Genomic DNA, 56433 nt, shown 5'->3' on the forward strand with positions numbered 1-56433 from the left:
AGGACGTGGAGGCCGCTAATGGCAGGGAAACCCTACAAGGGCCACAAGAAGGGGGCTGGGCGTCATGTCCAGCTTCCTGAGTGGCTTCAGGCGTCCGAGGCATGGGCAACGCTTAGACCCGGGCCTAGGGCGCTCTACATCGAGCTAAAGCGGCGCTTCAATGGGTCGAATAACGGGCACATCATTCTGAGTCACAGGGATGGAGCAAACGCTCTCAATGTGAACCGCAACACCGTCGGGCCTTGGTTTCAGGAACTAGAGGAGCGCGGCTTAATTCACATGACACGAGCACCGCATCTTGGGCCGTCCGGTATCGGCAAGGCGTCTGTTTGGGCGCTTGATGAACTGCGAACAGATGACATGAGGCCAGCTCGAAAGGCGTTCATGTCATGGAAGCAAAAACAAAACCCCCCCACAAAAAACAGGACACCCCGTCCTAGTGACTATGACAGTGAGCAGTCCAAACAGGGGCAAGCAGAAGTAACCGTCCTAAAAATTGTGACGCGTTAGGCGAAATCTCGTTTCAGCGCGTCCCAAAAAACAGGACATATATACATCTAGCCATAGTCAGGACCGAATGAGCAAAGAACCAACGAAGTCAAAAAGAGAGGCAAGTGTCTCCCTTGCTTGGAACGAAGACCAACGCAGCCTCTCGATTGAAGAGGTCGAAGGCTCAAGGGTCATATCAAAAGCCGTCGGTCACACTCAAACCGTGTCTGGCCTAATCAAACAACTTTCCATTCTTGGCTCTCATGGCAAATCCGTGGACCAAGACGCCACAAACTTTGTCCTAGGCTATGTCGAAGCGATGAAGCCAAGAGATGCAACAGAGGCACTGCTTCTGGCACAGATGGGTGCGGTCCACCAAGCGACAATGATGATGGCACGTCGCTTGAATCACGTCGAAAACATACAGCAACAGGACGCAGCAGAACGCGCCGTCAATAAGCTGGCGCGGACTTTCTCGACACAGACAGACACGTTGAAGCGGTATCGCAGCACCGGGAAGCAAGTGGTGCGCGTTGAGCGTGTGAACGTTGAGAGCGGTGGGCAAGCCATTGTCGGCGAAGTCAGCCACAGGGGGAGGGTTGACGATGAAAAGTGACGGTAACCCCACAGACCCCACTCAGAGGCTCAGAGAAGCGCCCAGATGCCGCGCCATGGCCAAGAGCACCCGCCAACGCTGCAAGTGTCCTTCTAAGCGAGGGTGGAACGTCTGCCGCCTGCACGGCGCTGGGGGTGGAGCACCATCCGGTGTTGCACATCCCAACTATCGGCACGGGATGCGAACGAAGCAGATGGAAACTGCGCGTAGCTTGGTATCACTTCTTGGGAAAGAAGCACGTGACCTAGTCAATGGGCTGAAGTGAAAACGCTATTCGCATCGAAGGACCACTTTCTAGTCTTTATTGCACAATGCTGCGGACTGCACCGACGGCTGCTTCCGCAGTCGAGCCGTGCGCTACGAAAAATCACAAGAGGCTTCTCCCAAACGAGCGCGCACAACTGGCTCGAAGGTCAAGCCGAACGAATGCTCCATCGTCACAGAGTCATACCCGCTACCGTTGTAGATGCTGACATAAACATACCCACTTTCGTAACTGGTCTGCTCTATGAAACCATCCTGAGTTCTATACTTCACTGTCGTAGAGCACCTCAGATCGATGCTGTCTTTTAGGAACGCGGCATAAAGAGTCGGTATCTCGATCGAGACAGACATTTCCACCGAGCACCCCTTGTATCCACCGTCATCAAAAATGCCTTCATCGCACGAAAAATCAGTAACTCTAACTGAGAAAGGGTCGGGAAGGCGTAGCGTTGGTCTAGGAACTACGGTAGCGGGACGCTCTCTTTCGGCTGTCCCCCCAGTGGTACTGATATATCTGGAACTGACCCATCCCGTCTGTTGGCTAACAAGCGTGCGCACGCGAAGCCATCCGTCTTTTTCCTTGAGAATTGCAACGACGTCGCCAGATTTCAGGCGCGCTATCGGTGTGTTGCTTGTTTCTGGCAGTGGTCGAAGATTGAGCTCAGTTGTTGATACTGTTCCAAATCGCAAAACAGGCTCCGCAAACGCCAATGTTGTTGAAGTGATGCCAAACAAAAGAAGCAAAACAGGAAATGCATACCACCGACAAATCATATCACCCTCCAAAAAAAACCGTACTAGTTTGAGAACTCAAAGCAGACATGCCAATCGGACGCAACGAGAAGCAAAACGACTCTCATTTTCATCTGAACCCAATCGAACAGTTCTACAGGACAGCGCTGCCAATGCTCTTCAAAGCAAGGATGGACCGTCTGCCGCCTTCACGGCGCAGGAGGCGGTTCCAACAATCCGAACCATCGCCACGGTATAAGAACGAGTACCATTACCGATTTGAAGGCACTTCTACGTCTGCTTCGAGAAGGCCTTTAGGTATTGTGACACCACATGGCGGTGCAGCAATGCAGATAAGACCCCACATGTTGGCATGAAAACACTTGACGAACACATTTCAGGTTCCTTCAGAGGGTCTTTGACTGAAAGGTGATATTTAAGCCTTTTGGTTAACCAGCTGAAAAAAATATGAATCTTTTCCAATAACTTAACGAATCTGTGTAAAACAAATCGTTGCGTTTATTTCGAATAGACACCATATCGGTATCAAAGGGAGAGCTAACATGGCAAAGAGCATGGCGTTCGCAGACCACATTCCAAACGAAATTGACGTTGAGGCTGCTTCGCAATTGAGGCAAGTTTTAGCTTCAATCGTTGACGACCCAAACAGTAACAACAGCTTGGCGCTAGTGGACAAGGAGGGCAAACCAGCTCAAATCGTCCTGACCCATGCTATAGCCGAGACATTCCTAGATGTTCTGCGTCTAATCCAGAATGGCCATGGTTTTCACTTGATACCTCATGATGCTGAACTCTCGACCCAACAGGCTGCGGACCTCCTGAACGTATCGAGACCGCATCTGATCAAGCTGCTGGAAACCGATAAAATTGTTTTTCACACGGTTGGGAGGCACCGACGAGTTAAGGCAAAAGACCTCTTTCAGTACATGAAGGTGAGAGATGATGAGCGCGAAAAAGCTCTGCAGGAGTTGGCTAAGAACGACATCGAGTTTGGCCTAATTTAAGATGGTGATGCCCAACCGCTTCACGGCAGTACTTGACGCGAACGTGTTGTATGGAGGGCTGCATAGGCATATCGCTTTGAGTCTCGCGCAGGCCGACCTCTATCGGCCTGCCTGGTCATCCGAAATTTTGGATGAATTCGAACGCAATCTTGCCAAACGGATTCCCGCCAAAAAAGCGAAGCGCCAGCTCGAACTGATAAAGCTGAGTTTTCCAGATTCCGAAGTCGTGGTGAGGGCCGCTCTCATTGCACAAATTGACTTAGACGACCTTGATGACCGCCACGTTGTTGCAGCAGCTATCCAAACTCAAGCAGCTCTAATAGTGACAGATAATCTCAAGCACTTCCCGAAGGACATTCTTGCGGAGTTTGATACCGTTGCTGTTTCCGCTGACCAGTTCTTCTCGGACTGCATCACCGTTTCCGAGCTAACTGCCGTTTCCCAAATTCGGAAAATGAGAGGTCAGTTCGATTCGCCAAAATTCGACGCAAAAGGGTTGTTGCTGCGTATGGAGCAAGTGGGCCTCTCCCAGACGGCAGATGTCCTGTCAAAATACGCAGACTTAATCTGAGGTTAGAGCAAGGGTGGCCTGAAAGGTGGACTCACGGTCGGATTATAAATCTAACTCACTGTAATAGATACAGTATTTAGGTTTAGTTGGTGCCCAGGAGAGGACTCGAACCTCCACGTCCATACGGACACCAGCACCTGAAGCTGGCGCGTCTACCATTCCGCCACCTGGGCACAGGTATTGGTGGGCGGTGATTAGTTCCGCACATGTCAGGTGTCAACGGGATTCGGTGGTTCAAATGAATGTTTGTGGCGAATTATCTCCATGAGTGGGGCCCGAAGGGTGAAAAGCGCCTTGTCTGGCGAAAACTGGCTGGGTAAACCCAATACAGCCAGCCTTGAAGGGAAATACCATGTCGAAGCTTGTCACAATTTACGGCGGATCAGGTTTTGTCGGGCGCTACGTTGCCCGCCGCATGGCCAAAGAGGGCTGGCGGGTCCGTGTGGCTGTGCGCCGCCCGAATGAAGCGATCTTCGTGAAACCTTACGGCGTTGTGGGTCAGGTTGAACCTGTCCTGTGCAACATTCGCAATGACGAGTCCGTGCGTGCGGTGATGCAAGGCGCGGATGCAGTTGTGAACTGCGTGGGTATTTTGGCGCCATCAGGCAAGAACAAGTTCGACGCTGTGCAACATGAGGGTGCGGAGCGCGTCGCACGTATCGCGGCTGAGGAAGGCGTTGGCCATCTCGTCCACATTTCTGCGATCGGTGCCGACAAGGATAGCGACAGCGTCTACGCGCAAACCAAGGCTTTGGGCGAAGAAGGTGTTCTGGAGCACTTCCCGAAGGCCGTTATCTTGCGTCCTTCGATTGTGTTTGGCGCTGAGGACGAGTTCTTCAACCGCTTCGCCTCGATGTCGCGCTTTGGTCCGGTTTTGCCGGTGGTTGGTGCCGATACGAAGTTCCAGCCGGTCTATGTGGATGATGTTGCCAAGGCCGCCGTTAAAGGCGCTTTGGGTGACGCGGCCCCGGGTATCTATGAGTTGGGCGGGCCGGAAGTTGCGACGTTCCGCGACCTGATGCACACGATGTTGGATGTTGTGCGTCGACGCCGCATGATCGTGAATATCCCGTTTTTCGTGGCGGGTATCATGGGCAGCGTTTTTGATTTCGTGAGTGCAATCAGTGGCGGGTTGATCGCAGGGCCTTTGACACGCGATCAGGTGCGCAATCTTGCCAATGACAATGTAGTTTCCGGAGATATGAAAACGCTGGCGGATTTGGGTATCGAGCCAACCGCGTTTGAAGTGATCCTGCCAAACTATCTTTGGCGTTTCCGCCCGTCGGGTCAGTATGATGCGATCAAGGAATCAGCCCAAAACCTGCGGGCAAATCACGAATAGGCGAAAACCAGCAGCCCGACCCCAAGGAAGATCCGGTAGATTACATATGGTGTGAAGCTGACGGACTTGAGCAGTCGCATCATCAGGCTTAGCGCCAGAAGGGCTGCGAAGAAGGCGAAGACCGCCGCGATCAAACTATCCTTGGCCAGTTGCATGTTCGCGTCCGCTACGACTTCCAAGCCCAGCACTGCTCCCGACGCGATGATGGTTGGAATGGACATCAACATCGACAGTTTAGCCGCGTCCTCTCGGGCATAGCCCAGTTGGCGAGCGCCCGAGATTGCAGCACCTGATCTGGATGTTCCCGGGATAAGCGCAATGGCTTGCCACAACCCCATGATCACCGCGTCTTTTTTGGACCAGTCCGGTGCTGTTTTTGAAGTCGCCCCCTTTTGGTCGGTCCAGTACAGCACCAGCCCGAAAATGAGCATTGTCCAGCCTATCAAGGCGACGGAGCGCAGCAGTTCGTCAAGACCGGTGAGCTTTAGCACTAGGCCAAATATAATGACGGGAACGGTTGCGATCCCGAGGAGCAAAGCAAGCCGCGCGCCCGGGGTGTCCGCCTTGCCTTTTGCCAAGCGGCCGATACCCTGAATGGCAATTCTGACATCCGCCCAGAAGAACATGATCACCGCGAAGAGCGTGCCGATATGGACTGCGACGTCGATGGTTTGGCCTTGATCCTCCATGCCTGTCAGGCTGGGTAGAAGGATCAAATGCCCTGAGGACGAGACGGGCAGGAATTCGGTCAGTCCCTGGATAAGCGCGACTAGGATGAGTTGGAATAGGGACAACAGCTGCGCCTCGAATCAGTTTTCCTCAACCTAAACGCAGGGAAATAAATGAGAAGAAGATAAGTAGGTAAATAATGCTGACATAAAATCAAGCTAGATGGGTACTATTTTTCGTACTTAAGTGATAAAAATGAATAATAGGTCAGCATGGGTGACTTTTCTTTCCTTTAGAGCCGATTTACAGAGGCATCTCAGATTGGGAGTAGTTAAATGGCTAAACAGCGCATGTTGCAGTTTGTGAATGTAGAGCGGGATATGCCGGAGAAGCGGCCCCCTGATCTACGCGCACATGATTTCAACGAGATTTACGCTGAGTACGCAACCGCGAAAGCCGAGGAACAGGCCGGGCGTTGCAGCCAGTGTGGTGTCCCTTACTGCCAGTCGCACTGCCCGCTGCACAACAACATCCCTGATTGGCTACGGATGACCGCTGAAGGACGCTTGCAGGAGGCGTATGAGCTTTCTCAGGCAACGAACACCTTCCCTGAAATCTGTGGCCGGATTTGCCCGCAGGACCGTTTGTGTGAGGGCAATTGCGTCATTGAGCAGTCCGGCCATGGGACTGTCACCATTGGTGCGGTCGAAAAATACATCACGGACACGGCTTGGGAAAACGGTTGGGTGAAGCCTGCCGCGCCCAAGCACGAGCGCGCGGAAAGTGTGGGCATCATCGGGGCTGGCCCCGGTGGTCTGGCTGCGGCGGACATGCTGCGCCGCCAAGGTGTGCAGGTCACGGTTTATGACCGCTATGACCGCGCTGGCGGCCTGCTTACTTACGGTATCCCCGGCTTCAAGCTGGAAAAAGACGTCGTGATGAAACGTGTTGACCAGTTGGTGCAAGGTGGCGTGACGTTCAAAATGAACTGCAATGTCGGTGAGGACATTGCGTTCTCCGAGTTGCAAAAAACACATGACGCAATCCTGATTGCGACTGGCGTTTACAAGTCCCGCGAACTTCCGGCCCCCGGTGTCGGGGCGCAGGGGATCGTTCGCGCGATCGACTTCCTGACGGCCTCCAACCGTAAAAGCTTTGGCGATGCTGTCCCTGAATTTGATAGCGGCGAGTTGAACGCCGAGGGCAAACGCGTGGTTGTTATCGGAGGTGGGGATACGGCAATGGATTGCCTGCGCACCTCGATCCGCCAAGGCGCAACCTCGGTGAAATGCCTGTATCGTCGGGACAAGGCCAACATGCCCGGCTCGCAACGCGAGGTGGCAAACGCCGAGGAAGAGGGCGTCGAGTTCGTCTGGCTTTCAGCGCCCAAAGGGTTTTCGGGCGATAGCGTTGAAGGTGTTATGGTGTCCAAAATGCGTCTGGGTGCGCCGGATGCGTCAGGCCGCCAGAGCCCTGAAATCATTGAAGGCGCTGACTATGTCGAAGACGCCGACCTTGTCATCATGGCGCTGGGTTTCGAGCCTGAAGCCCTGCCTACGCTTTGGGGTGTTCCAGAGCTTGAGGTTACCCGTTGGGGCACGGTGAAGGCAAACTTCGAGACTCATGCGACATCTCTGCCGGGAGTTTACGCCTGTGGTGACATTCAACGTGGCGCTAGCCTTGTGGTTTGGGCTATTCGTGACGGGCGCGAAGCTGCAGAGGCGATCATGGATCAAATCAACGCAGCGGCGCAGGTAGCCGCCGAGTGATCTATGAGCGATCAAAAGAAACTGCTGGAGTTCACCCTCCTGCACGACGAGCATCCGCTGCGGATCGAATCCGCATTGGGCGAGAGTTCGCGTTTGATCGTCAGTTTCACCAGCGTCGGGACGGAGCGCGACCAGTGGCCGCCAAAGGAATTTGTCGGTCTGGCCTCGCAGAACGGGCGCAACCACGTGATTTGCATCACCGATATTTCGCGCAGCTGGATGAATTCCAAGGGCATGGCGAACTTGGTTCTGACCAAGATCAGCGACTATGTTCTGGCGCACGGAATTACCAAGGTTATGGCAATCGGGACCAGCATGGGCGCCTACAACGCGTTGATCCTGGGGCGGAAAATGCCATTGTCGCGGATCATCTGCTTTACGCCGCAATATTCCGTGCATCCCGAAGTTCTGCCCGAGGAAAAGCGGTGGTGGTGGTTTCGCAAGCAGATCACCAACTGGCCGTTCAAGCAGATGGACAAGCTGCCGAAGCCGCCGGTGCCGATCTATATGTTTCACGGCGACACGCCGGACGAGCGAATGCACTGGGAGCGGTTTCCGACTGCGCCGAACCTCAAACACTATATCTTCAAGGGCGCGGACCACAATTTCGTCGGCAACCTCAAGGGTGCAGACACCCTGCGCAAGATCGTTGTCGCCGCGATAAACGACCGACCCGGACGGCTTGGCAAAGTGGTGCAGCGCGCGGGCGGGTTGCGGCGCGAGGATTATGCGGATTACGCAATGGCGGAAGCGCATTTCAAGGGTCGCAGAAAGCCGAAACGCCCCACGTCATTTGGCGACTGAAGTCTGCCAAAATCACTGTCTGCGATGCGTCGGCAAAGCGTCGGCATTTTGTCGGGCAACCTGACGCCGCTCAAAATCTTACAGGGTCAGGCGTGCTGACCCGTTCCATGAATAATTCCCTAATGAGGAGCCTCCACCATGACCACATATGATGACGCTTGGGTTGCCCGTGAGGAAGAGAAGCGCCGCTGGATGGCGGAGAACTCGCTGTATCGCGACGAGGACGAACATGCCTCGTGCGGTGTGGGCCTTGTCGTTGCCATCGACGGCAAGAAATCCCGCAAGGTTGTCGAGAACGGCATCAACGCGCTGAAGGCGATCTGGCACCGCGGTGCTGTGGACGCGGATGGCAAGACCGGTGACGGAGCCGGTATCCATGTGCAAATTCCGGTCGAGTTCTTCTACGACCAGATCGAACGCACCGGCCACAAGCCGAAGAAGGACCAGATGATCGCCGTCGGTCAGGTCTTCCTGCCGCGCACCGACCACGGGGCGCAGGAGACCTGCCGGACCATTATCGAGACCGAAGTTCTGCGCATGGGCTACAACATCTATGGCTGGCGCCACGTTCCAGTGGACATCACCTGCTTGGGCGAAAAGGCGAACGCGACGCGGCCCGAGATCGAGCAGATCCTGATTTCCAACTCCAAGGGCGTTGAGGAAGAGGAGTTCGAGCGCGAGCTATACGTGATCCGCCGCCGCATCGAGAAGGCGGCGTTGGCCGCACAGGTGCCGACGCTGTATCTGGCGTCGCTGTCGTGCCGGTCGATCATCTACAAGGGCATGATGCTGGCGGAGCAGGTGGCGGAGTTTTACCCCGACCTGATGGATGAACGCTTCGAGTCTGCGTTTGCCATTTATCACCAACGCTATTCGACCAACACCTTCCCGCAATGGTGGCTGGCGCAGCCGTTCCGCATGTTGGCGCATAATGGCGAGATCAACACGCTGAAGGGCAACCTGAACTGGATGAAGAGCCACGAAATCCGCATGGCGTCTGGCGCGTTCGAGGACCGCGCGGAAGATATCAAGCCGATTGTGCCGGGTGGCTCATCTGACTCTGCGGCTTTGGATGCGGTGTTCGAGGTGTTGGTGCGTGCGGGCCGTTCGGCCCCGATGGCCAAAACCATGCTGGTGCCGGAGTCCTGGTCCAAACAGGCGGTTGAGATGCCGAAAGCGTGGCAGGACATGTATTCCTACTGCAACTCGGTGATGGAGCCATGGGATGGCCCTGCCGCGTTGGCGATGACCGACGGGCGCTGGGTGTGCGCGGGTCTGGACCGCAACGGGCTGCGTCCTATGCGGTACGCCGTGACGGGCGACGGCTTGCTGATTGCCGGGTCTGAGACAGGGATGGTGCCGTTTGACGAGGCGACTGTGCGTGAAAAAGGCGCATTGGGTCCGGGTCAGATGATCGGTGTCCATATGGGCAAGGGCGAACTGTATCACGACGAAGAGCTGAAGGACAAAATGTCGGCGGCGCTGCCGTTCGGTGAATGGGTCGGCAAGATCACAGATCTGGAAGAAATCACGCTGGATGTAAAAGAGCAGCCGCTGTTTACAGGGGCCGAGTTGCGCAAGCGCCAGATTGCGGCGGGGTACTCGATCGAGGAGCTGGAGCAGATACTTGCGCCTATGGCTGACGACGGGAAAGAAGCGATTGCGTCGATGGGGGATGACACCCCATCTGCGGTGCTGTCCAAGAAGTACCGCCCGCTGAGCCACTTCTTCCGGCAGAACTTTAGCCAAGTTACCAACCCGCCAATCGACAGCTTGCGCGAATTCCGCGTGATGAGCCTGAAAACGCGGTTCGGGAACCTCAAAAACGTGCTGGACGAGGATTCGTCGCAGACGGAAATTCTTGTGCTTGAAAGCCCGTTCATCGGGAACGCGCAGTTCGACAAGCTGACCGAGCAGTTCAACGCCGAGATGGTCACGATTGACTGCACCTTTGACGCGGATAGCGATCAGAATGCGTTGCGCGAAGCGCTGGACCGTATTCGGAATGAGGCTGAGGACGCCGTGCGCTCTGGCGCGGGTCACATCGTGTTGGCCGATCAGGGTCAAAACGAAAACCGTGTTGGCATGCCGATGATCCTTGCGACATCTGCGGTGCATAGCTGGCTGACGCGCAAAGGGTTGCGGACCTTCTGTTCGCTGAATGTGCGGTCTGCCGAATGTATCGACCCGCACTACTTTGCTGTTTTGATAGGCTGCGGGGCGACAACGGTTAACGCTTATCTTGCCGAGGACTCCCTTGCCGACCGTATCGAGCGTGGTTTGCTGGAAGGGTCGCTGACCGAAGCTGTGGCGCGTTACCGCAATGCCATCGACCAAGGTTTGCTGAAGATCATGGCGAAGATGGGTATTTCGGTGATTTCGTCCTACCGTGGTGGCCTGAACTTCGAGGCCGTTGGCCTGTCGCGCGCGATGGTTGCGGAGTTCTTCCCCGGGATGCATTCGCGGATTTCCGGTATCGGTGTGTCCGGCATTCAGAAAAAAGCGTCGGAGGTGCATTCAGCCGGATGGCGGGCCGAGTCCGCCGTTCTGCCAATCGGCGGCTTTTACAAGTCGCGCCGTTCGGGAGAGAAACATGCTTGGGAAGCGCAGACGATGCACATGCTGCAAGCGGCCTGTAACAGCGCGTCCTATGACATGTGGAAGCAATACAGCCAGACGATGAAGGCGAACCCACCAATTCACTTGCGCGATTTGCTGGATATCAAGTCGCTGGGCGAGCCGATTTCGGTGGACGAGGTGGAGTCTATCACGTCCATCCGCAAACGCTTTGTGACGCCGGGGATGTCGTTGGGCGCGTTGTCGCCAGAGGCACACAAAACGCTGAACGTGGCGATGAACCGGATCGGCGCGAAGTCGGATTCTGGCGAAGGCGGGGAAGACCCCGCGCATTTCGTGCCGGAGCCGAATGGCGACAACCCGTCTGCGAAAATCAAGCAGGTGGCGTCGGGCCGATTTGGCGTGACCGCCGAGTATCTGAACCACTGCGAGGAGCTGGAGATCAAGGTCGCCCAAGGGGCGAAACCGGGTGAAGGCGGGCAGTTGCCGGGCATGAAGGTCACGGATTTGATCGCGCGGCTGCGGCACTCGACCAAGGGGGTGACGCTGATTTCACCGCCGCCGCATCACGACATCTATTCCATCGAGGATCTGGCGCAGCTGATCTACGACCTCAAGCAGATCAACCCGCGCTGTAAGGTGACGGTGAAACTGGTTGCGGCGTCTGGTGTGGGCACGATTGCGGCAGGTGTTGCGAAGGCGAAGGCTGACGTGATCCTGATTTCCGGCCATAATGGCGGGACGGGGGCGTCGCCCGCGACGTCGATCAAATACGCTGGCCTTCCGTGGGAGATGGGTCTGACCGAAGCGCATCAGGTTCTGGCGATGAACAACCTGCGTGGCCGCGTGACTTTGCGGACCGATGGTGGTTTGCGCACGGGTCGTGACATTGTCATGGCGGCGATGATGGGGGCCGAGGAATACGGCATCGGCACCGCGGCGTTGATCGCGATGGGCTGCATTATGGTGCGTCAGTGCCAGTCGAACACGTGCCCTGTTGGCGTGTGTACGCAAGACCAAGCGTTGCGTGACAAGTTCACGGGCAGTGCTGACAAGGTGGTGAACCTCATCACCTTCTACGCGACGGAAGTGCGGGAGATTCTGGCCTCGATTGGTGCACGCTCTTTGGATGACGTGATTGGTCGTGCTGATCTGTTGACGCAGGTTTCGCGTGGCTCTGCGCATCTGGACGATCTGGACCTGAACCCGCTTTTGATCACCGTCGACGGGGCTGATCGCATCGTTTACGACCGCTCCAAAGAGCGGAACGCGGTTCCTGATACGCTGGACGCTCAGATTGTAAATGACGCGCAGCCGTTCTTCAAAGACGGTGAGAAAATGCAGTTGTCTTACGCCGTGCAAAACACGCTTCGGACGATAGGTACGCGGGCGTCGAGCCACATTGTGCAGCGGTTCGGGATGCGCAACGATTTGCAGCCTGACCATCTGACGGTGAAGCTGTCCGGCTCTGCCGGTCAGTCGCTCGGGGCGTTTGCCGCGCCGGGATTGAAGCTGGAAGTCTTTGGCGACGCCAATGATTATGTCGGCAAAGGTCTGTCCGGTGGCCGCATTGTTGTGCGCCCGTCGCAAAGCAGCCCGTTGAAGGCGGATGACAATACGATCATCGGTAATACCGTGCTTTATGGCGCGACTGACGGCTACCTGTTTGCCGCCGGACGTGCGGGAGAGCGGTTTGGCGTCCGGAACTCCGGAGCGAAGGTGGTGATCGAGGGCTGCGGCACCAATGGTTGCGAATACATGACCGGTGGTGTGGCGGTGATCCTTGGATCAATCGGCGCAAATTTCGGGGCCGGTATGACGGGCGGGATGGCGTATTTGTACGATCCGGACGGTCAGTCTGGCCCGCTGATGAACATGGAAACGCTGGTGACCTGCCCTGTGACCGTGGATCATTGGGAAGCCCAGCTTAAAGATCTGGTCGAGGAGCATGCGCGCGAGACGGGCAGTGTAAAAGCGACCCGTATCTTGCAGGACTGGGACGTAGAGAAAGCCAATTTCGTGCAAATCTGCCCGAAAGAGATGCTGATCCATATTCCCGTGCCGCTGAGCCATGAGAAGCAGGCCGTACCGGCCGAGTAACCGGAACACATCAACAAAAAAGGGCGGGAGATGATCCCGCCCTTTTTGCTATGTTGTGTGGACTATTTCGGAGTGCAGTCTTTTCCTGCAGCGCATTGCTCGATCGCTTCGATGTACTTGTCTTCGGGGTTTGCGAAGGCAAAGGCGTAGCAAGGGTCTACGTTGAAGATCAGCTCGTCCTCGGTTTGCAGCACGTATGCGAGATAGTCGGTTTTTGGCGAGACGCGTGCGCACCAAGGCCCCGCGCAATTCAGGGCAAGCGTGACTGCCACATCAACCTCGTCAGTGAACCCGTTGGATGTCAGCAGCTTTCCTTTGAACTGGGTCGGGATCTTGACCGCCACGGGTGGGGCGTTCACGTCGGGCACCTTTTTGACGTCGAAATCGAACTCGCCGTGGAGCACGACGAAGCTCTCTTTTGCCTCGGACACGGCGTTAAATGCCGCAACGGGGTGCGTTGGAAGGCAGGACAAGGCGCTGGCGGGACCGGCGGCGAGGGCGAAAGCCGTGGCCGTTATGGTGAGATATTTATTCATGGTTTGATCTTACAGGAGCGGCCGAAAGGCTTCGATCACTTTCGCGTAAACGTCCCGCTTGAACGGCACGATATTGCCGAGCAATGTTTCAGTGTCCACCCAGCGCCATTCCGAGAACTCGGGGGTTTCGGTCTCGATATTGATGTCGGCGTCTGTACCTTGGAACCTGAGCAGGAACCATTTTTGTTGCTGGCCGCGGAAACGGCCTTTCCAAATATTGGGAACCAGATCATGGGGCAGATCGTAAGGCACCCAGTCCTCGGTCTGACCGGCAACGCTGACCATATGAGCCGGAACACCGGTTTCTTCTTCCAGCTCGCGCAATGCCGCGTCTTGCGGGTCTTCGTCATCGTCGATGCCGCCTTGGGGCATTTGCCACGCCGCGACATCGCTGTCGATGCGCTGGGCGGCGAAGACCAGACCGTCTTGATTGACGAGCATAACGCCCACGCAGGGGCGGTATGGAAGCTTGGAAATTTCTTCAGGGGTCATAATTTTGTGAAGGGCGGGGAGACCCCCGCCCGTTCCTTTACTTGTCAGCGGGTGCCAAGGCGCTGAGGCCTTTCAGCACGTCAAGAGCGTAGGCCAGTTGGTAGTCCTGCTCGCGCAGTTTGGCGACTTCCTCGGCTTTCTTCTGCTCTGCTTCCAGCAGTTTCAGATCATCTTCCGAAATCTTGTCGTTGTTGGTCAGGGAGCCGCGCAGGTCGGCCTCGGACCGGCTGTTGCGCTTTGCTTCTTCCTCGGTTGCTTCTTCCTCTGGCTTACGGGGAGGTTGCACCACGATGATGTCGGGTGACACGCCAAGCGCCTGAATGGAGCGGCCCGACGGCGTGTAGTAACGCGAGGTGGTCAGGCGCATGGCGCCATCGCCGCGCACCGGAACAACGGTTTGAACAGAGCCTTTGCCGAAGCTCTTTTCGCCGACGACGACCGCACGGCGGTGATCTTGCAGCGCACCCGCGACGATTTCGGACGCGGAGGCAGAGCCGCCGTTGATAAGCACCACGATGGGTTTGCCGTTGGACAAATCGCCCTCGGTCGCGTTGTAGCGTTCGCTGTCGCGGGGATTGCGGCCACGGGTGGAGACGATTTCGCCCTTATCAAGGAAGGCGTCGGATACCGCGATCGCTTGGGTCAAAAGCCCGCCGGGGTTGTTGCGCAGGTCCAGCACGATGCCGTTGATCTTGTCTTCGCCACCAGCTTCGTCGATTTGCTTGGCCAGACCTTCTTTGAGGTTCGGGAACGTCTGGCGGTTGAACGTGGTCACACGCAGCACGACCGAGTCGCCTTCAAGGCGGGTCCGCACGGCGGTTAGCTTGATCGTGTCGCGCACGATGGACACCTCAAAGGGCTCGTCCACACCTTCGCGCACAACCGTCAGAATGATTTCAGACCCGACCGGCCCGCGCATCATTTCGACAGCTTCTTCCAAAGTGAGGCCCAACAGGCTGGTGCCATCAACGGTGGTGATGAAGTCGCCGGATTCCATGCCCGCCTCGTCCGCGGGGGTGCCGTCCATGGGTGAGACGACTTTGACGTAGCCGTCTTCCTGCGTGACTTCGATCCCGAGCCCGCCGAATTCGCCCGAAGTTTGCGTGCGCATGTCGTCGAAATCTTTGGGTGGCAGGTAGGAGGAATGTGGATCAAGCGATGTGAGCATGCCGTTAATCGCGGCCTCAATCAGGTCAGCCTCGTCGACATCTTCCACATATTGCGCGCGGATACGCTCGAAGATGTCGCCGAACAGGTCCAGCTGCTCATAGACAGTCGACTTCTTCTCCGCCTCTTGTGCGATCAGAGGGCCTGCGAATTGCGTGGTCACCAGAACACTTGCGGCGGTGCCAAGCGTAGCTGCCATCAGAAATTTTTTCATGCGGACGTCATTCCTTATTGGTGGCGAACCAAGTGGCCGGATCGACCGGCTCGTCGCCTTGTCTAAGTTCTATATAAAGCGACTCTTGCTGATTGCCGCCACCACCTTTGGTTGCGGTCATCAAAAAAGCGTCAGGATTGGGGGTCAAACCGCCCATTAAACCAACCGGAGCGCCCTGATCGAGGACTTCGCCTACCTCGCCAAAGGTTTGCCCCAAGCCAGCGAGAATCAGCAGATAGCCCTTGCTGGGCTCCAGAATGACCACGTTTCCGTAGTCCAGAAGCGGGCCGGAATAGCGCAGGGTGGCTGGCCACGGAGTGGTCACCAAGGATTGCGCCCGGGTGGCAAGCACAAGGCCCGGGCGGTTAATGCCGGATGCGTCGGTTTCGTTGAAGCCATGCAAGAGCGTGCCAGCGGCTGGCAGTCGCAGGTTGCCCTTGGCAGCTTCGAAATCAGCCGGATTGTTCAAGTCGGACGGGTTCAGATCGGTGAGGCCGGACGCGAAGCCTTGCAGCGTATCACTGCTTTCGATCAAAGCGCGCATCTTGTCGGAGTCGCTTGTGAAGCTTCGGGGAAGCTCGACGCGGTCGGCAATGGCCCTGGACAGGTCGGCGCGGGCGGTTTGCACTTCGGCCAGTGACTTGGTCAGCTGGATCGCGGCGCTTTGCTGAAGGCTGCGAATGTCGCGGATTTCTTCAAGCTGGCCACGCAGGACCAATGCCTCGCTTTGCAGCGCCGGAGTTACTTCGGACAGGATCATCCCTGATCGCGCGGTTCCGATTGCCCCCGTCGGGTGCATCATCAGAAGTGGCGCGGGGGAGGTGCCGATGGTTTGCAATATCCCAAGCAGCCGCGCCAGCCGGTCGCGTTTGGCTTCAAACACCAACGCGATGCTACGTTCTTGGATGGAGGCGCGCCGAAGTCCTTCGCGCAATGCGGACAGACCTTCCTCATAAGCGCGCACGGTTTCGGTTAGTGCGCCGACGCGGTCTGATGCGCTTTCGGCTTCTGACAGGCTATCGGCAGCGGCCTCGAGCATCTGGCTGGCCCGCTTCGCGGTCGTTATCGGATCGCTCTGGGCGACCGCGGAGCCGGACAGTGCCAGCAATGTTAAGGCTATAAACAGCTGCTTCATGAGCGGATCAACGACACTCCGGTCATTTCGTCCGGCTTTGGAAGACCCATCAGCTCCAGCAATGTCGGGGCGAGGTCGGCCAAGCGACCGCTTGCCAACGATGCGCCTTCGGGCCCGCCATATAGAACCACCGGAACGGGGTTCGTTGTGTGAGCGGTGTGGGGGCCGCCGGTTACGGGATCGACCATCGTTTCGCAGTTCCCGTGATCGGCGGTGACGATCATGGCGCCGCCAACGTCTTTTAGGGCCGAAATCGCCTTGTTTAGACCCTGATCCACCGCCTCACAGGCTGCGATTGCCGCTGCCAGATCACCGGTATGCCCGACCATGTCGGGGTTGGCGAAGTTCACGACGATCAGATCGTATTGCGCGTTGATTGCACCGACCAGATCGGCGGTGACCTCGTCCGCCGACATCTCCGGCTGCATGTCGTAGGTCGCGACCTTTGGGCTTTTGGGCATGTGGCGGTCTTCGCCGTCTTCGGGGACCTCCTTGCCGCCGTTCAGGAAGAACGTGACGTGCGGATATTTCTCGGTCTCGGCCACGCGGAACTGGCGCAGACCATGTTGTGCGACCCAAGCACCCAACGTGTTGGCGATCTTTTTCTTCGGGAAGACCGTCGTCATGAACGCGTTGTGATCGGAGGAATAGTCGACCATGCCGAGGCATTCTGCCAGTTTCGGGCGGGTGGAGACATCGAACGCATCGAACTTCGGATCGGCAATTGCCGACAGGATTTCGCGGGCGCGGTCAGCGCGGAAGTTGAGGCAGAAAACGCCGTCGCCGTCTTTTACGCCACTGTAGCCATTGATAACGGTTGGCAGGACGAATTCGTCATTTTTGCCGTCAGCATAGGAGCCTTCGATCGCCGCGGACGCGCTGGTTGCCGCTGCACCTTTGCCAAGCATCATTGCGTTATAGGCCAGCTCGACCCGCTCCCAACGGGTGTCGCGGTCCATAGCGTAGTAGCGACCCGATATGGTGGCGATGCGCACGTCGTCCGGCAGCTCGCGTTCTAGCGTCTCGATATTGCCAAGCGCAGATTTCGGGGCGACATCGCGGCCATCGGTGATGGCATGTAAAACAGTGTCTATTCCTGCGGAACTGAGCGCTTTTGCTGCGGCGATGATGTGGGTGATATGGCCATGAACACCACCATCAGAGGCGACACCCATCAGATGCGCGGTTCCACCAGCGTCTTTGAGTTTGGATATGAACCCTTGCAGGGCGGCTTCTTGCTGGAAGGTGCCTTCTTCGATCGCAAGGTCGATCTGCCCGAGGTCCATCGCCACGACGCGACCCGCGCCGATATTTGTATGCCCCACTTCCGAGTTGCCCATTTGCCCTTTCGGCAAGCCAACATCCGGCCCGTGGGTGATCAGGGTCGCGTTGGGGCAGGTGGCCATCAATCGGTCGAATGTAGGGGTGTTTGCCAAGGCCGGAGCATTGGCTTCGGTGATATCCGACAATCCCCAACCGTCGAGGATACAAAGTACAACTGGTTTGGGGGTGGACATGTGCAGGCTCGCTTTGGGTCTAATCCCTTCTATGCGGAGCAGGCTGGGGCTTCAACCACAGGCTTTCACATCACCGTGTTTCGGCGGGGCTTCGAGCAAGCGCCAGCCGGATCATTTCGGCCATTCGCCAAAGCCGTATCCGCACCAGTGTAAGCAACGCACCTGCGCGCGCGCTGGGTGTTGGTATGGTCAGGATGCGTGGTGCATGGGCCAATATTGATAGCGGCATGATCAGGGCGCGGAGTATCCACCTTATGATCGAGCGCTCGTTTGACTTGTGGATACCATAGGTTTCAGCGGTAATTCGTTTCCATTTTGACCTGAGCTGCTCCCATGACGCGCGGCACGGGTGATTGACGATCAGGTCGGGCTGATAGGACAACTGGTAACCGCAGGCGGTGGCGCGGTGGCACCAATCGTAATCTTCGGACAAACCTGCGCGGAACGGCCCGACGCGGTTGAAAACCTCGATATTTGTGACGAGGTTTGCGGTGACGGAGAAGCCCATCTCCTCAATATAGCGGCGTTGGTTGAAGGCGAATACCTGCTCGAAGGCCTGAATGGCATTTGGCGTGCCGTGCGTCGGAGTTGTGAGGCGCACTTTGCCGCCGGAAATATCGTGGATGGAGCCCAGTTCAAGAGCCTGAGACAGGAAATCGGGCGCGACCTGGCAATCGCTATCCGTGAAGATCAGAATGTGGCCTTTGGCGTGGTGCGTTCCGGTGTTTCTGGCAAAGGCGGCGCCTTGCCTTGGTTCATGGTGAAAGCGGACATTCGGATGACTGGCCCGAAACGCGGCATCCAGCGTAGGTGGGCCGTTGTCGACGACAATGATTTCAACGTCCTTGCGACTGCTGCATTGATCCAGCGACGTCAAGCACAAGCCCAGCCTGTCCTTGTCATTGTAATGCGGGATGATAACGGACGCTATCGGGCGCATCAGCGTTGCCCGACCTTGCGTGCCGGAACGCCTGCGAAGATTTCTCCATCGCCCACCTTCCCGCGGACGACCGACCCCGCCGCAATGATTGCGCCTGCCCCGATTTCAGCACCCGGAAGCACGATTACGCCTGCGCCGATCCACACATCGTTGGCTATGCGCACCGTTGCTTCGTCCATGGCCTGATCCGAGACCGGCCCACCGTCGCGGAAACGGTAGTTGGCCGCCGTGATGATGACATTCGGGCCAAGCAGAAGATCATCGCCAATTTCGATGCGGCCAGATCGTGGCCCCGCCCAAAGATAGCAGCCTGCGCCAAGATGGGCGCGCGCGCCTAGCTGGATGCGGTCGGGGTTGGCGAACTGGCAGGTCGGGCTTATCGCGGCACCTGCCCCCATTTTGAGTGAGCGGCGGGGGATCACATGGGTCTGGTTGTAGTGATTGAGCAGTTTGAACCCGTGCAGATATGCGCGGGGGTCGAGCACGGATAGCAGAAACCGAGAAATCCGGCGACGGCTTGTGAGGGGTGGCTTATGTGCCAAGCACGCGCTTGGCAGGGCAGTGTCGGGTGCCACGTTTTAGCCCCCCTTTGTGTCGGTAAAGCGACAGGCGTTCAGGACAACACCCAAGCAAGTGGTGTTTTCTGCGATTGTCCGTTCGGCAGTGTCAATCTCGGCGGTTGTAGAATGGTCTGCGCGTGCGACCAACAGTGCGCAATCCGCCAGTGATAGAGACGCTATTGCGTCATCCATCGGGTTTAAAGGGGCAAGGTCGAAGAGCATCAGATCAGGTGCAAAATCGCGCTCGATATGGTCAAGGAGGGCTGCGGTTTTGACATGGGCGAGACGCTCCGCTGCGTCGTCCAGTTTGGTGGCATTCAGACTGAGTCCGAGATTCGCACCGACGCGCAGACAGGTGCTGTCAAAGTTGCGCCGATGCCCGGTCAGAACAGAGAAGCGCGGTCCGGATTCTTTTAGTCCGAAGAGGTGGATCAGACTGGGGTTTCTAAGGTTCAAATCCAGAACCATGACCCGCAGGTCTTCTTGCCGCGCAAGGCTAAGCGCCAGATTGGCAACGATTGTGGAGCTACCGCATCCGGATGTGGGGGAGGTAATTGCAACGCGACGATGACCTGCCGCGCGCATATGGCTCAACAAGCGGGTCCGAAGCCGGTCGTAGGGTGCGGATGCGTCGGTTGGCTGGGTGGTTAGAATATGATGCCGCTGTAAGGTGATCGGGTCCAACGTCACCTCGCTCAACCGGCTCCAGCTTTTGAGCGGGTCGGCAAGCTCCGCTGAGGCAGCAAGAGTGGCATCTGCATCTGGCGTGCTTTGCGCGGTGCGCAAAATTTCGTCGGTGTTTGTCAGGTGTTCCAATGGTTGCTCCTAACCAAGGCTCGGCCCCAGATCGGGAAGGGTTGCAAACGGGGTTAATCCAAGGGTGTCATGCAGGTCGCGAGGGCGGCGGAGATGCGCGTCGAACCTGATCCGAAGCGCCGCAACACCGATCGCAAGAAGCAGCGCGGCCAGCCCGATGGTTGCCAGAATCGCAACGCGCACCTTCGCCGGATTTCGCCCGGTTAGACTGGCGTCTTTTACAACCTTGAGGGTGATCCGGTTGGCCTCATTTGCGCGCATGGCGGCCTGTAGCCTGTCGTCGGCGGCTTCAACCCGCGCTTTCGCGCTTGAAACAGCCGCGTTGAGACGATCTGCTGTGGCTTGGTGATCCTTGCTCGCAACAATCTGCGCGTCGATATCTTGCATCCGCTGTTTCACAAAGCGCAGGTCTTGGCCGGTTTGACCTGCCGGACGTTGCTTAATGGCCTTATCAATGCGGATTTTAATGAGCCGCACTTTCGGGTGAAGGTCGGAATAGAGGCCGCGAGCGGTTGCCAACTCACCGTATAGTTTTGCAACTTCCGGGTTTTCAGGCGCGGACTTGGACTCCGCCGCCCGCAGCGTGGCGCGCAGGCGGGATGCTTGATCTTGAAGCTCCTCAATCCGCAGGTCTGGTGCTTGGTTTGAATGGGAGCGCAGGTCGACTTCCGCCGTGGCCAGACGCGCGGTCGCATTGCGTAGGCTTTCGCGGAGTTTGTTGACTGCGAGGTCGGTGGCGTGCTGCTGAAACCCATTGCTGAGTTCAATGGCGCGAAGCGACAGGGTTTGAGCCAGTGCAATCGCAGCAGTGGCGTCGGGCATTGTGGATTTGATCTTCAGATAGGTTGGCTTGTCGCGAGACGATTCGATGTTTGCAACAAATGGCGCATCTGCCGAGAGCTGCGCCGCCTTCGACTGTGTCGCGCTGAAATCTGCCTTCAATGCATGCGCCACGACCTGCAGATGTTGCACCTCTTCGGGGGTGCGTTGCGCCTTGGATGTCCCGCCAAGACCAACGTTCCGTTCCAGAACTATGCGCGCGGACGCGGCGTATTTTGGAGGGTTAGCCTCCAGAACAGACCAACCGGTTGCGGCGAAAAAAAATGCTGAGACAATCCCGAGCGGCAAGCAGCGTATGATCTGCCAGCGCCAATATCCCCATTCGAACATGTGTAGGTCCAATCCCGACGGTGCCGTAAATATCCTTCTCATTCAGACCTTTGAAAACTTAAGACATAATTAATTCATCTCAGTTCTTCTTTGACGAGTTCCACAGGTTTGCCGGACGGAACCGAAACAATGCGAAGGAGAAGCGGCTCGATGGATGCCCGACTGACGACTGAATTCGATAAGGCGCGAGCGCTACGTCCAAGGGAACCCGTTGCGGTCAAGACCCGTCCGGACAGTTACCGAGTGAGTTGGAAGCGGGTGCTGGATGTTGGCTTGGTGCTTTTGACTGCGCCGATTTCGGTGCCGCTGGTCATTCTAGGTATGATTCTGGCGAAACTGGATGGCGGCCCTGCGTTCTACACTCAACCGCGCGTGGGGTATGGTGGTCGGGTGTTCCGGATGTTCAAGCTTCGCACGATGCGCGTGAATGCGGAGCAGCATCTGAGTGAAATCCTGATGCGTGACCCGCGCGCCGCCGTCGAGTGGCAGAAAAGCCAGAAACTGCGTCGTGACCCGCGTGTGACCTTTGCGGGAAGTTTTCTTCGGAAGACCTCGCTGGACGAGTTGCCCCAGCTTTGGAATGTGATCCTTGGGGAGATGTCGCTGGTCGGCCCGCGTCCAATTCTGCAAGAGCAAGCAATCCTTTACCCAGGATCCGCATATTTCAGGTTACGACCGGGCCTAACCGGGCCTTGGCAGGTGTTTGGCCGCAATGACGAGAGTTTCTACGCCCGCGCAAAATACGATGCGATGTACGAGCGCGAGATTGGCTTGGTCAGCGACCTGTCATTGATTGGCCGCACCTTTGGCGTTGTGCTTTGGGGGACGGGACATTGACCCTGTGCCGCTGGTTTTTGTGTTTTGCGCTGATGTTGGCGGGGCCGGTAGCAGCGAAATCCTATGTTTTGCAATCCGGCGACACGCTGCGGATTGAGGTCATCGAGGACAGCAGCCTGAACCGGAACGCATTGGTGCTGCCGGACGGCACCATCGCCTTTCCGATGATCGGCCAAGTTGCGGCGGCGGGCCTTACGCTTAGCCAAGTTCGCGAAGCGCTGACGAGCGGCCTTGCCCCCAATTTTGCCCAGCGGCCAAGCCTGCATGTGGCAGTCGCATCGATTGCACGGAAGGAAACATCGGCACGGGCGATTTCTGCGCCGAAAGCGTCGGACAACCTGATCACGGTGTTTGGCATGGGTGAATTGGGCAGGCCCGGTAAACTGCAGCTTCAGCAGGGATCGTCGTTGCTTCAATTTCTGGCACAGGCTGGCGGGACAACGCCCTATGCGGCGACAAAGCGCGTCCAAGTGCGGCGGGTTGCGAGTGCGGATGGCATCACCAAAACCTACCGAGTGAATGTGAAGAAGTTGATGCAAGGGGGCGGAGCAAGCTTCCTCCTTGCCCCCGGCGATGTGGTGATCGTTCCGGAACGGAAGCTGTTTGAATGATCAGGTTGGGCCTGATTCTGGCTGTGGTGATATCCGGGCCACTTCTGGCGGAGGATGATGGCGGTTTGCATGCTGATCTTACGATTGGTTTCGGGGCCGTGATTGATAACGACATTGACCTGACCGGCATGCCTGCTTCCGCCCAGCATGGGGCAGCCTCGGTGCAATTCTTGATGTCTTCAAAAACCCGAACCGAGAAGGTTGAGTTGCGGTTTGACGGTGACGTCATTGGCCATGCTCACAAGCGTTCGGAGGCCGAACTGGAATATGGCCGTAAGACCAAATCCAGCCAGTTTGCGGTCAATGTATTTGGCCAAAAGCATCCGGCCAGGGCTGCCTATGCGATCGGTCGCGGCTTGGGTGCATCTGGCGGGTTTGATCTTGCACCAAGTCAGACAGAATCCCGGATTTTTGGCGGGGATATCGCGCTTGTTTCGGGAATTGAACGGCCAATCGGGTTTGATCTGAGTTACGGGGTGAGACGCCGGAAGAGTTTTGGTCCATCGGCAACCAGAAGCACGCGTCAGTTTGCAAGGATCGAAACGGTGTTCCGGTTTAGCGAGTTGACCAAGGCGCGGCTTTATCTTGGTGACGAGCAACTCAGGACTTCGGGGTCCACAGCCGTGTTGCAACGGCAGAGGGCCGCGGGTGTGGGTGTGACCCATAAGCTGTCAAAAGTTACCGAGGTCGATGCCGATTTTGGATGGTCGACGGTCAGACAGGTCAATGCGCGTCCGTCTGTTACGAATTCCGGTCTCGAGTGGCTGTTGAAGATGACACGACGCCAACGCAACGGCTCGGTCTTTACTATCGCATCATCAGAACAGATCAAAGCTGGCCCGCTTCGGCGTTTGCGGTTTGGCTTGGTCGATTCCGCCTTGGACAGATCGCTCAGACTGACGGTTGGCGTTGCCAAGCCAGCCAATACAACCCCCGATCTTACGATGTCGCTTGAGTTTGCTGCCGATATGGCATCGACGCAAATCACGACCCTAGCGTCGCGGGATTTCATCGCATCGGACGAGACGGGCGAGAGCCGCATTGCGACCAAGCTGGCCGTTGGTTTGGTGCGCAAGGTCGGCGCACGCGGCACAATGGATGTCTCTGTCGGGTATTTCAAAACGAACCGGACAAGCGTGACGCCCGAGCGGTCGGCGGGGCATTTCAGGACATCCTATCACCACGCACTGCGACGGGATTGGGGCGTGGTTGCGGGAGTAGAACGGCGGGTTCGGCGTGATGCGACGACGGGCCGTGTCGGCTCGAACTCCGGATTCGTCACGTTCGAGCACAAATTTTCAGGAGGATTGTGAATATGGTTCGAGTTCTGGCTGTTTCATCTGGCGGCGGACATTGGCAGCAGATGCGGTTGCTGTCGCATGCGCTGGGTAACGTGGACATAGAATATGCGTGTAGCGCACATGTGGGCGATCTAAAGGTTCATCGCTTGCCAGATTGCAATATGCGTACGCCGATGCAGCTGGTGGCGGGCGTGTTGGCGGCGTGGCGGTTGGTGTACCGTGTCAGGCCGGATGTCGTCATTTCGACAGGTGCCGCCCCCGGGGCGTTGGCTTTGATCATTGCCAAACTGCTTGGCCACCGGACGATCTGGATCGATTCGATTGCCAATGCCGAACAGATGTCATTGTCTGGCAGGCTTACGCGGCGGTTTTCTGATCTCTGGATGACCCAGTGGGAAGGCGTGGCGGAGGAAACGGGCGCGGTTTTCGCGGGCTCGGTGCTATGATTTTCGTGACCGTTGGCACGCAACTGCCGTTTCCGCGCCTGATCAACTATATGGCGCGCTGGGCGCAAACGCATGGCGAGCGCGTGGTGCTTCAGACAGGGGATCGGAGTGGCTTCAACGGGTGCGAGACATACCGATCCCTGCCAGGTTATCAGTTCGGTACGTTTATGACTGAGGCTCGCGTGATCGTCTCTCATGCTGGAATAGGGTCTATTTTGGCGACCAAAGCGATAAATAAACCTATTATTGTGGTACCCCGTCGGGCGAAGCTTTCAGAGCATCGGAACGATCATCAACTCGCGACGGCCGCCGCGCTGGACGGGCGGGCCGGACTGCGGGTTGCGTGGGAGCTAGATCAAATCCCGGCATTTCTGGATGGCGCGATTGAGCCGCCGGAGGCGGAACTGCATCCGCAGTTTAACCAGCTTGTGGATCGGATCAGTACTTTCGTTGGTGCATGATTTCAGGGATCGAGTACTGATCTGATTTTCCGGCCCGCGGGGCGCCCGTGCAGGGCCCTGACTATGGCCGGAATGGGTGTGAACTGGCGGCGCAGGGCATGCTGGATGATTTTCCCCCAGCCGAACAGATATGCAATTGGCACGCGTAAAAGGTTGTGCCGTGCCATGAACATCAAGCGCCCGCGGTGCTTGAAGTAGGCTGATATCGGGGATGGGCCGCGGCTGAGCGTTGGTGATCCGATTGAAGCGCCGGCACTGTGATAAACAACTGCGTCTTTACAGATTGCCAGTGGGAGCGCCCCGCGCCGTTGAGCCCAATCAACTTCTTCGTAGTAGAGGAAGTACTGCTCTGGCATGAGTCCGGCTTGTTCGACGAAACTGCGTGATGCGACCATGCTGGCACCGGAAATGAAGTCCAGATCTGATTGATCGGGATGGGGTGTCGTTACAGCGTCCTTCCCGATGTTGATGTTTTGCGTCGCCCCCGTCCACCGGTTGATCCGGCCACCGTCGATTTGAATTTGTGGCGGCTGGCCTTGGTAGGCAATCCGATGCCCCAGCAGCGCGAACGGGAGCGGCGCGCGCGACAATGCGGCGGGTGTATGCGACGGGACGGTGCAATCGGGATTGAGAATCCAGAACCTGTCCAGCTGCGGGTCGTTCAGCAGGCGGGTTAGACCCAAATTTACCCCACCAGCGAAGCCCAGATTTTTCGGGGCCTGTATCAGTGAAATTTCAAGTTTAGTTTGCGCCGCCCAGTTGCGGACCACTTGCACAGTGGCATCGTGAGAGGCGTTGTCGACAAGGACAATCCTCAGGTCCACGGCCTTTGCCTGACACAGGCTTTGCAGGCAATCGAGGATGTAGCCCGCCGAATTATAGGTGACGATGATACAGCCAAGGGGGATCGTCATGCTGGCACTGCGGCAAATCGGGTGAAGCGATTGGTCGCGCGTTTCGGACTGGGTTTCTTCGTCACTGCGGCAGGGCTGATCATCCACAACCCAGCGCCGAACAGAAAGAACACAAATGAGAAAATCGACGTCCAGATATGGACCGTGCACAAGGTGAACGTCAGTCCGACAAAGCAAATGACCCAAGCTCTGCGGATGTCGGATAGATCGGAAGGCACCGAAGATAGAAGGACTCTCGTGAAGCCAAGAATATAGGCGCAGGTGAAGATGGCAAACCCCGGAAGCCCGTATCGCATGCCGAGGACCAGCCAGAAATTATCTATGCTTCCCGAGTGCATGAATTGAGGGCGGACCCAGTCGTTCAGACCGATGCCAAAGAGCGGGTTTTGCCAGATGTTGAGCATGCCCCACTCGAATATTATGCCGCGCCAGTAAGCGTTATGGGCCGAGAAGGTTGCGTAGCTGAAGAAGACCCGCACTGGTGTTCGGTTGGAAATCAAGTCCACCGTCACGTAGGCAATGAGGGCAATTATCGCCAAAAAAAGCCAGCGTTTGCCCCATCGCGGAAAGACGAGCGCCCAGATGATCAGGAAGGTCTGCAACAGGACCGATAGGAATGCGCCACTGGAGAGGGCGAGGAAGCTGGCGGATATGCCAAGACCCAAGCCGATCACGCGCGCCCAAAGAGACCAAGAGCCTGCCATTCCGACAAAAGTCAGCGCAGTGAGTGTTGAAGCGAACAGGCCATAATGGATGGGATGCGCAAAAAGCACCTGCGCGCGTTCTAGACCCAATCGCGGCTCTATCGAGAGCGGGGCGACGGACGTGACAGCGGGGAGGGCGTTGACCAACGCAATCAACGGCGGATGGCCTGTGATGCTTTCTGCGATGGCCAGTGGAAGGGACAGAAGCACGATTGCCGCCACCACCTTCACCGTGGCGCGGAACTGTTCGGGCGTGCGGATATAGCGTCGTGCGATCAGGAAACCGCCCAGCAGCTCCAGCGTCAGCGCGCCGGTATTTTCAAGCGCGTGCGTTGGGGAGGTTTGCGAGAAAGCGACCAAGGACCAGAACGCGAAGAGCGCGAAGAGCAGGTCAGTCGACAAGCCCTTCGCGGGAGGATTGCGGATGTAGCTGATCAGAACGGGGACGAACACAAGCGCCAGAACTGTGCGCAGGCCGGTCATTTGGATCGGGCCAAGGGAATAGCGCACCGGAAGCGCGACAGCGACAAGATACAGGACGACCAACGGGGACAGCTTTGCATCTGGGTTGGTGAGGATTGTGTGAGACATATGCGGGCTTACTTTTCAGGCACGCACAGGATGCGACGGATTGGCTAACGGTTGGTTAACGCAAATCTTCCCTGCCGATTAACCAATGCTTCATAGATTTTTAGATAAATTGGAGCAGGTCCTTGAGACCCTGCCCCATCACGGGGCGATCGCGTGGACGGAGAAAGACATCGCATGGAAGACATTACTTGCGACGAGCCTCCCGTCCGGTCCTGTCAAAGAGCAGGCGCACCCTCTGAATACTCGGCTCAGGGCCCAACCCCCTTGGCCGTAAAGGCAAGACGTCGGGGTCTGAACCGGGTTCTCGGGCTTCGCCGAATGCTGGTGGGGCTCAAGCGGGCGATAAACACGCGGCTGTTTGGTATGGACATTCACCCAAGCGCGGAGTTGTCGCTTTCGGCGCGTCTGGATCGCACCTTTCCGATCGGGGTCCATATTGGCGAGACCAGCTACATTGCGTTCGAGGCTTGCATTTTGACCCATGACCGCACGCGCGGTGTCTATTTGCACACATGGATCGGCAAGGACTGTTTTGTCGGTGCGCGGTCCCTGATTTTACCCGGGGTGCGTGTTGGAGATGGGGCGATTGTCGCGGCGGGGGCGATTGTTACGAAAGATGTGCCTGCGCGCTGTCTGGTTGCCGGAAATCCGGCGCGTATCATCAGGCGGGACATCCTGACAGGCCCATACGGCCGGTTGCATGATGCAGACCGGCGAGAGGCAGAACTTGCGCAGGCGGGGCTCACCTAGAGGTGCGACCGCTGCCAAGGCGCGCGCGCAACACCCCTGCGTTCTGTGCTAAAGGCGGAGCGAGCGCAGGCTGACATTGCCTGTTTAACCACATGCACGAGACGCTTCGCACCCGTAAGGGAGGCGCTTTGCTGTGCCGCGTGGTGCGGCCTCTTGCCCTTCCTGTCGCGAGGTGGATGCGCGGGAAAGGCTTCGGATGACGATACTTCTTGGACTGGCAATGGGGCAAGCGCGCGTGCAGGACAGCACACCGTTTGTTGCGCAGACGCAGATTACACTTAATCCGTTTTCGCGCGACCGGACATTGTTTGATAGCGGCGCAGCCTTTGGACGCGACAGCGCCGAGATTCCCCTGAGTGGTACCGGGACTTCTGGCGAAACCGTGCAATTGAGGTTCGTGTGTGAGGACGGGACCAGCAGCAACTGGGTGGACACAGTGGTGATCCCCGCAACTGGCGACTGGGAGATCACGGCCCCGCACTCGCGGCGGGCAAACTGGATCAGGCCGGAAGTGCGCATCAAGTCCGAACCTGCCACTCGCGCCGTTGGGGCGAACCGTTTTGGGGTCGGGCATGTGATGGCCCTTTGGGGGCAATCGGAGGTCGTCCGCATCCGCTCGCTGGCACATGATCAGATTGCAGCGGAACAGCTACTGGCGGATGACATGGTTCAGGCCATCTGGATGGACGGTGTTCCGGTGCTGAAGCATCTTACCGATGCAGACCCGCACACAGCGGCGCTGGCGGCGATGGCGAATGTGTTTCTGGAAGAACGCCCTAACGACAAGGTGGCCATCGTGTTTCACGCGGTCGCTGGTACCGGCTTTCGCGAATTGGTTGATGAAAACAACGCAGGACGCAGTTGGCAGGACGACGCGGCGGTGCATGCTTTCGCGACGGCGGACGGCCAGCATGTCGGGCTGCCTGCGGTGTCGTGGTTCGCTTCTCCCGGTGCGCTGGCGGGATACTATGACGACGCGCTGTTCCCGTTGTTCACGGGCAAGAAGCTGGATGGCAGCGCGGTCACCTTTCCTGCGCAAATCACTTATGGTGCAAGTGGCAGCTACACTGCCGACCATTGGTTTGGGGAGCTTTATGATCCAGCGTACACGCGCTGGGTTCCGTTCGGCCCGCACCGGTTTGACATAAGCGAAGACCTGCAAAGCGCGACTGTTACAGCATTGGGGGCAATGCAAGACAACCTGAGCAACAAGCAGGCCGCGCGTTTGGCGTGGCGTGACATGGTTGGCAATGCCAACGCCGGAACATGGTTTTTGCCGTTGGGGCCGGAGCCGCTGGCTTACCGAAACGGAGAGCCCGATGGCATGGGAAGCTGGGTGGATCAAAGTCACCCCACCGGTGATCACGACGATGGCGCAGCGCTGTTTGCAAGGTTGACGGCGCACGCGATTTTGCAGTCCAGCGGGCTTACCGGATGGAGCGTGCCGGAATTCGATATGTGCATTTGGGAGCCGTCGGGTGCTTATGTCGAGGTGTGGTCCAGCGCAGGGCCGGTAACGACCCTGCGGGCTGTGCGCAACGAGGTGGCGCTTGGTGCAGGTTTGGCGCATTGGACGGACGTTTTTGGCTGGCAGATCAACGGGTCACCCGCCTCGCGGGCGGAGTTGGTGCAGGGCCGCGTTCGCATTTATCCTGAAACGGGGTCCTTCAGCGCGACGGATGTGATCAGTTTTGGTGAAGGCGGTGCTACGGGTGCGGTGAAGTTTCCGGAAGACCTCTATGCCGAAACCTATAAGAACTTGCCCATCGTGGACGTTGGTGCTGCGCGGGTCGACGGCATAAGTGTGCGTCCTTTGCCCTCGACTGCGATTTTGGCCAACACCTTGGTTGCGACTACACCCAGCTTCGTGACAGGCCCGAGCGGCCCGCACTTCAGGGACACGGTCGCGCTGGGGGCAGGTGTTGGTGAGATTCAATTTGCCTTGGACCTGGCGATGTCTGTGCCGACATCGGGGTCTCGTACCTTAATGACCACGACGGGCAACTATCTAAAGCTTGAGGTGCTGCCGAGCGGAAGCCTGCGGGTTCGCGTGCGTGATGCTGACGGGGTGGTGAAGGTGAATAACATTCAAACGGCGTCGGGAGTTATTGGCGATCTTGTCAGGTCCAAGATTGTGCTGTCAGTAGATATGAGCAACGGTTTTGCACGCATTTGGGTGGACGGAGTTCAGGTGATGGATGAGGGGTTCATCCCCGGCTCCGGTGTCGTGCCGGATAACCGCATTCTATTGCTTCTTGCGACTGCGAACGGATCCTATCAGGTTGAAGGAACGATCTATCGGCTGGATGTCTGGAAAAGCGCAAGCAGTGATGGCAGCGATCCGGCTGGCGCGGTTTACAAGACTTTGGCCGGTTCGGCTGCAGCCGTGAACGCGGATGCGTGGAAGTTGGGGGCCGATGCGATTTAGGGATAGGTGGACAGGTCCAATTGTTCACCGGTGACCTGGTTCAACCGTTGGTTGCTGTCGGTGAACATCCCATTGAAATGCGCCTTCACATAGGCATCGACGAGGCGGGCGGTCAGGAGCGGATGCGCCAACTCTGCCCCAGCCGCAAGGGCGCGATACATCCAGCCCGGTTCCCGAGACAAGGCAATCGCGGGGGACGGGTTGAGCGTGGATTTTCGCGCATGGTTGATCCTTCGCAGCAACGGCGCGACGGCTTGCGGCAGTGACGCGGACACGCGTTCACCCTCGGTTTTATCAAGCGCCGGGATAGAATGACCCAGCACTGCGGAAAGCTGTGACAATGCTTGGTCGGGAGCCGCTGCCAGATGTTCGTAAGTCATGACGTGAACCGTGTTGAACAGGCTCTGATACAGCGAGATCAGCCGGTCATAGCAAAAATGTGATGGTTCGAACCCCGGATACCCGTACCCACCGGACCCCGCGAAAAACGCCTGATGGCTCAGGGTTCCGCCGCGCTGCAAATACTGCATGTAGACCGAAGGCAACATCGTCTCCTGTGACCTGACAGTGATCAGAATACGCGCATCCGGAGCAATATCGCGAAGCCTATGCGCGATTGCAGCACTTTGTTGGCCGCCGTAGAATGGGTGACCAGACAGGGTCTCGGACGACACAATGGCACAGGTGTTCGAGGGCTTAACTTGCTGTTGAATTTTTAGCGCGTCTTGTGCCGGTTTAGGGTCGAAATACAGGTCATGGGGTTTGATGATCAGACGGTCTACCTCACCGTGATCAAGTAGGGTAACGAAGCCCATCTGCGGGGTAAACACGCGCTTCTGCAGCCAAGTTGTGGCAGTCTTGTGATACCCGATATGAATTGCCATGCTCATGCTATGCCGCGGCTTTTAGGGGTGATGGACCAACTGCAAAGAGAGCCCATCCTAAGATACAAGTGAGGGCCGCCAGACTTAGCTGACCTGACAGGACCAGCCCTGCGATGACTGACGCGACCAAAATGTCCCGTGTTGGAAAGGGCGTGGTGCGGGCAAGCAGAATGCCTATGCCCACACCTGTTATTTCAGACAGGATTGCGATGCGGATCAGCGTTTCAATGCCCCCGCCCCAGCCGAAAGACAGCCAGATAATTGGCAACGCCAGTAGTCTGGGAAGGTTTGCGATTGCCGGCAAATGGGTCCTACCAGAAGCCAATGCCGCTATAGCCAGCGCTGATTTGGGCAGGCGAAGGGCAGCCAAGCAGGCGAGCAACGGAATGACCGATGTCAGCTCAGCGAAGCCAGAACCAAGCAGAGGTATGAGCAAGGGTGCCAGACTTGCTACGGCGACCAAATATGACCCCCCCAGAAGTGCCGACAGACCCAACACCGGAATTTGATCTTGGCGGAGCTTGGGCAAGTAATACGCTTGGAAACTGCGCGCGAGGATCAGGGCTGGCGTTAAGGTGAGGGCGAAGCCCATGGCCAGCAATCCCATTTCTGCCAAACCCAATCCTGCCCCTGCAACGAGCTTTTCTCCATGCAGGACCGCGAATAGCAAAATGCCGTTGCCCATCAAAGGCAGGCCGTATCGTAAGACCTGTCTGACTTGGCTTGACTGAAGGCTCAACCGGTACCGTCGGCGAGACATTAGGTGGGAGACCGCGACGCTGGCGAAGGCCTGCACCAAGAGGAGGGATAGCATGATGCGTGGCCCCGACTGCCAAGCGGAAACAGGCCAGATGGCTGCGACGGAAAGCAGCGCTGGTATTGCTAGAACCGAACTTTGTGGCAGGTGTTTCCGGTGGCGTTGCGCGCGGAATGGGTCAAGATGCGTGAAGCCAAGAACCAATGGCACAATTGCCGCCCATCGTAGCAGAGAGGTTGCCTCTGGCGCACCCAACAGATTGGCAAGTGGCGCTGCGCAGAAAAGCACCATGACTGCACCCAGCAGGCCACGCGCGATCTGAACGGAATGAAGTACGCCCTGAAATTTGCGGCCCGCGCCGTGTTTGTGGCTCACGATCAACTGCGGCAAGCCCAGCGTGGTCCCCATTTCCGCCGCTGCCGCGAGGAGAACCAACGCTACCGCAAGGCCGTAGTCCTGTGGCCCCAGAAGCCGGGCGATCACAAGGTTACGGGCCAAAGTCGACAGCGATGCGAGGCCATGGCCTGAGAGCAAGGTTATGATGCGGATCAAGTGAGCGCTCCGGTCTGGGTTTACGGCCCATTAACCACTCTGTTGTTTAACGGCAGGTAAATGCGTTTCTGAAATCATGAAAGCTGGCCCGACTTGCCCCACGATATTTCAAAAATTCTGAATGGCGACCTGTGCGCCGGATGCGGCGGTTGTGCGGCGGTTGCGCCAATGGCGGTCCACATGGGCGCGACTGCGGAGGGTTTTTTGCGTCCCCGATTTTCCCGCGAACTGACCTCAGATGAGCGCGCCAAACTGGCGCGTGTCTGTCCGAGTGTCACACAAGACAGCCCACCAGACGGGCGCAAGCTGGATCCGATTTGGGGGCCGTATATCTCTGCAGAAACCGGATATGCGGGAAATAAGAAACTGCGCCACAATGCGGCCTCTGGCGGTGCGCTTTCCGGCTTCTTGATTTCATTGATAAAGTCGCGGCAGGTCGATGGGATAATCCATGTGGCCGCCGACCCTGCGAACCCGATGGCAAATGTCACCACGGTATCGACAACTATTTCCGACATAATCGGTGCTGCAGGGTCGCGCTATGCGCCGTCCAGCCCGTTGGATATCCTGAACACCCTACGTGGTGGCGCACGCCGGTTCGCGTTTGTTGGCAAACCTTGTGACGTGTCGGCGCTGCATGCGTTTCGTCAGCAGGACCCGGAGATTGCGCGGCTGGTGCCGGTTCTGGTGTCCTTCTTTTGTGCGGGCGTTCCGTCCCTGCTGGGTGGGCAGGATATTCTGGATCGAATGAGCGTAGACGCCTTGGATGTCGCGCGATTCCAACATCGTGCCGAAGGATGGCCCGGCAAGGCTAAGGCTACACTGAGGGATCGAACCCAGCGCACCATCAGTTACGAGGAAAGCTGGGGCACGCTTTTGTCGAAGCGGGTGCAGCATCGCTGCAAGATATGTGCCGATGGAAGTGGTGTGTTTGCGGATGTGGTGTTTGCGGATGCTTGGGAAGCCGACGCCAAGGGATACCCGAGTTTCGAAGATCGCCCGGGCCAAAGTCTGGTGCTCTGCCGGACAGAGCGTGGGCGGTCGTTGGTTGATGAGGCCTATGCGTCCGGTCACCTGAAGCTCACTCCTTTTGATCTGAACACCCTTGCTGCTGTTCAGCCCGGGCAAACCCGACGTCGACGGGTGTTATTGGCTCGTTTGGCGGCGCTTTGGGTTCTGGGCCGCCCGATCCCGCGCTACCGTGGTATGGGCCTTTGCGCCATGGCGCGCCGTGCCTCACTGTCAGATACCGTTCGCAACTTTGGCGGGACGATGCGCCGCGTCTACAGGCGCTCGATGAAGGAAGAGGGCTCATGCTGACCGTCGGGTTGCTGTTCTTTTCATCGAATTCCGACAACCTCGGAGTGGGTGCGCTGACCGTTGGCCAAATCGACATCCTACGAGGCATTTCACGCGCTACTGGCATCGATATTGCGGTGACCGTGTTTGACTGGGTTGGTTCGCGGCCCGCTTATGTCGAAGGGCCTGACATTACGATCCGGCATCTGAGTGGCGAGGTCATGAAAGACCCCCGAAAGGTGATGGCGATGTTTCGGGAATGTGACCTTATTCTGGATATCGGCGCGGGGGATAGTTTTGCGGATATCTACGGGCCAAAGCGCCTTAACCGGATGATTTATTTGAAGTACCTTGCGCATTTGTCGCGCTGTCCGGTGGTACTGGCGCCGCAGACCTTCGGCCCGTTCACCTCTTGGTTGACCCGCCCCTTCGCGCGCGACCTGATCCGGCGCGCGGTGCTTGTGGCGACACGGGACGATCACTCCACGGCTGCATTGCGCGCGCTGGGTGTGACGCGACCCGTAGTTACCGCAAGTGATGTGGCTTTGCGCCTTCCACCTGAGGGTCCGGCACCCGTTTGGGGGCGAGCTACCATTGGGCTGAATGTTTCGGGATTGTTGATGGCCGGGGGGTATACCGGTCGCAACCAGTTCCAGCTGATGGCGGATTACCCGACTGCGATGCGCGATTTGATATGTCAGCTATTGAGGTTACCGGAGCGGCCCGAGGTGGTTTTGGTGTCTCATGTCATAAGCCCGCAAACTCCGTCGGAAGACGACTACACGGCTGCGCTGTCGTTGCAAAAAGAGTTTCCCGATGTGACTGTTGCGCCCGCCTTCAAAACACCCGGAGCGGCCAAGGCCTATATCGCCAGTTTGGACTTCTTTGCGGGCGCAAGGATGCACGCGTGCATTGCTGCGTTTTCGTCAGAGGTGCCAGTTGCGCCACTGGCCTATAGCGGAAAATTTGAGGGGCTGTTCGGCTCGCTTGGATACGAGGCGACGGTGGATTGTCGCGCTCTGGGTCAAGACGCTTTGGTCCAGTCGGTGCTGAACGGGTTTCAAAACCGTGAAGCCTTGGCGCGACAAGCCAGAATAGCACGCGCTGTGGGCCAAGACCGACTGCGCGACTATACAGAGGCCTTAGCGCGTGTGATTAGCGAAGTCGCGTTGCGCAAACGATCCGGCGACCAGATGCGAAGGGCATCCGGTCACCAGTGGCGCGCGATGGACGAGCGGCTCTAGCCTGCTACCAAAGAGACAGAATGGCGGTTGCCGTGGTGCCTGTCGCCAGCACCTTGGACGCACGAATTGGCAGCGTACTTCCGGCGGGCACGCCTTCAAAGGTTACCACGTCGCCATCCACCATCTCCACGCTCAGAGCGCCAGATTGCCCGACATAGAGCGCGCGACTGACATGCGGCAGATCACCCGTGTCGCTCGGCACGACGGTGCTGGCGGAGCGGGCGGGTGAAATCGGGGTCGTTGGAAATGCGGAAAAGCTGTCCATGATAGATGTCCTGACATGAGATGAAGTCGGGACGTGTTGTGGCAGCACAGAGTTAAGAAGCGGTGATTGCACCGACCGCAGCAACGCTTCAGACGCGGTGGTAGGGAGAGCCAGACAGGATGGACGCCGCGCGATACAATTGCTCGCTCAGCATCACGCGGGCAAGCATATGGGGCCAGACCATCTTGCCAAATGACAGGGATGTGTCGGCCTGCGCGCGCAAGTCCTTGGTCAGACCATCCGCACCGCCAATGACGAAGGCCAGATCGCTGACCCCCTGATCGCGCCAGCCCCCCAACATGTTGGCAAAGTCGGGCGAGCTCATCACTTTGCCGCGTTCATCCATCGCGCAGATCGTGGCCCCTTTCGGGATCGCACGTTCCAGCAAGACAGCTTCCGCGGCCTGGCCACCGCCCTTTTTGTCCTCCAGCTCGATGATCTGCGCAGGCCCCAAGCCGAGGTTGCGGCCCGTGCGGTCAAATCGCTGGAGATAGTCGTTGATAAGGTCAAGTTCCGGATCCGCCCGCAGGCGTCCTATCGCGCAGATCGTGACCCTCATGCGTTCGCTCGTTACTCGGCGTCTGCAGCGCTGGAAGGCAGCCACATCTTCTCAAGTTGGTAGAATTCACGAACTTCCGGGCGGAAGATATGAACAACCACATCGCCGGTATCGATGAGAACCCAGTCGCCTTGCGCTTTGCCCTCCATCTTCGAGAAGCGGCCAAATTCCAACTTGATAGTATCCGTCAACTTTTCAGCCAGCGCGGTGACCTGACGGGTCGACCGGCCGGAACAGATGACCATATAGTCGGCAATCTCCGAACGCCCGCGGAGATCAATCTCCACCAGCTCTTCGGCTTTTTCCGCTTCCAGAAATTCTACGATCCGTGCGAGCAGCTCTTCGCTGGTGCCCGGGTCTTTTTCGGGGGCCGCTTTGGCCTTCGAAGTGGCGGCATTCGCGGCCACGTTTGCATGTTGAGACAGAGCTCAAACCTCCTGTGCAAGGCGCCTAAGGACAGGCGCTTTATGGGTATAATATAGCAGTATGACGATTAAATCTCAATCCGCGCGCTTACAGGTGCGAAACAATTTGTTCAAGCCATAGCGCGGGGCTGGTCCGCAATACTGTCCGTATTTTTGGGCCGAGTGCTGCAAATACACCTGAATCAGATTTGAACAAGGCTGCCGAAAATGCGGTCTGCGTGGTCTTTCAGGTAGATTCGCAACCAGGCTGTGAACCGGTCCGGATTCTGTTCGACCTCTTTCATCAGGTCGAAAACGCTGATCCAGCGGACTTCCATAACCTCGTCGGGATTGAGAGATATTTTCAGGGTCTGAGGCGCCTCGACCATGAATACATCGACGACTTCATGTTCAGTCAGGCCGTTTCCAACATCAGCGCGATATTCCAGATGATCGCGGAAATCCGGCTCTAAACCGACAATACCTAGCTCCTCGTTCAACCGTCGCACCGCGCAATCCAGAGGTATTTCGTCCCATTGAGGATGTGTGCAGCAGGTATTCGCCCACAGGCCCGGCGTGTGGTATTTCGTGAGCGCCCGCCGCTGGATCAGCACCTTGTCGCGATCCATCACAAAGATCGACACTGCTTTATGGCGTAGCCCTTCTTGATGAACCTGCATCTTCTCGACCGGCATCAGCGTGCCATCTACCCAAGCAGGGATCATGTTTTGATTTTCGCCGCTCATTGATGTCAAATCCTCAGTGCCGGGAGGCCTACGCCGGTGCACTCGAAACCGCCATCCACAGCAATGGTTTGCCCTGTCACAAAGCTGGCCTTGGGCGAGCATAGGAACGCGATCACATTCGCAATCTCTACCTCGGTGCCGTAGCGGTTCAGCGGGATAGCATCATGATATGCATCAATAATTTCTTGGCTGTGAACCGCCATCGCCAGCTTGGTACGCACGGGGCCGGGGGCTATGCAGTTTGCGCGAACGCCAAATTCACCCAGCTCAACCGCCTGCTGTTGGGTCAGCTGTATGACCCCTGCTTTGGAGGTGCCGTAGGCGACCCTCAACGTGGAGGCCCGCAGCCCCGAGATGCTGGCGATATTCACGATGCTGCCTTGTGTTTTCTTCAGCGCCGGGGCGGCGGCTTGTGTGCACAAAAACACCCCGTCGAGATTCACTGACATGACCGCGCGCCAGCGTTCGAAATCGGTTTCAGCCATTGGCCCGAAATCCGCGACACCTGCGTTGTTAACCAGATGGTCAATACGCCCGAACGCATTCTCGGTTTCGGCAATCATGGTGGCAACATCATCGGGCTTCGACACGTCAAGATCCAAGGGCAGCACATCACCAAGGTCTTTCGCGGCTTCTATCAAGGTCTCGCCATCCCAGTCGACCATCGCAACCGTGACGCCTTCCTCCAGCAAAAGTTTGGTCGTGGCCAACCCGATCCCACGGGCGGCCCCTGTAACGATAGCGACGCGTTTCGACATGCGGTTTTCCTCGTGAGATGCTGCGTTGGCTTCGTCCTAAACCAACTGTTCAGATTTGGCGAGATGGCGGCAAATTGCCCCGCTCACACGAAAGTTCCATTTTCAAGCGGCGCTGATATCTCTATGGTCGTACTACGGTTAAACTGAGATTCACCAAAGGGAGCTTCAGCTCATGAAATTTGTAGCAATCGCAACAATGGCCACCGCACTTCTGGCAGCGCCAGCATTTGCCGAGGGCGACGCCGCTGCAGGCGAAAAAGAATTCAAGAAATGTAAGTCGTGCCACATGATTGCCGACGGCGATAACTCCATCGTTAAAGGTGGCAAAACCGGTCCGAACCTGTTCGGCCTTCCAGGTCGCACCGTTGGTGCCGAAGACTTCAAATACGGCAAGGATCTTGCTGCTGTCGGTGAAAGCGGTTTGGCATGGGACGAAGCTGAGTTCGTGGCCTATACCGCTGATCCGAAAGCTTGGCTGAAAGAGAAGCTCGACGATTCTGGTGCTAAATCGAAGATGTCTTTCAAACTGAAAGACGCCGACGACGCAGCCAACATCTGGGCCTATCTGGTATCGGTTAGCCCTGAAAGCTGATCTTACCGACGACGACAATCAAACGGCGGCCTTATCGGGCCGCCGTTTTTCGTTTCAGCATGCGGGCAAATCCGGCAAGGTTAAGGGCATCCGGTTCGAGACTTTGGCCAAGATTTGCGAAGCCCTTGATTGCCAGCCGGGTGATTTGATCGAAGCGGTTCCTACCGAGGTTGCTGGCTGACCCAGTCGGTCGCGGCCTCATAGGCGCGGCCCAAGGCAAGCACGGTCGCGTCGGTGCCGCGATGACCGATGAGTTGCATTCCCATTGGTGTTCCACCTGGCCCGAATCCGACTGGAACAGACAAGGCAGGCAACCCTGTGAGCGAAGCAGGCACCACGACCTCCATCCAGCGGTGGTAGGTGTCCATGGGGGAGCCTGCGATATCCTTCGGCCAGTCCCATTCCGCGGGAAAGGCGAACATCTGTGCTGATGGCAACGCCAGCAGATCAACATTCAGGTTTGCTGTGCGGCGAAACCAATCGGACCGGATTTCGCTCGCCTTGAAAACCTCGTGCGCAGACATGGACAAGCCGCGCTCGACTTCCCAAATCGCCGCTGGCTTTAGAAAATCTCGCTTTGTTGTGTCTTCGTAGATTGGTCGAAGTTTCTCGGCGACGGCCCAACTGCGCAGGGTGATCCACGAGTCCCACAAAGCTGCCGCAGAAATCGGTGGTTTCAGTTTCACCACTTCGTGCCCAAGCTGCTCAAGTACCTTCAGCCCGTGTTCACAAAGCTCCAATACTTCACTTTCCATCGGGTAGGCCCCGCCCCAGTCACCAAGCCAGCCAATGCGCAAACGGCCTGTACTCTGGGTGGATCGGTACGGGCCGCTGGAGTGTGGATGCGCAGGGTCATGAGCGGATTGCAGCCCGAGCAGCAATTCCAAATCACCCATATGCCGCGCCATAGGGCCGTTGGTGGATAATTGGTTGAAAAAGCTTTCAGCAGGGCCGCTATTTGCGACCAACCCGTAGGAGGGTCTGAATCCAAACACGTTGTTCCAGCCTGCAGGGTTTCGAAGTGATCCCATCATGTCCGACCCGTCAGCCAACGCGACCATGCGCGTCGCCAAGGCCGCGCCCGCCCCGCCGGACGAACCACCCGCCGAGCATGAGGGGTCGTAGGGGTTTCGTGTCACACCATAAACGGGGTTGTAGCTGTGCGACCCAAGCCCGAATTCAGGCGTATTGGTTTTCCCGATTACCACGGCTCCCGCGCTTCTCAGCGCTGCAACCATGGCATTGTCCGCCGCAGGGCGATGCGCATTGAACAGCGGGGAGCCGTAGGTGGTCGTGATCCCTTTGGTCTCCGCCAGATCCTTGATTGCGATGGGCAGCCCTGCGAGCGGTTTTCCTGCCTGCGCCGTGGCTTCCGCGATCAAAACGTCGCTTTCGCGCAGGGCCACAATGGCGTTTACCCGTCCGTTACGCTCCGCAATCCGGTCCAATGTTGCAGCCATCAGCTCGGGTGCGGAGATATCTCCGGCCCGAACCGCCGCAATTTGTGCGGTGGCGCTTTGATCCAGCAGGTCAGTCGGGGGCACTTGGCATCTCACCGCCCAACATCTTTACCTCCCGTTGCGGGAACGGGATGGAAATGTTGTTCTCGCTGAACGCGTCCCACAAGGCGAGGTAGACGTTCCCGCGAATGTTGGTCAGCCCTTGCGTGGGGTCGCGAATCCAGAACCTTAGGATATAATCTACCGAGCTGTCTCCGAAGCCTACGATGTGGCACACGGGGGCTTTGAAGCTCAGCACCCGATCCACGCCTTTGGCGGCGTCGATGGCCAGCTTGCGCACTGCATGCGGGTCGTCGCCATATGCGGTGCCAAAGAAAATGTCCAATCGCACAAAGTCGTCCGAGTGCGACCAGTTCACCACTTGGTTGGTGATCAAGTCCTCGTTCGGGATCAGGTATTCCTTGCCGTCCCGCGTGACCACCGAGGCGTAGCGTGCACCCAGCGTGTTAATCCAGCCAAAGGTCTCGCCCAAAGAAATGACGTCGCCGGGCTTGATCGACTTATCGAGCAGAATGATCACACCGGATACAAGGTTCGACACGACTTTTTGCAAACCAAAACCAAGACCAACACCGATGGCACCTGACAGTACCGCAAGGCCCGTCAGGTCGATGCCAATGGCCTTTACACCGATGTAGAAAGCGATCCCGTAAAACGAGATTTGCAGCATCTTGACGATGAGCACCCGCATAGAGGGCGAGATGTCTTCGTTCGACTGAATCCGCTTTGACGTTGTGGATGTGAAGAACCGTGCGACGACGATCAATACGCCAAGAATGACCACCGCTTGTACGACCAGCAGCAGTGATATGCGGAACTCTCCCGCTTCAAGCGCTGCGCGGTCAAGCAAGCGTGCGGCATCCGAGGTCAGGCCAAGAACATGCAGCGTCACATAAGCCCAAGCACCGTATCGTACCGTACGCCGTAAGAAGATGGACCGGATCAAACGGGTGGCGAATACCACGACAATCCACGCCGTCGCCAAGGTTGCAATGATCCCCAGAATGTAGGACCGGCTTGGCCAAGTGATCTCACGCATGACGATCACGGCGGTCCAAAGGAGCATGACGAAGAAAATCGGCCTCAGCCGCTGATGCACAACCACAAGGATCCGCATCCGCCATTTCGGCCAGCCTTCACGGGTACCCATCCAATTCCGGATCGGTGGCCCCAAAAGGGTGCGCAGGATATGGGCAAGCGCCCACAGTGCGAGCGCAATGCCGAACTGGTAGGCATTCCACGGGCGCAACATCGAAGTCAGAAACGTATCTGCCTGCGCAATCAGGGACTGTCCCAGATCAACCAGCTCTGTAACAGGTTGCGTCGCAAGATCGGGTACCAAATCGGGGGCGTCGTTTGGCTTGGGTGCCGAAACGGGGGCTGCTGTGCCGTCGATCTGATTGGGAAAGGTCCTGCCGGTACCGGTCTCGTCTGCCATGTCGCTCCCTCATCTAACTTTTTGAACCTCGCATGCAGGATGAAAACCCGCAAGCGCCAGACCTTGCGAGACTCAACGCGCAGGTGTATCTGCATGTTCCATGACGCTTGTTTTTGACATCGACGACCGCGCGCGACTGCGCGAACGCTTTTACGGCGCGACGTTTTCAGTGACCGCGTATCTATAAGCGCCCGTTGCCTGTCAGCCTTTAAACTCATCAATTCGGGAGAGGACCACCATGTCCCCCAAGACGCTCTACGACAAAATCTGGGATGCCCACCTTGCCCACGAGGCCGAGGACGGCACCTGTCTGCTCTATATCGACCGCCACCTCGTTCATGAAGTGACGTCCCCGCAGGCATTCGAGGGCCTGCGCATGGCGGGCCGCACCGTTCACGCACCGGACAAAACCATCGCCGTACCGGACCACAACGTGCCAACCACGCTCGACCGTGCCAACGCGAAGACCATGACCGAAGACAGCCGCGTTCAGGTCGAGGCGCTCGATAAGAACGCCAAGGAATTCGGGTTGCATTACTACCCTGTGTCCGACGTTCGCCAAGGCATCGTGCATATCGTCGGCCCAGAGCAGGGCTGGACGCTTCCCGGCATGACCGTCGTTTGCGGCGATAGCCACACCGCCACCCATGGCGCGTTCGGCTCGCTCGCTCACGGTATCGGCACTTCCGAGGTCGAGCACGTTCTGGCAACGCAAACGCTGATCCAGAAGAAGTCGAAAAACATGAAGGTTGAAATCACCGGCAAGCTGAAGCCCGGTGTGACGGCCAAGGATATCACCATGTCCGTTATTGGCGAGACCGGCACTGCTGGCGGCACCGGCTACGTCATCGAATATTGCGGCGAAGCCATCCGCGACCTGTCGATGGAAGGCCGCATGACGGTCTGCAATATGGCTATTGAAGGCGGCGCCCGCGCCGGCCTGATTGCGCCAGATGAGAAGACCTATGAATACTGCATGGGCCGCCCCCACGCACCAAAGGGTGCCGAGTGGGAAGCTGCCGTGACCTATTGGAAAACGCTCTTCACCGACGAAGGCGCGCATTTCGATAAGGTTATCACTCTCAAAGGTGAAGACATCGCGCCGTCCGTCACTTGGGGTACTTCCCCCGAGGACGTTCTGCCGATCACCGCCAAAGTGCCATCGCCGTCAGACTTCAAAGGTGGCAAGGTCGAAGCTGTCCAACGGTCCCTCGATTATATGGGCCTGACCCCCGGGACCCCGCTGTCCGAGATCAAGATTGACACGGTCTTTATCGGCTCCTGCACGAACGGCCGTATCGAGGATTTGCGCGCAGCAGCTGCAATCCTGAAAGGCAAGAAGATCAAGGACGGAATGCGGGCGATGGTCGTTCCGGGTTCCGGTCTGGTCCGTGCACAGGCGGAAGAAGAAGGTTTGGCTCAGATTTTCCAGGATGCCGGTTTTGAATGGCGTTTGGCGGGCTGCTCCATGTGTCTTGCGATGAATCCCGACCAATTGGCTCCGGGCGAGCGGTGCGCGGCAACCTCCAACCGTAACTTCGAAGGCCGCCAAGGTCGTGGGGGTCGCACCCATTTGCTGTCGCCAGCGATGGCCGCCGCCGCCGCCATTTCCGGCCATCTGACGGATGTGCGTGAGGTCATGTAGCCTAAGCGATCTGTACGTTCCGCCCAAATTCTTGGGCGTGACGTAGAGTTTGGACAAAATAAGGCCCGATACATTTCCATGTGTCGGGCCTTATTTGTAAGTTGTGAGTGATCTCTAGGCAGGCAGCGCCGAAATCGGCTTCGCGGCACCCCAGAAATGCTTGGTGTTAAGCATGACCAGCAGTGCGATCGTGCCGAACTGGATCAACAGGGCGGGCGTGCTGGCCAGCCAGTAAACAGTCGAGAACTTCTCGATCATACCCATGCCCACGAGGCCCTTGTTCACATAGAACTGCAACATCACCGACATCGCCACTCCCGGACAGATCAACGCATAGCTCCCTGCGGAGACTTGGTCACCGGACACGAACTTGCTGAAATAGCCCTGCGCGCGCAGCACCACGAGGCCGAACAACGCGAAGGCGATCTGCACCATGACGATGACTGTCAGCATGTTGAAACTATCCACGTTTTCGCCATGCGCCCCGAACTGGGCGTGCAGCGCGTGCACCTGCCGCATCAGAGCAATGCCGATCACGGTTAGCAACGGAATCCCGATCAACAAAGTCGGAGCCGAGTCCTCGTTCGCTCCGTGCTCCATCATGGACCGTAGCCCCAACAGCATCGCGGCCCCTGCAATCAAGGCGGCGATGATGACGAAGAACGACGACAGGATCAGGCTGATCCCGACAGTCGTAAGGTTGGAACTCATCGCCGCAGGTGCGGCAAGGCCGACAGCCACCATCGCAAAGGCAAAGCCCGGTAACGCTTGCGCGAAAGAGTTGTTTTTCGAGCATTCAAACCCGCCCAACGTAAGTACGCGGCCCAGAAATTTACCATAGAGACGAAGCCCGTAAACGCCGATCGCAACAAAGGTGACCATCGCCAGCGGGAACAGGTATTCGACAATCGACCAAAGTCCGGGAACGAACACCAACCCCAGAATGAAGCCCCCGTTCACACCCATGGCGAGGGTTAGCGGGATTGCCATCATCTGCGATTCAGCGTTGCCGGCATGCAGCGCCGTGAAGCCTTCTGTTTTGCGAAAGCGTGCCATTTCACGCAGGTTCCAAACCAACATCTGAACCAGCAGCGCCGAAAATATAGCGATCCCTGCCCATGCGATGGAGATCATAATCTTTGTCAGCATCGTGCCTGCAACAAATGCCGCCATGATATCTTCAAACACCGGAACAGAGCGGCCCGCATGTGGCACCCAGAACATCAGGTATAGAAAGAAGGTTACGGTAAGCCCCCCAGCCCCGAGGGCTGCGAGGAAATATAGCGGCCCATAGGTCAGCCGTGGACTAGTTTGCTCTGTCGACATCGACTCATCTCCTATTCATATTGCATTTGTTGAATATGTTATTTTGCCCTGTTCTGATTTGATCCAAGTCAAGCTGCTCGCCGATTCAATGCAGGCCATCTTGCATAGACGATAGAGCTTTGGCACAAGGGCGCGACCGTCTGACAAGGAGTCGACCATGGACAAGTTCGAAACACTCACCGGGATCGCCGCACCGATGCCCCTGATCAATGTCGACACCGACATGATCATCCCCAAGCAGTTCCTGAAGACCATCAAGCGCTCCGGGCTGGGTGTGAATCTGTTCGACGAAATGCGCTATGACGACGACCGCAACGAAATCGCCGACTTCGTGCTGAACAAACCGCAATACCGCGAGGCAGAGATTCTGGTCGCGGGCGACAATTTCGGCTGCGGTTCTTCGCGTGAGCATGCGCCTTGGGCGATCAAGGACTTCGGCATCCGCTGCGTTATCGCGCCCAGCTACGCAGACATCTTCTATAACAACTGTTTCAAGAACGGCATCCTGCCGATCGTGTTGCCACAGGAGCAGGTCGATGTGCTGATGAAGGACGCGGAGAAGGGTGCGAACGCCCGCATGTCCATCGACCTCGAGGCACAGACTGTGACGACCTCGGATGGCGAAGTGTTCAGCTTCGAAGTGGATAGCTTCAAGAAGCACTGCCTGATGAATGGTTTGGACGACATCGGCTTGACCATGGAAAAGGTCGCCAGCGTTAAGGCGTTCGAAGCCAAGGCCAGCGCTGAGCGCCCTTGGGTCTAACGCAAATTAGATAAGCAATATGGCCAGCCCCGATCAGAGGCTGGCCATTTTGGTTTCAAAGACCCAGTTGCTGAGATAGTGCATCAATCACAGCAGCGTGGATCTGCGCGCGATCAGCGCCTTTAGGGTCGGTACAAACCGGATCATCTTTCTCTTCCTTCAAAATCTCCGCCCCTGCAGGCTTGCAAAGCGGTAGCAAGCTAAAGTGAAAGGCCGGAGTGATCCGAAGCACCTTGGCGTCCGGCAACAGGTCGACAAAGCCACTTGCATCGAAATCTGTGGCCACCAAACGGTCAGCCCCTTCACCCAGTGCGATCAACACCGTGTCAACGGTCAGATCCACCACATTGGATTCCGTGAAGCCGTGATGCAGCGCGGGATCCATGGCCGCGACATGGGTGATCCGCGCGTCTTTGTATGATGCGTCCCAAATACCTGCTTTCAGATCACCGAAGCTAACACCGGCTTTCTTGAGATCGCGACAATGGCTCGATGCGTCCCCCTGCACTTCACATTCCGCGATCTCGCCCGCCAGATTGCCTGTAACGCCACCCAAAGACAGTGCCGTCCAGCCCCCATAGGAAAACCCCGCAGCCATGATGCGGCTGGTGTCGATACGGCCCGAGAATGTCGGGTCGTCCATCAACTTATCCAACGCCCGCGACATGTCCCGCGCCCGGGTCCAGTGTTTCAGGCCTTCTCCCATGTCGAAATCAAATGTCGAGCTGGCAGGATGGTTCACGGAAATAACAAGTGCGCCTTGACCCGCCAGATCTTCGGCCAACCATGCGAGCGAGCGCCAGTTTCCCCCGAGTCCGTGGGAAAGCAGAACCACGGGCAGCTTGCCTCCTTCCGGCAATGGCCCGTCTTGGCGGGCGTCTACCCCGTAGAACACGGCATTCTCTGCCACGCGGGTTACGGTGCCTCCCTCGCTGGACGGATACCAGATTACCGACGAGACCGGCTTGCCATGATGTGCGGCCTCGTAGGTGAAGTCGGCCATGCCGATATTTGTCTCTGCGAAAGCCAGCGTAGGTGCCAAGCTTAAAGCTGCAAGGAGTGCGATGTGTTTCATAGTGGTATTCCTGATGTGTGATGCGACTGAAGCAGTGATGCGAGAAAATGCGGGCATGAGCGTCCCAAAACCGGTTTTAGGTCGAGCAGAACGCGATCTAGGACTAGCAAGGGCGTCGAAAGGACCGTTCTTCATGCCCGTATTGCCTATTCCCTTGTTCGGAAGCCTCATCTTGGCGTTCCTGTTCCTCAAGCTGATCGTCGATGGGCGCGGGCGTAGCTTCATCGCTGTCTTGTTGCTTCAAAGCTCTTTGCAGAGCTTGATCATTTCACTGGGCCAGCACTACGGGGTCTCGTGGGCGCTTGCGATCCAGCCGATTACGGCTGCTGCTATTCCTCCCTTGGCGTGGGTGGCGTTCGAGACTTCTGCGGTGCGCCGGTTCGATCCGCGCCGCCACTTGCCCCACGCTTTGGTTCCGGTCTTCATCGCGTTCTGCGTTGTCTTTGCACGCACACCGCTCGATTTCCTGATTCCGGCGCTGTTCGTCGGTTACGGTGCTGCCATTCTTGTTGTGTCATCGCGCGGCTCGGATGCATTGCCGATCACGCGGCTTTCGGCTGGGAATGTGCCGGGCCTGATATGGCGGGTCATTGGCGTGTCCTTGATCGTGTCGGCCCTCGGGGATGCCGCGATCGTTCTGGCGCAGATTTTTGATCAAGGCGCGTGGCAGCCTTGGATCGTCGCGGTGTCATCAACAGGGATGTTGCTGCTCTTGGGGGCGTTGAGTTTGTCGAGCAGTCTCTGGACGCAGACTGCGGATGACGACGAGGATTCCGAGCCAAAAACGCAATCCGACCCGGAAGAGGATGCCAAGATCATGGCGCGCCTCGAAGCTCTGATGATGCAGCAAAAACTCTACCTTGATCCGGATCTAACCCTCAACCAGATCGCTCGACGGTTGGTGCTTCCGGTCAAGGCAGTGTCGGGCGCCATTAACCGGACTACGGGTGAAAACGTGTCACGTTATATCAATGCGCGCCGCGTGGATGTGGCTTGTATAGCGCTGCAACACGGGGAGAGCGTTACTTCGGCAATGCTCACGGCGGGCTTCAATACCAAGTCGAATTTCAACCGCGAGTTCCTTCGGATCAAGCATGCAGCCCCGAGCCAATGGCTGAAACTACAGGCTGAAAACGAAGGGTATGGTTAACCTGTTGGTGTGGCCGTTCACAAGGCCGCCACACATTGCTGCCATGTTTCGCCCCAGATATTGCGGATGAGGGTGTCCGCCTGTCTAGATGCGCGAATGGGCGATTTCGAGTGACACAAGAATACCACGGAATCTTCCAATAAAATCCCTCAGTCTTATCAGATGGTTGAAGGAGTATCTGAATCTAGGCAAAACTGAGGCGAAAATGAGGCACCTTTCGGCAGAAGCCAAAGGATCATCTTTCTGGGACAGGGTTCGGCAAAGTATCGGGCCCGCTCGGGTAGAGAGGTTTATCGACGTGGTATCACGCCTGACAGGCGCGGTCGCCCGCGCAATGTTTGTCGTGCTGTTGATTTGCACGCCATCTCTATTGCTTCCGGGAGTGACGCAAGACACGACACAAATGGTCGTGCTGGTAGGGCTCTTTGCGGGCTTGATCACGCTCATTGAATATGGCTCCACCTATCCATGCCTTATAGAATTCCGCAACGCACCGCCGTTTAACCGCGTGCGCTTCTTGTCGCTTTTTGTGACGATTTTTCTGCTTTCGATCATCTTCCGGGGTCTCTACGAGCCGACGACTCTGACACGCTTCGTTCAGGCTGTCGGGCATCTTGTTGGCTATGTCATCGACTTCCCTTACAGCCCGGTTCGCCTGATCATGTTGCTGGTTCCCGACCAAAGCAACGTGGAGCACATGAATCTGATGCGCGCTGCAGTTGGTGTGAGCTATCTCGTATCCTTGCTGACGCTGGCTGTGTTTATGATCGTTCTGCGGGTAATGGGTTGGCCAAACCGCACACAAGCGTTCAACTTCTGGACCAACCTGCCGACCTTCGACCCAACCATGGGTGCGGATGTCGTGACACGTTTGAACCGCGACGCGCGCTTTAACATAGCGTTAGGATTCTTCCTGCCATTCTTGACCCCTGCCGTGGCGCGTTCTGCCTCGGGGCTGTTCAATGCGTCGATGATGGATTCGCCGCAAACACTGGTTTGGATGATTTCCATATGGGCCTTCCTTCCGGCAAGCCTGTTCATGCGCGGTATCGCGATGAACCGCATCGCCGACATGATCGACGAAAAGCGGATGCGTGGCGCACGGGCTGTGGCCGCTGGTTTGCTGCCTGCCTGACCGCACTGTTTGTCGCAGCGTTGCCTGCGACAGCGGAAACTTACCGGATTATGACCTATCACACCGGCCTGTCACGCGACGGGCCGGCTTTGCTTGTGCGCGATCTGATGGCAGCGAAGGCGGATGAGCAGCTGAGGCCGATCGCGCATCTCGCTCCCGACATCGTTGTTTTGCAGAACGTCGACTTTGATCATGACCGGATAGCGGCTCACCTAATCCAAACCCGTTTGGCTGACATGGGGCACGAAATGCCGTTTTCCTACGCCGCTCGTCCGAACACCGGGATTGGGAGCGGTGCTGATCTGGACCGGAACGGCAAGTTGGGAGAGCCGAGGGACATGCTGGGTTACGGGCGCTTTGCGGGTCAGGGAGGAATGCTGTTGTTGTCGCGATTCCCCTTGGTTGACGAGCAGACCCGCGACTTGAGTCATGTTCTGTGGCGCGACCAAGAAACGCCCGATCTGCCCGCAGGTGGGTTTTTCCCAGATGGAGTATTGGCAATATTGCCACTTCATACCGTTAACGCGTGGGATGTCGTGATCCAGACACCAACGGGGCCGCTGCGTGTTTTGACGTCACATGCCTCGACCCCCGCTTTCGACGGCCCAGAGGATCGCAACGGATTGCGCAATGCTGCAGAGCTTGGGTTCTGGCGTCGCTATATCGAGCAGCCTGCACTTCAGCAGATGCCCTTTGTCTTGCTTGGTACTCTGAACAATGACCCGTCAGGCGGTGAAGGACATCGCACCGCTATTCAAAGCCTACTGAACCACGATGCCTTGCAAGACCCGCATTCGACCGACGCCAACGGGGGGATCACCGCTGAATGGGCATTTGGTCTGGCGCTTCGGGTAGATTACGTCTTGCCGTCAAGTCGCCTTCGAGTACGGGCAGCAAAGGTTGAGCGGACGCCTCGAAGCTCCGGAGAGTCGCGGCACTATCCGGTCTGGGTCGACGTCACTTTGCAATGATGCTGCGATGGCGTCATGCAACGGTGTTGGCGCAAAATCCGGAAGAAGATCTGTGAAGCGCAACGATTTCACACTATGCGGAGTGTTCCAAAGATAGCGTGTTTCCAGCAGCGGTTTTGCCATTGGCCAGAATGGCTTGGCCGCCAGCAATGGCCACCATGGCATTTGTCGCAGGACCAAATGCCGTTCGGTGACCTGCTCCAACGCATGATGCAGTTCCCGCGCGGTCAGGGTGTATCCAGGAAAGTTGATGTCGAAGAAGCCGGGCAAGTCATCAGCCTGCTCGGCCAGCATCACGGCTGCGTCGGCCAGATCATGCAAGAAGGCCCAAGAGTGTGGCGTATCCAGATCGTCGGGGTAGTCGACGAAGCCTTTACGGAGTTTCGCAGTGATGACCTTGTCATACCAATTCCCGCTTGGGGCCGTGTCGATGAAATCGCCTGCACGAAGCACAATCGTTCGCACTCCCGCGTCTTTGTAGGCGCGCTCCATAGTTTCGCGAATTTCACCCAAGGGGCCTGTCGGCCTGTGTTGTGTCGCCTCGTTCAGCTCTGAGGGCATATCAGCGCCGTAGTTGTAAAGGTTACCCGGAATCAGAACCGTGGCACCGGTATCCTTGGCTGTGTCGATGATCTGTTTGGTTAGTTGTGGAACCAGTTTCGCCCAATCGGGATAGGCGGGGTTCCACGCGTTGACGATTATGTCGGCCCCCCACGCAGCATCCGGAAGTGCATCTGTTGCGCGGTCGAAGCGGATGACGTTCCAGTTTGCCCATGAAAATGCGGCAGCGGCATTGCGGCCAAAGCGACCGTTGGCGCCGAGAATGAGAACAGTTTTGGTCATCTTGAAATCTCCTGAAGCGGAATTGCCTTAGCGTCACTCATTCAAATATGAAATGAAATTGCCAAAATTCGGATGTCTGATATTCATATATGAATGGAACGCATAGACAGACTCGATTGGACGTTGATCCAAGCCTTCCTCTCGGTGGTGGCCAAGGGTTCTCTCTCCGGTGCCGCGCGCGCCCTTGGTGTGAGCCAGCCAACTTTGGGTCGACAAGTGAAGGCGATGGAGGAGCAGCTTGGCATTGCCTTGTTTTACCGCCAACCCAAAGGGCTGAGCCTTACGGGCGAGGGCGAGGCCCTCCTTCCCCATGCAACGGCAATGGCCGAAGCTGCATCGGGTTTGGCGACAGCAGCGGCTGGGCATGACAATTCCTTGCAAGGGACAGTGCGCATCACCGCGAGTGATTTCACGGCGCTATACTCTCTGCCGCCCGTGTTGGCCCGATTGCGTATAGATCATCCCGATATCCAGATCGAATTGAACGCCACGGACCTAAGCGAGAACCTGTTGTTCCGCGAAGCGGATATCGCCGTCCGTATGTACCGCCCGACCCAACTTGAGGTGATTACCAAGAAAATAGGCATCCTGAAACTGGGGTTCTTTGCAGCGAAAAGCTATCTGGAGCGTCGCGGCACACCGTCCAATATCGAAGAACTAATGCAGCATGACTTGCTGGGCTACGACCGTTCCGAGCGATTCATTCGCGGCGCAGCGAAGTTGGGGTGGCAGTTAACGCGGCAAGATTTTGCGTTCCGGTGTGATGCGCAACAAGTGCATTGCGAGATGATCCGCGCTGGCGCCGGTATCGGCGTAATGGCCTGCAATCTGGGCGCACGCATGCCTGAGGTTGAGGCTGTACTTCCTCAATTTCCGGTTCCCGGATTGGAGCTGTGGTTGACCACACATGAAGCCCTTCGACACACGCCTCGTGTTGCGGCGGTTTGGAAGGTTTTGGAGAACGGATTGAAGCCGGACCTGTCGCAAGACAGCTCAATCCCGATCATGCATTCCCCCTAGTAACCTTGACCCCATAGGCCGTGCGCGATACCCCGCTGAGGACTCATTTTTTGACGGAGCGCAGTCCATGTCCAACCCATCCATCCTGATCCTGCCGGGCGACGGCATCGGCCCTGAAGTAATGGCGCAAGTGACGCGTATCATCGACTGGTTCGGTGATAAGCGTGATTTGAAGTTCGACGTGGAAACTGACCTTGTTGGCGGCGCTGCCTATGACAAACACGGCGTGCCGTTGTCGGATGAAACAATGGCCCGCGCGATGGAAGTTGATGCGGTTTTGCTGGGTGCCGTTGGCGGCCCGAAATACGACAATCTCGACTTCTCGGTGAAGCCGGAACGCGGCCTTCTTCGTTTGCGTAAAGAAATGGACCTGTTTTCGAACTTGCGCCCTGCCCAGTGTTTCGACGCGTTGGCCGACTTCTCCTCGTTGAAGAAGGACATCGTGTCCGGTCTCGATATCATGATCGTCCGCGAACTGACCTCTGGAGTGTATTTCGGGGAGCCTCGCGGCATCCACAAGGAAGGCAACGAGCGCGTGGGTGTGAACACGCAACGCTACACCGAGTCCGAGATTGCGCGCGTCGCCCGTTCCGCGTTCGAGCTGGCCCGCAAGCGGAGCAACAAGGTTTGCTCCATGGAAAAAGCCAACGTAATGGAATCCGGCATCCTGTGGCGCGATGTGGTTCAGGAAATCCATGATGCTGAATATCCCGACGTGGAACTGTCCCACATGTACGCCGACAACGGTGCGATGCAGTTGGTCCGCGCACCCAAACAGTTCGACGTGATCGTAACCGACAACCTGTTCGGTGACGTGCTGTCCGACTGTGCTGCGATGCTGACAGGCTCGCTTGGCATGCTGCCCTCCGCGTCGCTGGGACTGCCCAATGCTGAAGGCCGCCCGAAGGCACTTTACGAGCCGGTTCACGGCTCCGCCCCGGATATCACCGGTCAAGGCAAAGCGAACCCGATTGCCTGTATCCTCAGCTTCGCAATGGCGCTGCGCTATTCGTTTGACGAAGGCGAAGAAGCGACCCGTCTGGAAAAGGCCGTCGAGAAGGTTCTGGCAGATGGCGTCCGCACGGCCGACCTGATGGGCCCTGATGGCGGCACACCGGTCTCCACGACCGAAATGGGTGATGTTATTCTGGCCGCGCTGGACGCTAGCCTGTAGGAGTTCGCAAATGACTCCGAATGCTAAAGGCGCATTACTTGCACTGGTTGCGTTCGGAATTTTCGCGACGCATGACATTGTCATCAAAGTATTGGGCGGGACATACTCGCCCATACAAATCGTGTTCTTTTCGGTTGTCCTCAGCTTTCCATTGGCCACGCTATGGTTGCTACGGGACCAGACCAGCGGGACACTGATACCGCGACACCCGTATTGGATGGTTGCGCGGACAGTTGCTGCCGTGATCACCGGATTTTCCGCGTTCTACGCGTTTTCGGTCCTGCCCTTGGCGCAAGTCTACGCCATCATATTCGCCTCGCCCTTGTTGATTACCGTCCTCGCCATCCCGATTCTGGGTGAGGAAGTCCGTCTGCGTCGTTGGCTTGCCGTTCTGGTGGGCCTCTGCGGTGTCTTGGTCGTGTTGCGCCCTGGGCAGACAGAGCTTGGTTTGGGCCACCTGGCGGCGCTTGCCTGCGCGGTTGGCGGGGCATTCGCATCGGTGATCGTGCGCAAGATCGGGCGTGAAGAGCGGACAGTCGTGATCATGCTCTATCCCATGATGGCGAACTTTCTGGTGATGGGGGCATTGCTGCCGACCGTTTACGTGCCGATGCCAATCGAAGACCTTGGGCTCATTGCCATCGTCGCAGTTTTCGCATGGATCGCTGGCCGCTTCTTGATCGGAGCCTACAATACCGGCGAGGCCGTGATTGTCGCGCCAATGCAGTACAGCCAGATCCTTTGGGCGACGGTCTACGGTGCGTTGTTCTTTGATGAATGGCCGGACTTTGGAACGCTCGTAGGCTCTGCCATTATCATCGCCAGCGGCATGTATATCGTGCTGCGTGAAAGCAGGTCCACGACATCAGGAACCCCTGTTCTCAACACACGGTCACGCCCCGAGACGGGAACATCACCGCGTATTGGGTCCTTCATGAAGCCGTTTCAGCCGAAGAAATAGGCAAGTCAGCGCGTCACATAGTCGTGTGGCCGGATTGCCTTCGCTCGAATGCCCGTTAGCTTGGGCCAAATCCCAGCGGAGGCCGACATGGACCTGAATTCAGACTTTTCACAGCGCGTCGTTGTCCACACCGATCAAATAGATTGGGTCGCGTCGCCAATGCCCGGTGTCGACAGGCGCATGCTCGATCGCATCGGGGACGAGGTTGCGCGGGCCACGACGATTGTGCGCTACGCGCCCGACAGCCATTTTTCCGCCCACACCCACACAGGTGGCGAAGAATTCATCGTGCTCGAGGGCGTTTTCAAGATGAACATGGCGACTTTCCCGTCGGAACCTACGTTCGCAATCCGCCAACTTCCAGCCACATGCCGGGGTCAAAGGATGGTTGCACAATTTTCGTGAAGCTTTGGCAGTTCGATATGGACGACCGAAGCGCCGTGACTACCGATATGAATACCCTCGAGCTTGCGCCGGACGCTGATCGACGGGGAGTGCGTTCCGCAGTTTTGTTCCGTGACGGCCGCGAAGAGGTTCGAGTGGAAACCTGGGATGCAGGTGCGTCTATCGAACTGGATTTGCCCGATGGTGGAGAACTTCTGGTTCTCGAAGGGTCAGCCACCGAGGGTGGCTATATCTTGGAGAAACATGATTGGCTAAGGCTGCCCATGGGCGCAACCTTGCGTGCCGACGCAGGTGACAACGGGACACGGGTCTGGATGAAGCTTGGGCATATCCCACACGCGAGAAAACCTGAATTTGCGCCAGATTAGAGCCTGATTTGTACGAATACGACAGCTTTTTCACGCTAACCGGTCTGCAACAGATCGGGCTTGTCGTAGTGTCTGCGGGTTTGATGCTGTGCTGGGGCTACGGTGCATGGCGGTTTGGTGCCGAACGGCCACTGATACTGCGGATTGTGATTGGGGTAGCAGTGTTTGTCAGCTTCGTCTGGCTGTCCCCGCAAATCTATTTCCAGTATTACCGCATCATCATCGACGGATTGCCGGCGCAATGGGTCATTGGCCGGCCTCCGGGACCTCTCCACATCTTACGGCTGCTGAGCTTTCAAGCGAGTGCAAACCTTTCAGCGCATAGCCAAGGGTTGCTGGGATGGCTTTTGCTCGGACTGGCAGCGCTGAAGCGATAGAGGCTTCGCTTACAGTTTGCGCGCCGCGCTTGCCTCGCGTAGTCAAATGGCATGACCCAGACGCCGCCTATTTTTGTGACCAACTTCAACAAGAACTTTACCGGCGTATCCGCGACCGCCGCTGGCGTTGTGCGCGCGCAGGCAAGGGGGCTTGATCTGCGGCTGGTAGGTCAGCCTTTGCCGGAATGTCCTGAACCGATCGACTTGAAAACTGCCCGTGCTCTGTCTCGCAAAGAGCCGGATGGCTACCCATTCTCGATCTGGCATGTGAGACGCAATACAGAGATGCGTGCGGCGATCTGGACGCGCGACGTGCTCAGGCTGCCGATAAAGATCGTTTTCACCTCGGCCGCGCAGCGACGGCACTCCGCATTTCCGCGCTGGCTGATCTCGCGCATGGATGCCGTTATCGCAACGACCGAGGCCGCCGCAGAGTACGTGCCACATGTGCGTGCGGTCGTCCCCCATGGCGTGGATACAGATGCTTTTCATCCCGCTGAAAACAGGGCCGCAGCTTGGGCCGCGACAGGTTTCCCCGGCAAACGCGGGATTGCCGCAGTCGGTCGCATTCGGCCCGAGAAGGGCACCGACCAGTTTGTCGATGCAATGATCCGTGCGCTGCCATCCCAACCGGACTCCACTGCTTTGGTCATTGGCCGCGCTGGCAGGTCGCACGAGACGTTTTTGGCCGACCTCAAGGCGCGCGTGAAAGCTGCGGGACTGTCGGATCGTATCCTGTTTCCAGGTGAAATAGAGCCTAATAAGCTGCCAGAGATTCTACGCGGCCTTAGCCTTCTGGTACCTTTGCCGCGCTATGAAGGTTACGGCATGACACCACTGGAAGCCATGGCCTCAGGCGTGCCGTTTGTCGCAACCGATACCGGATACTTCAGTGCGTTTTCAGCGCAAGGCGAGTCTGGTCGCGTGGTGCCGCTTGGCGATGTGTGTGGCGCAGTTGACGAGATCCGGAGCTTGTTAAGCGATAAGTCGCTGCTTGAGGCAATGTCACTCCGCGCTACTCAAGTCGCGCGTGATAGCTATGGAATTCAGACCGAGGTCGATGGCATAAACACCGTCTATCAACAGCTTTGGAACGAGGCAGTTCGCCAGTGACCGAAACCTTTATCATCCATCTGGAACGCGCCTCCGCGCGTCGACCTCATGTTGAAACCATGATGCAGGAATCACCCTATCCGGCGCGCATCTGGCCTGCGTGTGACGGGGCGGCGATGGATCCGGCGGTGCGGGACCAGCTCGTCTCCGGCCCTGCGCTGTTTCAGCCAGCCTACCCGTTTTCGCTCTCCATGGGCGAGATTGGCTGTTTTGAAAGCCATCGCAGTGTCTGGCGTCACATGGTCGAAAACGACGTGAACGCGGCGCTCATCCTTGAAGATGACGTCGCCATCGAACCGGCTGAATTTCGTGCGGCGCTTGCCATGGCGGAGCCCCACATTGCCGCATTGGGCTACATCCAGTTTCAAGTACGGGCCGTCAAACCACCTTTTTCCATGGTAGAGCAGTCCGGCCCTGTCGCGGTCATCCGGCCTCAGGTTATTCCCTTGCGGACTTCGGCGCAATTGGTCAGCTTGGACGCCGCCCGCTCGCTGCTGACCGCAAGCGAACAGATTGACCGGCCGGTGGATGGTTTCCTTCA

54 protein-coding genes, 1 tRNA gene and 1 pseudogene (1 of these 56 only partly in view) are annotated in these 56433 nt (G+C 57.5%); 30 read left to right on the plus strand and 26 right to left on the minus strand.

Features of this window, described 5'->3' with window-relative positions:
- The first annotated feature begins 577 nt into the window (after positions 1-577).
- The gene (locus BDE40_RS11770) at positions 578-1105 is read left to right on the plus strand and encodes a hypothetical protein (protein WP_134014755.1); all 528 of its coding nucleotides are present in this window, start codon (positions 578-580) and stop codon (positions 1103-1105) included.
- A 357-nt stretch (positions 1106-1462) separates the two neighbouring features.
- Here BDE40_RS11770 and BDE40_RS11775 read toward each other — a convergent pair whose 3' ends face one another.
- Positions 1463-2143: an SH3 domain-containing protein gene (locus BDE40_RS11775; protein ID WP_134014756.1), complete on the minus strand. Its 681-nt coding sequence runs from the start codon at positions 2141-2143 to the stop codon at positions 1463-1465.
- A gap of 521 nt (positions 2144-2664) precedes the next feature.
- Here BDE40_RS11775 and BDE40_RS11780 point away from each other — a divergent pair.
- Entirely contained in the window at positions 2665-3126 is a 462-nt protein-coding gene (locus BDE40_RS11780) for an excisionase family DNA-binding protein (RefSeq protein ID WP_134014757.1), read from the plus strand.
- A gap of 1 nt (position 3127) precedes the next feature.
- The gene (locus tag BDE40_RS11785; RefSeq protein ID WP_134014758.1) at positions 3128-3697 is read left to right on the plus strand and encodes a PIN domain-containing protein; all 570 of its coding nucleotides are present in this window, start codon (positions 3128-3130) and stop codon (positions 3695-3697) included.
- An 87-nt stretch (positions 3698-3784) separates the two neighbouring features.
- Here the strand turns inward: BDE40_RS11785 and BDE40_RS11790 are convergent.
- Positions 3785-3870: transfer RNA gene (locus BDE40_RS11790), tRNA-Leu, on the minus strand.
- Positions 3871-4049: 179 nt separating this feature from the next.
- Here BDE40_RS11790 and BDE40_RS11795 point away from each other — a divergent pair.
- Positions 4050-5039 carry a complex I NDUFA9 subunit family protein gene (locus BDE40_RS11795; RefSeq protein ID WP_134014759.1) on the plus strand — a complete coding sequence of 330 codons (990 nt, stop codon included), beginning with the start codon at positions 4050-4052 and terminating at the stop codon, positions 5037-5039.
- On the opposite strand, the gene BDE40_RS11800 is transcribed toward BDE40_RS11795, so the two are convergent.
- Complete coding sequence (locus BDE40_RS11800; protein ID WP_134014761.1) at positions 5030-5833, minus strand: undecaprenyl-diphosphate phosphatase; 804 nt, start codon at positions 5831-5833, stop codon at positions 5030-5032. The two genes, BDE40_RS11795 and BDE40_RS11800, sit on opposite strands and share 10 nt — an antisense overlap.
- A gap of 210 nt (positions 5834-6043) precedes the next feature.
- Here BDE40_RS11800 and BDE40_RS11805 point away from each other — a divergent pair, with 210 nt between their 5' ends.
- The 3 genes from BDE40_RS11805 to gltB all read left to right on the plus strand — a co-directional run bounded on the left by BDE40_RS11805 (position 6044) and on the right by gltB (position 12958).
- Positions 6044-7477, plus strand: a complete 1434-nt coding sequence (locus BDE40_RS11805) for an NAD(P)-dependent oxidoreductase (protein ID WP_134014763.1) — start codon at positions 6044-6046, stop codon at positions 7475-7477.
- Positions 7478-7480: 3 nt separating this feature from the next.
- Positions 7481-8281 (plus strand): alpha/beta fold hydrolase, encoded by an 801-nt coding sequence (locus tag BDE40_RS11810; protein ID WP_134014765.1) that lies wholly within the window; start codon positions 7481-7483, stop codon positions 8279-8281.
- A 138-nt stretch (positions 8282-8419) separates the two neighbouring features.
- The gene (gene gltB, locus BDE40_RS11815; RefSeq protein ID WP_134014767.1) at positions 8420-12958 is read left to right on the plus strand and encodes a glutamate synthase large subunit; all 4539 of its coding nucleotides are present in this window, start codon (positions 8420-8422) and stop codon (positions 12956-12958) included.
- A gap of 62 nt (positions 12959-13020) precedes the next feature.
- On the opposite strand, the gene BDE40_RS11820 is transcribed toward gltB, so the two are convergent.
- The 9 genes from BDE40_RS11820 to BDE40_RS11860 all read right to left on the minus strand — a co-directional run bounded on the left by BDE40_RS11820 (position 13021) and on the right by BDE40_RS11860 (position 21547).
- Positions 13021-13494, minus strand: a complete 474-nt coding sequence (locus tag BDE40_RS11820) for a hypothetical protein (protein ID WP_134014769.1) — start codon at positions 13492-13494, stop codon at positions 13021-13023.
- 9 nt (positions 13495-13503) lie between these two features.
- Complete coding sequence (locus tag BDE40_RS11825) at positions 13504-13986, minus strand: RNA pyrophosphohydrolase (protein ID WP_134014771.1); 483 nt, start codon at positions 13984-13986, stop codon at positions 13504-13506.
- A 37-nt stretch (positions 13987-14023) separates the two neighbouring features.
- Positions 14024-15367: a S41 family peptidase gene (locus BDE40_RS11830; RefSeq protein ID WP_134014773.1), complete on the minus strand. Its 1344-nt coding sequence runs from the start codon at positions 15365-15367 to the stop codon at positions 14024-14026.
- A 7-nt stretch (positions 15368-15374) separates the two neighbouring features.
- Positions 15375-16502, minus strand: a complete 1128-nt coding sequence (locus tag BDE40_RS11835; RefSeq protein ID WP_134014775.1) for a murein hydrolase activator EnvC family protein — start codon at positions 16500-16502, stop codon at positions 15375-15377.
- Positions 16499-18019 carry a 2,3-bisphosphoglycerate-independent phosphoglycerate mutase gene (gpmI, locus tag BDE40_RS11840; protein WP_134014777.1) on the minus strand — a complete coding sequence of 507 codons (1521 nt, stop codon included), beginning with the start codon at positions 18017-18019 and terminating at the stop codon, positions 16499-16501. The genes BDE40_RS11835 and gpmI overlap by 4 nt, the downstream gene beginning before the upstream one ends.
- Positions 18020-18089: 70 nt before the next feature.
- Entirely contained in the window at positions 18090-18959 is an 870-nt protein-coding gene (locus BDE40_RS11845; RefSeq protein WP_134014779.1) for a glycosyltransferase family 2 protein, read from the minus strand.
- On the minus strand, positions 18959-19534 hold the full coding sequence (locus tag BDE40_RS11850; protein WP_246030441.1) for an acyltransferase: 576 nt from the start codon (positions 19532-19534) through the stop codon (positions 18959-18961). The genes BDE40_RS11845 and BDE40_RS11850 overlap by 1 nt, the downstream gene beginning before the upstream one ends.
- Positions 19535-19537: 3 nt before the next feature.
- Positions 19538-20335: a CpsD/CapB family tyrosine-protein kinase gene (locus BDE40_RS11855; RefSeq protein WP_134014781.1), complete on the minus strand. Its 798-nt coding sequence runs from the start codon at positions 20333-20335 to the stop codon at positions 19538-19540.
- A gap of 9 nt (positions 20336-20344) precedes the next feature.
- Positions 20345-21547 (minus strand): GumC domain-containing protein, encoded by a 1203-nt coding sequence (locus BDE40_RS11860; protein ID WP_134014783.1) that lies wholly within the window; start codon positions 21545-21547, stop codon positions 20345-20347.
- A 108-nt stretch (positions 21548-21655) separates the two neighbouring features.
- Here BDE40_RS11860 and BDE40_RS11865 point away from each other — a divergent pair, with 108 nt between their 5' ends.
- The 5 genes from BDE40_RS11865 to BDE40_RS11885 are packed head-to-tail and all read left to right on the plus strand — an operon-like array spanning position 21656 to position 25161.
- Positions 21656-22342, plus strand: coding sequence for a sugar transferase (locus BDE40_RS11865; RefSeq protein WP_134014785.1), 687 nt, complete (start codon positions 21656-21658; stop codon positions 22340-22342).
- 32 nt (positions 22343-22374) lie between these two features.
- Complete coding sequence (locus tag BDE40_RS11870) at positions 22375-22953, plus strand: polysaccharide biosynthesis/export family protein (RefSeq protein WP_134014786.1); 579 nt, start codon at positions 22375-22377, stop codon at positions 22951-22953.
- Positions 22950-24266 (plus strand): hypothetical protein, encoded by a 1317-nt coding sequence (locus BDE40_RS11875; protein ID WP_134014788.1) that lies wholly within the window; start codon positions 22950-22952, stop codon positions 24264-24266. Before BDE40_RS11870 ends, BDE40_RS11875 begins: the two co-directional genes overlap by 4 nt.
- A gap of 2 nt (positions 24267-24268) precedes the next feature.
- Entirely contained in the window at positions 24269-24700 is a 432-nt protein-coding gene (locus BDE40_RS11880) for a glycosyltransferase family protein (RefSeq protein WP_134014790.1), read from the plus strand.
- Entirely contained in the window at positions 24697-25161 is a 465-nt protein-coding gene (locus BDE40_RS11885; protein WP_134014792.1) for a glycosyltransferase, read from the plus strand. Before BDE40_RS11880 ends, BDE40_RS11885 begins: the two co-directional genes overlap by 4 nt.
- A gap of 2 nt (positions 25162-25163) precedes the next feature.
- Here the strand turns inward: BDE40_RS11885 and BDE40_RS11890 are convergent, their stop codons facing one another.
- Entirely contained in the window at positions 25164-26075 is a 912-nt protein-coding gene (locus BDE40_RS11890; RefSeq protein WP_134014794.1) for a glycosyltransferase family 2 protein, read from the minus strand.
- Entirely contained in the window at positions 26072-27370 is a 1299-nt protein-coding gene (locus tag BDE40_RS11895) for an O-antigen ligase family protein (RefSeq protein WP_134014796.1), read from the minus strand. Before BDE40_RS11895 ends, BDE40_RS11890 begins: the two co-directional genes overlap by 4 nt.
- 318 nt (positions 27371-27688) lie before the next feature.
- Here BDE40_RS11895 and BDE40_RS11900 point away from each other — a divergent pair, with 318 nt between their 5' ends.
- The gene (locus tag BDE40_RS11900) at positions 27689-28120 is read left to right on the plus strand and encodes an acyltransferase (RefSeq protein WP_134014798.1); all 432 of its coding nucleotides are present in this window, start codon (positions 27689-27691) and stop codon (positions 28118-28120) included.
- A gap of 196 nt (positions 28121-28316) precedes the next feature.
- A complete protein-coding gene (locus tag BDE40_RS11905) occupies positions 28317-30548 on the plus strand; it encodes a hypothetical protein (RefSeq protein ID WP_134014800.1) in 2232 nt (743 codons plus the stop codon).
- Here BDE40_RS11905 and BDE40_RS11910 read toward each other — a convergent pair.
- Positions 30545-31438 (minus strand): hypothetical protein, encoded by an 894-nt coding sequence (locus BDE40_RS11910; RefSeq protein ID WP_134014802.1) that lies wholly within the window; start codon positions 31436-31438, stop codon positions 30545-30547. The genes BDE40_RS11905 and BDE40_RS11910 overlap by 4 nt on opposite strands.
- Position 31439: 1 nt before the next feature.
- Positions 31440-32741: an oligosaccharide flippase family protein gene (locus tag BDE40_RS11915; RefSeq protein WP_134014804.1), complete on the minus strand. Its 1302-nt coding sequence runs from the start codon at positions 32739-32741 to the stop codon at positions 31440-31442.
- Positions 32742-32921: 180 nt separating this feature from the next.
- Here BDE40_RS11915 and BDE40_RS11920 point away from each other — a divergent pair, with 180 nt between their 5' ends.
- Together BDE40_RS11920 and BDE40_RS11925 are read left to right on the plus strand one after the other, a co-directional pair.
- A complete protein-coding gene (locus tag BDE40_RS11920) occupies positions 32922-34061 on the plus strand; it encodes a Coenzyme F420 hydrogenase/dehydrogenase, beta subunit C-terminal domain (protein ID WP_246030442.1) in 1140 nt (379 codons plus the stop codon).
- Positions 34055-35284: a polysaccharide pyruvyl transferase family protein gene (locus BDE40_RS11925; RefSeq protein WP_134014806.1), complete on the plus strand. Its 1230-nt coding sequence runs from the start codon at positions 34055-34057 to the stop codon at positions 35282-35284. Before BDE40_RS11920 ends, BDE40_RS11925 begins: the two co-directional genes overlap by 7 nt.
- 4 nt (positions 35285-35288) lie before the next feature.
- On the opposite strand, the gene BDE40_RS11930 is transcribed toward BDE40_RS11925, so the two are convergent.
- The 5 genes from BDE40_RS11930 to BDE40_RS11950 all read right to left on the minus strand — a co-directional run bounded on the left by BDE40_RS11930 (position 35289) and on the right by BDE40_RS11950 (position 38016).
- Entirely contained in the window at positions 35289-35549 is a 261-nt protein-coding gene (locus BDE40_RS11930) for a spike base protein, RCAP_Rcc01079 family (protein ID WP_134014808.1), read from the minus strand.
- A gap of 88 nt (positions 35550-35637) precedes the next feature.
- On the minus strand, positions 35638-36108 hold the full coding sequence (gene rlmH / locus BDE40_RS11935; protein ID WP_134014810.1) for a 23S rRNA (pseudouridine(1915)-N(3))-methyltransferase RlmH: 471 nt from the start codon (positions 36106-36108) through the stop codon (positions 35638-35640).
- Positions 36109-36119: 11 nt separating this feature from the next.
- Positions 36120-36515: a ribosome silencing factor gene (gene rsfS / locus BDE40_RS11940; RefSeq protein ID WP_246030443.1), complete on the minus strand. Its 396-nt coding sequence runs from the start codon at positions 36513-36515 to the stop codon at positions 36120-36122.
- A gap of 200 nt (positions 36516-36715) precedes the next feature.
- The gene (gene idi / locus BDE40_RS11945) at positions 36716-37258 is read right to left on the minus strand and encodes an isopentenyl-diphosphate Delta-isomerase (RefSeq protein ID WP_246030444.1); all 543 of its coding nucleotides are present in this window, start codon (positions 37256-37258) and stop codon (positions 36716-36718) included.
- A 5-nt stretch (positions 37259-37263) separates the two neighbouring features.
- Positions 37264-38016 carry an SDR family NAD(P)-dependent oxidoreductase gene (locus tag BDE40_RS11950; RefSeq protein ID WP_134014814.1) on the minus strand — a complete coding sequence of 251 codons (753 nt, stop codon included), beginning with the start codon at positions 38014-38016 and terminating at the stop codon, positions 37264-37266.
- A gap of 172 nt (positions 38017-38188) precedes the next feature.
- On the opposite strand from BDE40_RS11950, the gene BDE40_RS11955 reads away from it, so the two are divergent.
- Together BDE40_RS11955 and BDE40_RS18570 are read left to right on the plus strand one after the other, a co-directional pair.
- Positions 38189-38608 carry a c-type cytochrome gene (locus BDE40_RS11955; RefSeq protein ID WP_134014816.1) on the plus strand — a complete coding sequence of 140 codons (420 nt, stop codon included), beginning with the start codon at positions 38189-38191 and terminating at the stop codon, positions 38606-38608.
- Positions 38598-38789, plus strand: coding sequence for a helix-turn-helix domain-containing protein (locus BDE40_RS18570; protein WP_425462403.1), 192 nt, complete (start codon positions 38598-38600; stop codon positions 38787-38789). Before BDE40_RS11955 ends, BDE40_RS18570 begins: the two co-directional genes overlap by 11 nt.
- Here BDE40_RS18570 and BDE40_RS11965 read toward each other — a convergent pair.
- Together BDE40_RS11965 and BDE40_RS11970 are read right to left on the minus strand one after the other, a co-directional pair.
- Positions 38770-40152: an amidase gene (locus BDE40_RS11965; protein ID WP_162848079.1), complete on the minus strand. Its 1383-nt coding sequence runs from the start codon at positions 40150-40152 to the stop codon at positions 38770-38772. The two genes, BDE40_RS18570 and BDE40_RS11965, sit on opposite strands and share 20 nt — an antisense overlap.
- Positions 40139-41566 (minus strand): mechanosensitive ion channel family protein, encoded by a 1428-nt coding sequence (locus BDE40_RS11970; RefSeq protein WP_134014818.1) that lies wholly within the window; start codon positions 41564-41566, stop codon positions 40139-40141. The genes BDE40_RS11965 and BDE40_RS11970 overlap by 14 nt, the downstream gene beginning before the upstream one ends.
- A gap of 238 nt (positions 41567-41804) precedes the next feature.
- Between BDE40_RS11970 and leuC the strand changes: the two genes are divergently transcribed.
- Positions 41805-43211 carry a 3-isopropylmalate dehydratase large subunit gene (gene leuC, locus BDE40_RS11975; RefSeq protein WP_134014820.1) on the plus strand — a complete coding sequence of 469 codons (1407 nt, stop codon included), beginning with the start codon at positions 41805-41807 and terminating at the stop codon, positions 43209-43211.
- Positions 43212-43325: 114 nt separating this feature from the next.
- Here leuC and BDE40_RS11980 read toward each other — a convergent pair whose 3' ends face one another.
- On the minus strand, positions 43326-44537 hold the full coding sequence (locus BDE40_RS11980) for a TsoY family (seleno)protein (RefSeq protein ID WP_134014823.1): 1212 nt from the start codon (positions 44535-44537) through the stop codon (positions 43326-43328).
- Between the two features lie 157 nt (positions 44538-44694).
- Between BDE40_RS11980 and leuD the strand changes: the two genes are divergently transcribed.
- Positions 44695-45300, plus strand: a complete 606-nt coding sequence (leuD, locus tag BDE40_RS11985) for a 3-isopropylmalate dehydratase small subunit (protein ID WP_134014825.1) — start codon at positions 44695-44697, stop codon at positions 45298-45300.
- 55 nt (positions 45301-45355) lie between these two features.
- On the opposite strand, the gene BDE40_RS11990 is transcribed toward leuD, so the two are convergent.
- The gene (locus BDE40_RS11990) at positions 45356-46375 is read right to left on the minus strand and encodes an alpha/beta hydrolase family protein (protein ID WP_162848080.1); all 1020 of its coding nucleotides are present in this window, start codon (positions 46373-46375) and stop codon (positions 45356-45358) included.
- A gap of 133 nt (positions 46376-46508) precedes the next feature.
- On the opposite strand from BDE40_RS11990, the gene BDE40_RS11995 reads away from it, so the two are divergent.
- The 3 genes from BDE40_RS11995 to BDE40_RS12005 all read left to right on the plus strand — a co-directional run bounded on the left by BDE40_RS11995 (position 46509) and on the right by BDE40_RS12005 (position 49631).
- On the plus strand, positions 46509-47525 hold the full coding sequence (locus BDE40_RS11995; RefSeq protein WP_162848081.1) for a helix-turn-helix domain-containing protein: 1017 nt from the start codon (positions 46509-46511) through the stop codon (positions 47523-47525).
- A gap of 205 nt (positions 47526-47730) precedes the next feature.
- Complete coding sequence (locus tag BDE40_RS12000; protein ID WP_246030445.1) at positions 47731-48660, plus strand: hypothetical protein; 930 nt, start codon at positions 47731-47733, stop codon at positions 48658-48660.
- A 50-nt stretch (positions 48661-48710) separates the two neighbouring features.
- Positions 48711-49631, plus strand: coding sequence for an endonuclease/exonuclease/phosphatase family protein (locus tag BDE40_RS12005; RefSeq protein ID WP_162848082.1), 921 nt, complete (start codon positions 48711-48713; stop codon positions 49629-49631).
- Here the strand turns inward: BDE40_RS12005 and BDE40_RS12010 are convergent.
- Entirely contained in the window at positions 49530-50474 is a 945-nt protein-coding gene (locus tag BDE40_RS12010; RefSeq protein ID WP_134014833.1) for a Rossmann-fold NAD(P)-binding domain-containing protein, read from the minus strand. The genes BDE40_RS12005 and BDE40_RS12010 overlap by 102 nt on opposite strands.
- Positions 50475-50567: 93 nt before the next feature.
- Between BDE40_RS12010 and BDE40_RS12015 the strand changes: the two genes are divergently transcribed.
- The 7 genes and pseudogenes from BDE40_RS12015 to BDE40_RS12045 form a co-directional block, all read left to right on the plus strand.
- Complete coding sequence (locus tag BDE40_RS12015; RefSeq protein ID WP_134014835.1) at positions 50568-51494, plus strand: LysR family transcriptional regulator; 927 nt, start codon at positions 50568-50570, stop codon at positions 51492-51494.
- 67 nt (positions 51495-51561) lie between these two features.
- Positions 51562-52668 carry a 3-isopropylmalate dehydrogenase gene (gene leuB, locus BDE40_RS12020; protein WP_134014837.1) on the plus strand — a complete coding sequence of 369 codons (1107 nt, stop codon included), beginning with the start codon at positions 51562-51564 and terminating at the stop codon, positions 52666-52668.
- A gap of 10 nt (positions 52669-52678) precedes the next feature.
- Entirely contained in the window at positions 52679-53629 is a 951-nt protein-coding gene (locus BDE40_RS12025) for a DMT family transporter (protein ID WP_073144276.1), read from the plus strand.
- A gap of 87 nt (positions 53630-53716) precedes the next feature.
- Positions 53717-54402, plus strand: a pseudogene (locus BDE40_RS12030) (cupin domain-containing protein).
- Positions 54403-54410: 8 nt separating this feature from the next.
- Positions 54411-54779 carry a hypothetical protein gene (locus BDE40_RS12035; RefSeq protein WP_134014839.1) on the plus strand — a complete coding sequence of 123 codons (369 nt, stop codon included), beginning with the start codon at positions 54411-54413 and terminating at the stop codon, positions 54777-54779.
- A gap of 51 nt (positions 54780-54830) precedes the next feature.
- Positions 54831-55892: a glycosyltransferase family 4 protein gene (locus tag BDE40_RS12040; RefSeq protein WP_134014841.1), complete on the plus strand. Its 1062-nt coding sequence runs from the start codon at positions 54831-54833 to the stop codon at positions 55890-55892.
- Positions 55889-56433, plus strand: the 5' portion of a protein-coding gene (locus BDE40_RS12045) for a glycosyltransferase family 25 protein (RefSeq protein WP_162848083.1). The gene runs 184 nt beyond the window's last position; only the first 545 of its 729 coding nucleotides appear in the window; it begins with the start codon at positions 55889-55891; its stop codon lies off the right edge, out of view. Before BDE40_RS12040 ends, BDE40_RS12045 begins: the two co-directional genes overlap by 4 nt.

It is taken from the genome of Litoreibacter halocynthiae (assembly GCF_004365635.1).
Lineage (GTDB): Bacteria > Pseudomonadota > Alphaproteobacteria > Rhodobacterales > Rhodobacteraceae > Litoreibacter > Litoreibacter halocynthiae.

Bases quoted from the DNA above. Each gene is read 5' to 3' on its own strand.
- BDE40_RS11870 (WP_134014786.1), top strand. From the start codon at position 22,375: ATGTTGGCGGGGCCGGTAGCAGCGAAATCCTATGTTTTGCAATCCGGC.
- BDE40_RS11860 (WP_134014783.1), bottom strand. From the start codon at position 21,547: ATGAGAAGGATATTTACGGCACCGTCGGGATTGGACCTACACATGTTC.
- BDE40_RS11900 (WP_134014798.1), top strand. From the start codon at position 27,689: ATGCTGGTGGGGCTCAAGCGGGCGATAAACACGCGGCTGTTTGGTATG.
- BDE40_RS11990 (WP_162848080.1), bottom strand. From the start codon at position 46,375: ATGAAACACATCGCACTCCTTGCAGCTTTAAGCTTGGCACCTACGCTG.
- BDE40_RS11980 (WP_134014823.1), bottom strand. From the start codon at position 44,537: ATGTCGACAGAGCAAACTAGTCCACGGCTGACCTATGGGCCGCTATAT.
- gltB (WP_134014767.1), top strand. From the start codon at position 8,420: ATGACCACATATGATGACGCTTGGGTTGCCCGTGAGGAAGAGAAGCGC.
- BDE40_RS11905 (WP_134014800.1), top strand. From the start codon at position 28,317: ATGACGATACTTCTTGGACTGGCAATGGGGCAAGCGCGCGTGCAGGAC.
- BDE40_RS11785 (WP_134014758.1), top strand. From the start codon at position 3,128: ATGGTGATGCCCAACCGCTTCACGGCAGTACTTGACGCGAACGTGTTG.
- BDE40_RS11875 (WP_134014788.1), top strand. From the start codon at position 22,950: ATGATCAGGTTGGGCCTGATTCTGGCTGTGGTGATATCCGGGCCACTT.
- BDE40_RS11970 (WP_134014818.1), bottom strand. From the start codon at position 41,566: ATGGCAGACGAGACCGGTACCGGCAGGACCTTTCCCAATCAGATCGAC.
- BDE40_RS11880 (WP_134014790.1), top strand. From the start codon at position 24,269: ATGGTTCGAGTTCTGGCTGTTTCATCTGGCGGCGGACATTGGCAGCAG.
- BDE40_RS12040 (WP_134014841.1), top strand. From the start codon at position 54,831: ATGACCCAGACGCCGCCTATTTTTGTGACCAACTTCAACAAGAACTTT.
- BDE40_RS11910 (WP_134014802.1), bottom strand. From the start codon at position 31,438: ATGAGCATGGCAATTCATATCGGGTATCACAAGACTGCCACAACTTGG.
- leuD (WP_134014825.1), top strand. From the start codon at position 44,695: ATGGACAAGTTCGAAACACTCACCGGGATCGCCGCACCGATGCCCCTG.
- BDE40_RS11835 (WP_134014775.1), bottom strand. From the start codon at position 16,502: ATGAAGCAGCTGTTTATAGCCTTAACATTGCTGGCACTGTCCGGCTCC.
- BDE40_RS11795 (WP_134014759.1), top strand. From the start codon at position 4,050: ATGTCGAAGCTTGTCACAATTTACGGCGGATCAGGTTTTGTCGGGCGC.
- BDE40_RS11830 (WP_134014773.1), bottom strand. From the start codon at position 15,367: ATGAAAAAATTTCTGATGGCAGCTACGCTTGGCACCGCCGCAAGTGTT.
- BDE40_RS11925 (WP_134014806.1), top strand. From the start codon at position 34,055: ATGCTGACCGTCGGGTTGCTGTTCTTTTCATCGAATTCCGACAACCTC.
- BDE40_RS11995 (WP_162848081.1), top strand. From the start codon at position 46,509: ATGCCCGTATTGCCTATTCCCTTGTTCGGAAGCCTCATCTTGGCGTTC.
- BDE40_RS11825 (WP_134014771.1), bottom strand. From the start codon at position 13,986: ATGACCCCTGAAGAAATTTCCAAGCTTCCATACCGCCCCTGCGTGGGC.
- BDE40_RS11845 (WP_134014779.1), bottom strand. From the start codon at position 18,959: ATGCGCCCGATAGCGTCCGTTATCATCCCGCATTACAATGACAAGGAC.
- rlmH (WP_134014810.1), bottom strand. From the start codon at position 36,108: ATGAGGGTCACGATCTGCGCGATAGGACGCCTGCGGGCGGATCCGGAA.
- idi (WP_246030444.1), bottom strand. From the start codon at position 37,258: ATGAGCGGCGAAAATCAAAACATGATCCCTGCTTGGGTAGATGGCACG.
- BDE40_RS11955 (WP_134014816.1), top strand. From the start codon at position 38,189: ATGAAATTTGTAGCAATCGCAACAATGGCCACCGCACTTCTGGCAGCG.
- leuB (WP_134014837.1), top strand. From the start codon at position 51,562: ATGTCCAACCCATCCATCCTGATCCTGCCGGGCGACGGCATCGGCCCT.
- gpmI (WP_134014777.1), bottom strand. From the start codon at position 18,019: ATGTCCACCCCCAAACCAGTTGTACTTTGTATCCTCGACGGTTGGGGA.
- BDE40_RS11930 (WP_134014808.1), bottom strand. From the start codon at position 35,549: ATGGACAGCTTTTCCGCATTTCCAACGACCCCGATTTCACCCGCCCGC.
- BDE40_RS12000 (WP_246030445.1), top strand. From the start codon at position 47,731: ATGAGGCACCTTTCGGCAGAAGCCAAAGGATCATCTTTCTGGGACAGG.
- BDE40_RS11895 (WP_134014796.1), bottom strand. From the start codon at position 27,370: ATGTCTCACACAATCCTCACCAACCCAGATGCAAAGCTGTCCCCGTTG.
- BDE40_RS11810 (WP_134014765.1), top strand. From the start codon at position 7,481: ATGAGCGATCAAAAGAAACTGCTGGAGTTCACCCTCCTGCACGACGAG.
- BDE40_RS11775 (WP_134014756.1), bottom strand. From the start codon at position 2,143: ATGATTTGTCGGTGGTATGCATTTCCTGTTTTGCTTCTTTTGTTTGGC.
- BDE40_RS11885 (WP_134014792.1), top strand. From the start codon at position 24,697: ATGATTTTCGTGACCGTTGGCACGCAACTGCCGTTTCCGCGCCTGATC.
- BDE40_RS11780 (WP_134014757.1), top strand. From the start codon at position 2,665: ATGGCAAAGAGCATGGCGTTCGCAGACCACATTCCAAACGAAATTGAC.
- BDE40_RS11805 (WP_134014763.1), top strand. From the start codon at position 6,044: ATGGCTAAACAGCGCATGTTGCAGTTTGTGAATGTAGAGCGGGATATG.
- BDE40_RS11950 (WP_134014814.1), bottom strand. From the start codon at position 38,016: ATGTCGAAACGCGTCGCTATCGTTACAGGGGCCGCCCGTGGGATCGGG.
- BDE40_RS12025 (WP_073144276.1), top strand. From the start codon at position 52,679: ATGACTCCGAATGCTAAAGGCGCATTACTTGCACTGGTTGCGTTCGGA.
- BDE40_RS12015 (WP_134014835.1), top strand. From the start codon at position 50,568: ATGGAACGCATAGACAGACTCGATTGGACGTTGATCCAAGCCTTCCTC.
- BDE40_RS12005 (WP_162848082.1), top strand. From the start codon at position 48,711: ATGACCTATCACACCGGCCTGTCACGCGACGGGCCGGCTTTGCTTGTG.
- BDE40_RS11865 (WP_134014785.1), top strand. From the start codon at position 21,656: ATGGATGCCCGACTGACGACTGAATTCGATAAGGCGCGAGCGCTACGT.
- leuC (WP_134014820.1), top strand. From the start codon at position 41,805: ATGTCCCCCAAGACGCTCTACGACAAAATCTGGGATGCCCACCTTGCC.
- BDE40_RS11890 (WP_134014794.1), bottom strand. From the start codon at position 26,075: ATGACGATCCCCCTTGGCTGTATCATCGTCACCTATAATTCGGCGGGC.
- BDE40_RS11770 (WP_134014755.1), top strand. From the start codon at position 578: ATGAGCAAAGAACCAACGAAGTCAAAAAGAGAGGCAAGTGTCTCCCTT.
- BDE40_RS11920 (WP_246030442.1), top strand. From the start codon at position 32,922: ATGGGCGCGACTGCGGAGGGTTTTTTGCGTCCCCGATTTTCCCGCGAA.
- BDE40_RS12010 (WP_134014833.1), bottom strand. From the start codon at position 50,474: ATGACCAAAACTGTTCTCATTCTCGGCGCCAACGGTCGCTTTGGCCGC.
- BDE40_RS11820 (WP_134014769.1), bottom strand. From the start codon at position 13,494: ATGAATAAATATCTCACCATAACGGCCACGGCTTTCGCCCTCGCCGCC.